The following is a 49,911-nucleotide window of genomic DNA, read 5'->3' on the forward strand; positions in this document are numbered from 1 at the left end:
TCACAATCGTCAGCTGCAGCGGCTGAATCGGATTCACATAAATACTACCCTGTTTTGCATATACCTGTGTATTGGCAAGGGCTTCTTCAAGGCCGGTAGCAAAGTCTACCGTTACTTCGCAAGTGGCAGTCTTACCACCATCCACAGTCGTAACCGTGATAGTAGCCGTACCCACCTTCAAAGCAGTCACCTTACCGTTTGCATCCACCTTAGCAACGCTTTCGTCGCTGCTCTTCCAAGTAACGCTCTTATCAGATGCATCAGACGGATTGATAGTCGCTACCAACGTATAAGATTCAGTACGCGGAAGAGTCAACTCTGTCTTATCCAAAGAGACACTGTTTACAGCAACAGGTTCCGGATCGGGAGTAACACCACCAGTCGATTTCTTCTTCATTGTAGCAGTAACACTAACAGCAGCAGTACCAGACACTTTATAAGTTCCATCCTCTTGTTTGGTTGCACCGTTAACAGTCAAAGTAGACAATTCATAACCGGAAGCTGGCTGAACAGAGATCGTCAAAACATCACCATCTGCAATCGGATCACCGGATGCCAAGACTATTTCACCACGTTTAACTGTGATCGTACCATTTTCAAGTTGTACGAAAGAGATTACCTGAGCATCAGATGCAGTAACAGATACACCCGTAACCTCAACACTTTCAAAATTCTCCGTATCGGAAGGAACGAAGGTCATTTTTTTAGATGTGGTTGCACTAATAGCTTCATCTTCATCTTTCCAAACAAACGTACCATCCGTAGAAGCGGCTCCGCCTGTTACCTCTGCACTGTACAGCATAGCACCTTTCACTACGGTTGCAACAGGAACTGTTGTTACGCTTGGGGTTGCTTTCGTAATCGTAAATGCACCGGAAAGCAGTTTGCGGCAAGCGTTATTATCTGCATCGGCAGCACGTGTTACCAATACATCATATCTACCTGCATTTACCGGAACAACAGTGATTCCATTCTGCTGGAAGCTGTATGACCAACCGGTTGTTACACTACCTGCACTGATCGTCAGATTACCACCCTTGGCTGTTCCATCGTATGTAGCAGAAGCATTTTCTGAAACTGAAGGATCTAATGTTGCTTTTGCAACAAATGTTGCAGCGAAAGTGATATTATCGGTAGGAGTTACCGTTGCAGAAGCTGTAGAAGGAACTGAAGTAGATTCGATACCGCTTGTCCATCCACTAAACTTATAACCTTCTGCCGGAGTTGCAACGGCACGAAGTTCCGTATTCTTCAAAGCATTATTATCACTTCCGTTATCCTCAATCTGCAAGTTACCATCCCAAACCGTGATTGTACCACCTGCCGATTGTGTGATAGAGACTTTCATATCTAAGCTACTACCCGGAGCACAGTAACCAACTGAATAGTTATTGCTGGTCGGAGTAAAGATTGCAAAAGAGTTATTTGCCGCTTTTGTCATCGGCTGAACAGCATCAGTAGGCTTATCACCTGCAGTCCATGCACCTGCAACAGAAGCAGCACCACCCGTTCCATTAGCATCACTCGGTCGTCCTGTAATCACGATCGGAGCCTTTGTGATCTCTAATGTAGCTGTTGCATTCAATGCCTTGAAGTTTTCATCTTCCGGACGGTTGATCCGTACGGTGTATGTACCGGCATCGATCGGAGTGGAAACGGTTGTTCCGTTCTTCACATAAGAAACAGAGACGCTGTCCAAACCGGCAGGAGTAGTCTTCACTACGAATGCCTGGTTGTAGCTGTTGTAAACGTAAGACTGTTTATCCGTATTGACAGCGACAGTAGCCTTTTCCTTTACGATAGCCTGAACAGTTGTATTTTCCGTCAAAGTAAATGTACTGTTGTTCGGAACTTCCTTAGCATTGACCATCAGGGCAACAGCTTTGTAACCGGCGTTTACCTGATAGCTTACATTTACCTGGTCGCCATAGTTGCCTGTAGATTTATCCACAGAAAGTTTATAGCCTGTACCGGTTTTTGCTGTGATCGTATAGACTTCTTTTTCAAAAGTTGCTGAAATAGTCACATTATCTTGAACAGTCTGTTCAGTTCTTGCCTGGGCTGCATCCGCCAGTTTATAACCCTTGTTAGGAGTACGTTCGATAATGATTACCGTACCAATTTTAACTGAACTACCGGCTACGATTTCCTTACCATCCTTTTTATTTGTCAGACGAATCGTACCGCCTACAGGAGCTGTAACAGTTACTGTCTTCGGCTGTTCTGGCTTTTGGGCAAACGTTGCAGAAATAGTAGTGTTAGCATCCAGGAAGATCTGTCCTTTGCTCAATGTAGAACCTGTTGATGTGATAGATTCTGCATTATAGTTATCAGCAGCTGTTGCTGTAATAGTCAAGACAGTTCCATAGTCCAGTGTAGCCGGAGAAGTAACGGTCTGATCTTTACCTTCTGCATCCTTATATTTTACTGTCAACGTATTGCTGTTTCCTGGAGCTACAGTAACCGTAAACTTCTTCTTTGCAAATCCGGCCACAAAGCTTGTGTCCTGTCCAACCTCATAAGAAGTTTCTTTATGATCAGTCTTATCATTCCAGCCGGTAAATTCGTATCCCGTTTCCGGAGTGATCGCAAAGTTCAGCTTAGTGTTTCTTGGATAACGGTTGGAAGTCGATTTATTCGTAATAACAGCTTTACCGTTTGCACTGACACCTGTTGTAACGGTGAAGTAACGTTTGGCATTAATGGTAATCGTATCGACAGCCACTTCCATTTCGGCCAGGTTAGCAGGTGTAAAGACTACTGCACAGGTGTTATCGCCTTCCTCCATAACCATGTTGGCATCAGCCCAGGCGAAAGTACCTAAGACTTCATTTCCGCTAACCACAGCTTTACCACCTTCCAGGAAGGACATAGACAAAGGTTGTCCGGCTTCAACAGCAGTGTAATTTGGTTTTGCACTAACAACGGGAACACCTTTCGCATTGATGGACATCGTTACGGTGTCGTTCAATGCCAGATAATCATTGTTTGCGTCACAAGTAAAGATTACATAATAAGAACCTACACTCTTAAGAGTATCAGCACTGACTACTTGCGGTTCTTCTGCGATTGTCTTATAAGTAACAGTTACAGATTCTTTCGCTTCTTTCGGTGTTACTGTATATTCTACTTTCTTTACTTCCCCGTCATAGAAGAACGTACTCTTCGTCACATTAATCTGAATCTTCGTCTTTTGTGACCAGAAAGTCTGCTTGTAATCTTTACCGGAAGGTTGTTCTACAAACATATTCCAACCTGCACCGGCTACCCATTCGGCAACCTTTTCGCTACCTTCCTTACTTGGATCGGTATCGGCCCAGATCTGAGACGTTTCATTTAATGTACTGTTGGAGATGATCAACTTAGGATCGGTAGTTACATCTTTTCCCTTGCCGACTTCAATACCACCCCAAGCATTATCCTTTGTAGTCAACTTATCAGCAGTAACCGTTGAACCGTTTACCAAAAGACCACCGGCTTTGTTTCCGGACAAAGTTACATTTGTCAGTTTCACACTGTCAGAACTGAACACATGCAAACCGAAATTATCAGATTTCGTAATTGCAATGTTTTCCAATGATACGAGATCACCCTTTACAGATTCGATAGTAACAAGATTATCACCTTCTGCAGCAGATTCAACTTGCGTTGTCTGTGTAAGAGTTGTCATCTTATTATCTGCTCCAACTGTTCCAGCTAAAACTATCGGATTAGTAATTTTTAGATTAGAAGTAAGCGTATAATCCTTTGCATCCAGGTTGATACGGTTGGCTTTGACTGCTAATGCTGCGGTCAATTGTTCAGCGGAAGAAGCGGCAACGTTCAGGGTACCGTTGTTAGTTAAGGAAGAGCCTTCATCCACCGTCAAACCTCCATTCAGATTCCAAGTCTTATCTTTTGCAATTGTAAAGGCAGTCTTAGCAGCATCTGCACCATTGTTGAAAGAAGCTACTTTAACAGGAGCACCTTCTACTGTAACATTTGCATTTTCCAGACCGTCGCTCAGACCCATTGTCGGAATATTCGTACATTCCTTATCAAAAGAGAAAGAAATCGTACCAGGGGGAACAACTTCAACACCGGAACTTTTATAATCTTTCTTCCAATTTGTTGTTCCACCAATATAAGCAACGACACTCTCCGGGAATGTACATTTATTAAAGTTCAACGTAACATTTTTCACATGTCCACGATTGATACTGGCAATTTCCGTCGGATAGTCATTTCCCATATTTGTAAACGTACATCCGGTCAAAGTACCTATTACATCATCAGAAGCGCCATTCGAACCATTACCAAAGATACCAACTAAAGAAGTAGTTCCACTGATATTAGCCGTAGCTTTCTTCACATAACCGCCCCAGCCATCTGTACCACCAATACCGATATAACAGAACGTACCGCCTGTAATAGTCAGAGTACCTTCGTTTACTGTATTCGTACATTTATCAAATACCGGATATTTACCTGCGGTTGTCAATCCACTTTCCAAACCACCACAAAGAACCCAAGCATTAGCATCCATTGTGACCTTACTAATTGTAATATTCACCGTGTTAGACTTGGAATAATATAAACCACCACCCATGATATTATGAGCTTCACCACCGGAAACATTGATTACGGTACTACCTGTTACGCCTGCCGGTTCAGCAGTTGCAGCAGTTGTACTACCATTGCTTTCTCCGTAGCCACCACCAAACAGATTCATGATCTTTCCACCTTTCATTGTAATCTTGGAAGATTTCACTGTTGCGTTCTTAGCACCACCGAAAATAACCGGGTGCTTGCTTGTCTCCACTTCCAGAAAATCACTTGTATTATCTACGCTGATCTTAACAAGATCTGTTGTTGAACCTTGTTCTATAGTGATCGGTTGGCCATTTGCATAAATAAATGTATATCCACTATTCCAGCTCGCAGGTTTATTCGGAAATTGCTGATAGAACTCAAACGTCAGTTTCGAATTCGTCCAATATCGCATCTCCTTCGAATTTGTTCCCTGTACACCAACGTATGAAGTCCAATCAGCCGGAGCCTTTACCAATTGTGCTGGTTCTGTTGTTGTATCTTCTGACCATATCTTGGATTGTTCTGTAAAGACAGAGTAGTCAAAATCGAAAGAGGGAGAATATTCAGGAGTTCCTTTGTCGATATTCACACCACCCCAAACATTGTTTTTTGTATATAAGCTCCTTGCTTCTACTGCTGAGTGAACCAACAAACCGGCAGTTGCATTACCATCCAAAGTGACATTATTCAGTTTAGTTGTCATTGGTGACTGTGCATTGATACCGGCAGCCATTGAACCCTGTATAATAAGATTACTCAAAATAACATCTGAGCCGGCAGTTCCATCCACTATAGTAACTAAATTAGCTTTGCTATTGTCAAGTTTGTCACTATTATTTGGTTGCTTAGGCCATGTAGCATTAGCATTCGCTTTCAAAATTGTTTTAGGCGTTCCGCTTTCTTCGCTACCCATAATATTCACAGACCTGTTAATGACAAGTTGTTTGTCAAGGACATATTCACCTGCAGCCAACTGGATATTATGTATAGTCGCAAAGTCATCACCAAACATAGCCTGCAAAGTTGCGACTTTACTAATCGACTGTTTATTCTGGAATGTCCATGCACGAACCGGCAAACTGTTCTTTTCTGTATGCAACGTTGCTTTATCAGCATCCCACCAGGTATGAGTAAATGTGTCTTCTTTGTCGAATGTGACCATCGCCTTAAATTCTTCTGGCGTAGGAGTATCACCTGCCGCCGACATTTGATAAGCCTTCCTATCAAAATAAGCAATCACAGGAACATCTGTTTCCTCAAAGAAATAAGTTCCATGCATATTTAAACCCGGCAATTTTGCAGTCTCACGAGATAACTTAATAGCAAACTTACCATTGCCACGAGTATTTATATTTGTCGCATCCAGCTTTGAAGAGTTCAGATGAACACCACCTTCTGCATTATCAAACACATTCACATTCTCGAACACGAGATTCGTCATCGCGAAAAAGTTAAAGCCGACAATATTCGTATTCCCAACTGTCAAATCCTTGAATGTAACTTTACTATCACTGTTCTGTAAATAGAAAACATAAGTTTTACCCTCATATTTATCTATTGCAGCACCGGTATTCGAGGCTGTTGTCCCCTGTATAGTATTTGTACCGTAGATTTTGTGCTTCTGCCCATCGATAGTCAATTCCACCTTCTTATCAAGGAAGAAGATACCCTGGAAATCTCCTTTTTCACCATTTCCTCCCATAACTTTCAGCTGGGAGATGTCCAAATCATTAGCCAGAGTAATTGTCGTAGCTTCACTAACTGCTTTCAATACATTTTGCAGCCCTACCGCAGTAGTCACTGTATAACCACTATCGGTCTTTATGTAACCATCATCCGTTGGGTCAGTCTGCGCATGCACCCACCCCACACTCGTCACCGCCATAAAGGCAGCGAGCAACATAAGTAATCTTTTCTTCATAACATTTTTAATTAAAGTATTAATAATGAGTTTATTGATTGAAATAAAATTCTGTACCCTATCATCGCTCTATTAACTTACCCTATACAATGTACGCCTACAAATAGTAGTTAACAAGTGTGATTTTCTGTATTTTGATGACCAAAAACGTTCCTTTTTTTTAGTCATTTTTAGGCTGGATGCGGGTTTGGAGCATTTTTCTACAAAATAATGAGACAAGTTTTGAAAATCAAGGAGTTTTTTATTTTGAAAAAATTTGGAAGATTGAAAAAAAATGTAGACTTTTGATGACTAAAATAAACGAACGTTTTTTTTTAGTCATTTTTCAAGTAGATTTTTGCTTTGCAAATATGCGTTGATATTCAAAAGATAATAGCATTTGCAGTAAAACACTTACATTTTTGAATGAAAAGCTGCCGAGGGTTTTCTAAATGTATTTTTACAAAATACACTTTTCCAAGAGAGTTTTCCGCACGTTCCGCAACTTCCATACTACACACGTTTACCGTTGTAATTTTATTGATTTTCAATACATTATACCAACGCTTACCACTCGTGATTCGTAAGATCAGCACTTTTTTACACTAACGTATAAGAGCTGATTCAACTGATCTTTTTCCATTCCGAGAATATGGCCTTTGTCGAAGGCTTCTTTTATTGTGAAATTTTCACCTAATTAGAAAAAAAGTCACTCGCTGACGAACGGGTTCAAGATCGGATTAATTACAATAACCCCCTTCTCTGGCCGTTTTTCTATTTCGTCTGAAATTTTGGTCGATTTTGGTTTGACTTTTTTCATTGATTATCCCTTCCAGTCTGACAACAGATGAAGTGAGGTGCGCAGCCCGTTCCGAAAGGCATTCTTTTTGATTGCCGAAAACCGGAAACGCCGTCAAAGTGATAAAGCTTAACTCCCGGAGAATCGAATATTTGCGAACGAAGACGAACAGCGTTCCAAATATCCCAAGGATATTTTGGAGGCTTGTTGCCATGACGACCGTCCTCATCGCCTTCGCGACCGTCTTCATTGAAATGGCGACCGTCTTCATAGGGTACGACGACCGTCCTCATGGCGATAAAGTCCCATGAAAATGAAATAAAGTCCGACTTCACGGCAATAAACTCCCGAAAAAGAGTAAAAAGCTCCTTTTTGACGTCGAAAAAGCGGATTAACATTTATATGATTTCGGATGTCTTCCGAACCTAAAAAATGCGTTTTTCACAATAAGCCCCCCTCGAATAGTTGAAAGTCACACGAACTTCTCCCTCTTTTGCAAGTTCAACAGGCCGATGAGCATCCAGACGATACTGGCGACGAGGAGGAAGATGCGGCTTTTGATGATGATGCCTTCCCAGATGACCGGCAGGAAATTACGGGGGATGGAGAAGGGGTTGAGCATGATGTTCCAGAAGGAACGCTCGATCAGGGGGGTATTGCTGAAGATCAGGAGGACGATACCGATGACGATCATCAGGACAGCCGTCCCGTTACCGCTTCGGGTAATGGTGGAAAACATGAAGGCGAGGTTGCCGAAGAAAAGGATCGGGAACATCAGCTGCGTGGCCATCTCAAGGGGATTGACGGGATAGAGCAACAGCGTAGCTAACCACGAGAAGGCGATCAGGATCACGAAGATCGCCACGTAGATCATCAAAAGACGGATGCCCCATACCTTATATTTATAGTTGGGGATACCGAAAAGTATCTCCAATATCCGGCTGTCCTCATCGTTCTGGATGCCGAACACGGCGGGATAGAACACTAACAGGACGCAGGGGAACATCAGGAGGTTATAGATCAGCCCTTCGTTGATCTCCACCCGGTTCCAGGCGCTCTGGAACATGAACAAGGCGAAGAAGAGGAATGCCGCCAGCAGGAACCAGATAAATTTCCCGGCAAAGATGATCTTCAGGTTATACTTAACCAGGCGGGGCAAGAGGGATATGAGTTGTTTCAGTGTCATCCTATAATCCTTTTAATAAACATAAATATGCATCTTCCAGGTTCGGCTCGACCTGCACCGCACCTTCGTAGGGGGAGGCGGCGGAGAGGTAGCGGACCCGGATCCGGTCGTCTTTCTGGATATGGTTGACGATACGGGATTTATCTAATGCTTGTTCAAACGCTGTCTTGTCGATATCGAACTGCCAGACTTTACCGGCGGCCATACCGACCATATCGACCGGGTCGCCGAAGTAACGCAGGGCACCCTTGTTGATCACGACAACCTGGCTGCACGAGCTGGATATATCTTCGATGATATGGGTGGAGAAGATGACGATACGGTCCTTGCTCAACTCGACCAGCAGGTTACGGAAGCGGATGCGTTCGCGCGGGTCGAGTCCGGCTGTCGGTTCGTCGACCACTAAGATACGCGGCAGGTGCAACAGGATCAGGGCGATACCGATACGCTGTTTCATACCACCGGAGAAAGAGCCGATCTTCTCGTCCTTGCGGTCGTACATATGGACGGCTTTAAGGACATATTCGAGGCGTTCACGGCGGACAGCACTGTCAACAAGGCCTTTCAGGATCGCCTGGTAGTCGAGGAACTCCCACGACGACATATTCTCGTACGTCCCGAACTCCTGCGGCAGGAAGCCGATGAGACTCTGCAGCTCTTCCCGGTAGATGCGGGTGTCGAGCCCGTTGATCCAGATACTTCCGTAGCTCTGCTCCAGGATGCCGCAGATGATGCGCATCAGGGTGGATTTACCCGCTCCGTTAGGTCCTAACAAGCCGAACATACCGGTACGGATCTCGAACGACACGCCCCGGAGCGCCTTGAACGGACGGCGGCGTTTGCCGATCAGCGGGATGCCTTTCACCAACCGGAACCACGAACGGCGGAGTCCGGCAAAGCGTCCCTTCACACGCTCGATATTGATCTCCTTCTCAAACAGGTAACCGGCAGTCACATAGACGGCAATACAGAACGCCCACAGCAGCCCGACGGTACTGACGAAGTTCGGATTGTCCAACCTGCGGAACAGGGCAAAAAGAATCAGCGGCGGGATGCTCCAGAAAATGACACGGTTGAGAATCCTCACCGTACGGCTTCCGGCAAAACGCCAGTAGAGGTATTCGCGCACCTTCCTCCACAGATAGAGCGTGGCGGCATAGATCGCAAAGGATAGGATAAAGATCCACAGCCTGCTCCCGATAAAGAACCAGGTGAACCAGATGGCGAAACCCAAGAGGGCAAATTGCCAGCTCAGTTCCATAAAGAACCCCCTTTCCCGCGCTTGACGCGGGATCGCAGAGGTACTGGCGGTGTCTGCATCATCAGAAGAGGGATCGGTGTTGTTCTTTTGCGATCCCGCGTCAAGCGCGGGAACGAGGTAGCTTTTCTCCAAGCCCAACCGTCGACGGATCAGCAGACCGCTCCGCCACTGGCGGCTGACACGTCCCGGCCAGTCGTATATCTTCACTAAGTTGCGGACGGAGATATGGATGTCCGCCTCCGGGTCGATCACCTTCGAACGGGCACGGCGCAAGCTGGTCTGCATAAAATAAGTCATGCCCGGAATACCGGCCAACAACACCACTCCATAGATAGATTGCCACAACAGGCTGCCGCCATATAGATAGATGCAGCTCATGCCTGCCACAAGGAGCACGCCGTGCAACACCCATACCTTCGGCGACAGGCCCCGGTACCACTGCAACGTGTTTTCCAGCCCCATGCAGACAGTCGGAATCAGGATCAGCGTCAGCAACGCCGAGAAGGACAGGCCTCCGATCACGGTAATGGCGAAAGGCGCACCGATCGCACCGGCATACTCGTCATTGCCCATCGCCATCGGGAACATGGCGACAATCGTCGTAATGGAGGTTATAAGGATCGGACGGATACGCGACAGCCCTGCCGTCATCAAAGCCCGGTTACGGCGATAGCCACGCCGCCGCAGAATATTGGCATAGTCGATCAGGATAATGCCATTGTTCACCACAACACCTAACAGGATCAGGAAGCCGATCATCACATTCGCATTATTCAGCAGACTGTTGCCCGTCAGCAGCAACGCTAACAAAGAACCGATAGCCGCTAACGGAATGGAGAACAGCAGGACGAACGGCGTCGCAAGGGATTCGAACACCGAGGCCAGTATCATAAAGATCAGGATAAAGGCTGCCAGCAGGAGGAACTTGAAGTCGGCAAAAGTATCTTCCTCATGGAACACCTCGACCGCCACACCCGACGGGAGGTTATAGCCCGCCACCAACTGGTCGATATCCGAGCGGTAGCCTTCGAGGAGGTCTTTGGAGTCTTCCACATCGCGCGAGAAGGAATAGAACAGTTCGATCTGCTTGTCCTGGTTCACACGGGTGATGCGGGCACGTCCCCGGCCATAGTCGATCGTGGCGATGTCTTCGAGGCGGTGCAGTCCGCCGGATGCATTCGGGATGCGTACTTCGCGGAGGTCGTCGACGGTCTTGTCCTGCTTCTTTTCAGCTTCTAACTCTTCTTCCGTCCGGTTCTCCCGGTTGCGGATGATGATGTCGTAGGTGTCTTCGCCGACCTTAAAGGATGTTCCGGAAGACATCTCCGGGTTCAGCGAGGCGAGGCCGGAGGATATATTCTGACGGGAGATATCGAAGGAGGTGAGCAGGATCGGGTCGAAGCCGAGCCGGATCTCCGGCTGGCGGCGGTTGTAGGAGACACGGGTGTTGCGGATGAACTCCTGCTCATCGAGGTAGTAACGGAAGTCTTCCGCCACACGCTGCATACGGTCGAAGTCGGAACCTTTGATGACGATTCGTTCACGGTTCTCACCCATTCCGAGGAGGCGCATGAAACCGCCCATACCGGACATATCGCTACCTCCACCAAAGGCTCCGCCCTGACCTCCGCCCGAAGGAGAGGATAAGGATATCTCGGCACCGTTAATAGCCCGAAGGCGGGTTTGCACGTCGGACTTGATATCGGAGATCTTGCGTTTCCCGATCTTCTGGTAATCCTCTTTGAGGACAAACGTCAGTTCAGCATCCGTCTCGCGGATACGGCTGATCAGGTCTTGCTTCTCGGGGAACTCGGCAAGGCGTTCTTCAATGACGCGGACCACCTGGTCGGCATTCTCTAACGTGCTGCCTGTCGGCATGGTCACGTAGATGCTGAAACGGTCGTTCTCCACCTCTTTACGGTCCTGTATATTGAGGGAGATCGAGAGGATCAGGGAGACGAAGAGCAGGATGACAGCCCCGAATATCGTCACACCCGGATTCCGCATACAGGTCTTCAACAGCACTAAGTATATCTGCACAGGCCGCTGCGTCACAGACACCTTCTCGTAAAAGACAGTGTCCACTTTCCGTTTACGCCTCAACACCGTATAGGTCGCCATCGGGATGAAGAGGAGGGCGACGATGAGGGAGATTGTCAGAGTAGAGATGATCGAGACGCCGATATGGTGTCCCATAAGCTTGATCAGGAAGTTATCGGAAAAGACGAAGGGCAGGAAGACCGTGACTGTCGTCAGCGTAGCCGCTAAGATAGAGCGCCAGACCTCCCGCGTACCTTGCGTCACCGACTGTTCAGGACTCTTACCGGCAGCCGAAAGACGGTATATGTTCTCTAAGACGACCACACTATTATCCAGCAGCATACCGATCGCCAACGCCATACCGACCAGCGTCAGGCTGTTAATCGAGATCCCTGCCCCGTAGAAGAAGTTGAACGCCGTATAGACCGAGATCGGAATGGAAAGGGCGATGAAGAACACCAACCGGAGGTTCTTCAGGAAAAGCCAAAGAATAAGAACGGCAAGCAAGCCGCCTACGAGAGCAAGATGAATAATCTGGTCGATATTGTCTTCCATCGTCTCTGCCTGGTTGCTCTCCACCACGATCGAGAGATCGAGTGGGGCAAGCTGTTCGTTCAAGCGGTCGATGACGGCTGTCGTACGGTGAGACAGTTGGATCAGGTTCGCCTGCGAGTCGGCAAGCAGGGAGACGGAGACGGCATCTTTCCCGTTCACACGGCTATAGCTGGTCTCCTCCTTCTTGTCGAAAAAGATCGTGGCAATGTCTTTCAGCAGGATAGGGCCGGGAGCAACGACAATGTTCTCGAGGTCCGACACTTCGGCGTAGGGCGAGTCGACGTGCACGAAATACTTTCCGTCAGGCTCTGTGGCGTAGCCGACAAAGGCTTTCTCCTGCGTGTTCTGCGTCAGGATGCCACTGATTGTGGAGGGTGTCAGGTTAAGCGCCTTGCAGGCATCGGGGTCGAGCTGCACTTCGATCGCCTTCTCGCGGCCTCCGTAGACGTTGACCGAGGCGATCCCGTCGATGTTCTCCAGGTCGGGACGTATCTCCTTCTCCACGAGGTTACGGACACGATCGGTACCGCCCGAACCGCGCACCTGCAACGACATGAAGCCGCCGCTGAGCATCGAGACGTCTATCTTCTGTATCTGTACCGTGAAACCTTCGGGCAGCGTCGAGGCTGTCTCGTTGATCTTCTCCTGTAGCTTGAGGGCGGTGATCTTGAAATTGACGTTCGGCTTGAAGTCTATCTTGATAGAGGATTGGCGGCTGTCGACCTGCGATTCGATCTGTTCCACACCGCCTATCGTGCCGATCGCACCTTCGAGCGGGATGATGACTTCCGACTCCACATACGACGGGTCCATATCCTGCTGGGCAGACACCTGTACGAAGAGCATCGGCAGCTCCGCATTGGGCAGCAACTCGACGGGCAACTGCTTATACGAGACATAGCCAAGGCCTGTCAGGGCTATAAACAGCATGCAGATCGCAATCCTTCTATGTAGTAAAAAGTTCATACTTATCTTCTTTTCATCTTCTCAAACACGTAATAAACACACGGTATCACCACTAAACTCATGACCGTCGAGGTGACAAGCCCCCCGATCACCGCTATCGCCATAGGCGAACGGAGCGATGCGCCTTCCCCGAAACCGAACGTCATCGGCAGGAGGACGAGGATCGTCGTAAGCGTGGTCATCAGGATCGGGCGGATACGCTGGCTGCCAGCCTCCACTATCGCATCGTCGAGCGGCATACCGGCCTGTATCAACTGGTTGATGCGGTCGACCAGGATAATCGAATTGTTCACCGCTATACCGACCAGCATCACGATACCGATCACACCCATCATGTTGATCGTCGTACCGGTCAGGAAGAACAACAGGATCGCCCCTACGACCGCCAACGGAATCGTCAGCAGGATCGTAAAAGGATGCAACAGCGACTCGAACTGCGAAGCAAGCACCATATAGACCAGGATGACCGATAGGGCAAGGGCGAACAGGAGACTGTTCATGGACTCCTGACGTTTCTCTTCTTCTCCGGTGACGGTGATCGAATAGTTGTTCGGCAGATCGATATCTTTCACGGCAAGCCGTATATCGGCGGCAACACGGTCGAGCGAATGCCCGGCGTCGAGGCTGGCGGTCACCTTGCTGATACGGTTCTGGTTGCGGCGGAAGATCTCCTTCGGCGCCTGTGAATGGGTGATCGTGGCGATCTCCTGCAGGCGGAATTCCTTCTCGCCGCTCCGTATCACGAGTGCACCGAGGTCACGCAGGGTGATGTCGGGCACTTTGATCAGGATGTCGCGCATCTCTCCCCTGTACTCCATCTTGCCGGATTCCAGGCCGGTGAGTTGCTGCTTCAACTGCTCGATAACGGTCGAGACGCTTACGTTATTGATACCGGCAACCGTACGGTCGACGGAGATCGTCACCTCGGGGGCGCCGTCTTCGACGGACGACTGGATGTTATAGATGCCCCTGACATCCCCGAGACGCTGCTTTACCTCATCCGTAAGGGCGGCGATCTCGTCCAGCTCCTCTCCCTTCACCTCAACGACAATGGGAGCGCCTTCGCTGCCTAAGAGTGAGCTGAGGGAGTTCTCTTCCTGCTTCAGGGTGATTTCCAATCCTTCGGTGTTTTCAGTGGTCTGCACGAACTGTTCCATGACCACCTCCGGCGGGACAGGGCAGGAAGGCGAGAGGATCACTTTCATAACGGCGGTATTCTCACCTTCGAATATATCATTCTCCGAACCGCTCCCCGACCCGATATGGCTGTAGATCGTACAGAGCGAATCCTGCGAAATGGTGTGCATCAATGTTTCTAAGTTCCCGACAGCCGAAGCGGTACGTTCTAATGGAGTCCCTTCCGGTAGCTTGATAACAGCCGTGAAAGCCCGGCTCTCCGCCCGGGGCATAAACTCCGTCCCGATAAAAGGCACCAGCAAACCCGCCAGCGCAATCAACCCCACGGCACAGCCGATCACCACCCAACGATGCCGCAAGAGGGCACGCAGGAAGGGGGCGTAGGCGGTAATCCGAATGCCAATTACCGTCTGCGTTGTATCCACCGTCGTCGTTTCGACCGTAGAGACGCACGGCCGTGCGTCTCTACATACGCCACCCACGCCATCACCATTATCCCGTCGTCCGGTAATCCAGTCATACAACATCGGGATCACCAACACCGCCACAAACAGCGACGATACTAACGAGAAGGTCACCGTCCAGGCCTGGTCCTTAAACAACTCTCCGGAGGCGCCATGCAGGTAGACGATCGGCAGGAACACGACAATCGTCGTCAGCGTCGAGGCGATAACAGCCCCCGCCACTTCGGACGTTCCCGTAATGGCAGCTTCGCGCACTGTCATCCCTTTCTCCTGGTTACGGAAGATACTCTCGATCACTACGATCGCATTGTCGACCAGCATACCCGCCCCGAGGGCCAGACCGCCGAGTGTCATGATGTTCAGGGTAAGATGATTGAAGAACATCAGGTTGAACGTGGCAACGATCGAGATCGGGATCGCCAGACTGACAATCAGCGTCGTCCCTAATCGACGGAGGAAAACGAAGATAATGATTACCGCCAGGATAATACCTAACACGGCGCTGTTCTTCACCTCCCCGATCGCATTCTTGATAAAAGTTCCCTGGTTGGTAATCACCTGGAAACGGTAGCCGGGCAACGCCTGTTCGATCATCCCCAACTGGCGGATCACGCCATCTACCACCTTTATGGTGTTAAACCGCATCTCCTTATAGACCGACAGCCCGATGCTGCGCTCGCCATTGATACGGACAATATTCTCCGGCCGTGCATTCTCAAAACGGACATCGGCAACTTCTTTCAAAAAGATCGGCGCCTTATCGACACTTCCTGCCGTCGTGCTCCCGGCAGTACCGGCTGTTGCCGAAGCAGTTTCCTCCGCCTTGACCGCCTTATAGCCGACGATCAGGTTCTCGAAATCGCTTTCCGTCACAAAGAGGCTCGAACTCTTTACCAGGTATTGCAATCCTAACTCGCTGACTCGGCCGCCGGAGATGCTCTGATTGTTGGCTTCTATCTTGGAGGAAATATCATTAACAGTCAGCTTAAAGGCATCCAACTTATAGGGATCGGTACGGATCGTCAGCGTACTGACCTCATCGCCGGACAGCGTGACATCGGCAACACCTTCCAGGCGGATCAGTTCGTTACGGATATAGCTCTCGGCCACCTTGCGGAGCTCCGCCATATCGGTAATGCTGCGGTGCGAGAGGCCGATCAGGACGACGGGCGACTGGTTCGGGTCGTGCTGCGTGATCTTCAGTTCGGTGATATCCTTGTTCTGGGCATACGGATTCATCGCTTTCTGCAAATCGAGGAAAGCCTCGTCCATATCCTTCTTCCAGGTATATTCGACGGTGATGCGGGCAGAACCGGCACGGATCACGGACGACACCTGCGTCACATCGCTCTGGCGTATCGCCATCGATTCGATATTCTTGACGAACTGCTTCTCTATCTCCTCCGGCGGACGCTCGCCTGCCTTCAGCTCGATAAAGAGCCGGGGGTTATTGAGGTCGGGCAGCAGGTCGACAGCCAGCTGGTCGTAGGATATCTTGCCCAACAGCAGGATCGCCAGTACGAGCATGCAGATAGTGACCGGGTTGCTTACTGCAAATTTGATAATGCTTTTCATATTAATAATGTGCTGATGTGCTAATATGCCAATGTGCCAATGAAATATACCAATTCATTCGCATATTTAGCGAAGCGCCACATTGGCATATTGGCACATTATTTCTGTACTTTTACCTTCGCATTCTCCTTCAACGTCTCGAAGCCTTTCACCACTAAGTTATCGTTTTCCTTCAGGCCTTCCAGGACCTGGATGTTCTTATCGTCTTCGAGGCCGGTTTTCAGTTCCCGAAGCAGGGCGGTGTTCTTTTCAACGATGTAAACGTATTTGGTACGACGGTTGGACTGGATCACATCTTTCGGGATGATAATGGCGCTGTCCGCCTTGTTGACGATGATATCCGCCTTGACGAACATTCCGGGACGGAGTTTGAGGCCGTCGTTCTGGATCAGTATCTTTCCCTTGAAAGTACGCGTCTCGGAGCTGATAGCCGGCGACAGTTCGCTGATCACCCCTTTGATCGTATCTTCCGGCAAAGTATAGTGGGTGATACGGACCGGCTGATCCGCCTTCACATATCCGATAGCACTTTCCGGCAGGTTGATGTCCATATACATGCGGGCATAGTCCATGATGCCGACAACCGGTTTTCCCTGCTCGATCCGGACGTCCGAAGTATAATGCGGCAGGTCGACAATCACACCGTCGAAAGGAGCCGTGATGTTCATCTTTTCCAGATTGAGCTTACCGTTCTCGAAGTCGTAGCGGGCGTTCGTCACCTTTACCTCCGTATTGCGCATCTCGCTAAGCGTCACACCGCCCTTTTCGTAAAGGGCTTTCTGCTTCACCTGCTCCTGCTCGGCTATTTCGAGGCTCAGTTCTTTGGCGTCGATCGCAATGCCGTTCTCATACTCTTTGTCTTCGAGGCGGACGATCAGTTGCCCTTTGGAAACGAGATCACCCAACTTAAAGGGCTTACCGGTACGCGGGTTCGTCTGTAACTTATACAGGCCGCTCATCTCGGAATTGAGGGTGACGCCGTAGGTGGGCTGTGCCGTCCCGGTGGTATTGACCAACTTGCTGATAGAACCTTTCTTGAGTTCCATCACGGAGACAGGGGTTGCAATATCGTTCTGCGTGTTCTGCGGCTGATTGTTACAACCGGCCAGTAAAACAGCCAACAACAGAAGAGAGGTGATTGAATATTTCATATTATTTTTTCGTTATTAAATCTTTCATCGGGACAACAGCCACATCGTGCTCGAAGTCGTAGAGGGAAAGTATTTTGAGGTTCAACAATTCGATTTTATAGTTGATAAGCGATTGCGTGTAGGCAATCTTCTTATTGGAAAGCTGCGTCTGGAACTGGTTCATGTCCATACCGGTGATATCGCCTTCGCGGTAGCGGGTCAGGTTCAGGTCGTAGGTACGCTGGGCATTCAGCACGTTTTGTTCGGCAATCTTGATCTGCGAAAGCAGGTTCTCCAAGCTGCGCCAGGTCTGACGGATATTCAGCTCGATGCTCACCTTGTCTTCGTGAAATTCCAGTTGGTTGATCTTCTGGGCTACCTCCTGCGCCTTGACACGGGCTTTCTTTTCTCCCCAATCGAAGATAGGGACGGAGAAGGTGATCGCGACACGGGGGTTCTGCGTCGGATTGTTGTAGATCTGGTCCAGGTGGCGGTTATCACCGATCAGACCGAACGAAAGCGAAATGTCGCCCTTAAATTCATTCAACGCCTTTGTCTTGATCATGTCGAAAGCCAGTTCCTTGCTCTCGATCTCCCGCTGGCGAAGTTCGAGGCGCGACTCAAGGCCATGCTGGATCGCCTTTTCTAAGTTCACCTCCACCGGCTTGATCTGCACTTCGGCAAAGACCATCAGGTCTTCGTCCAGGTTCATCCCCAACGTCTGCTTCAGCTGGTCTTTCGCGTTTTCGAGCGATACCTGCTGCTCTTCCATAGAGGAACGGGCGGATGCTAAGTTTACCTCCGCCTGGAACAGTTCATCGCGGGCGGCCAAGTCGGCTTCGACTTTATTCTTGATGATATCATAGCTCTGCTGTGCGTTGGTCAGTTCTTCCTTCGTAATGGCCAGCTGGCTTTGCGCCATATAGACGGAATAGAACTGCTGGGTGATGTCTTTCTCCGTATTGAGCCGTTGCAGGGCATAGCTGATATTGGCATTCTCGTAGTCATATTCGATCTGTTGCAGTTCCATCTTGCGCTTGTTATAGGTAAAGATAGGCTGTGAGAGTTGCAGATAGAGGTCATTACTGAAAGCCTTGTTGCTGGTCTTCGTCCCGTCTATATTGGAATTGTTGTCCTGCCATCCGAAGCGGTTGATCAGCGAAAGGACACCATCCGTCCACAAGATCGGCTGGTCGACCTGGAACGTCCCGCTCGTACTGAATCTCTCATTCGTGTACCATTGCGACAGACGGTTGTCGAAACTACGGCTCTTACTATAGTCCACCGGATTGAGGTTCAGCGAGAACCTCGATTTCAGGGAGGCCCGCTGTGCAACCAGGTTCTGCTGGTAGCGTTCCAGGTTCATGTGGGAACGACGCAGGGAAGGGCTGTTCTCTTCCGCAATATCCATCGCCTTCTCGATCGTCAGCGCGATCTGCCCGTAGGAAGGAACCGACAGGCTCAGGCAGGCAAGGCCTGTCAGCAGCATCTTTTTCATGGATAGTAACTCTCTTTGCATCATGTATCGTAATCTACTAATTAATATCGTTTTACTATTTTGACCGCATCGGCCGTAACACTCCGGAGCTTGCACTCGTTCGTGAGGGTGATCCGGATCGTATCGCCGCTGAAGTAGTAAGCCCCCAAAGGCTCCCAGCCTTCATTCGCCTTCTTCAAATCTATATACGCATCTTCGCTCTCCTCATCATAGGCCACCTTGAAGTGATATTCCCCGCCGGCCTGCTTACTATACTTCAGTTCGTTATCCTTGGAAACATAATAATAGACATCATATTGCCCGGCAGCCGGGACAGGCACTTTCCAGGTAGCCGTCTGGTTCCCGTTGCCACTCTTGATGACATAAGCGGAACGGATATAGCGGCCGTAGTAAGCCGCATTCGTCGTCGCCGTCCACTGAAGCGGAGCGCGCCAGGGGGAAACGCCGGCATACTTGAAGGAGGTGTCTTCCACCTTGTCGAGCCATTTGGGCAGCAGCCCGACAACAGCCGGTTCGGATAGGGAGAAAAGCGCATCTTCATTATCAACGATCACCTCCCCTTCCGCCTCGGGAGAAAAGTCCCGAACGATAAAATCCCCTTCCGGATCGATCGCACGCTCCCGTTCTTCCGGGATATTGGTAATAGGCAGGTTCAGCACATTCGGCAGATTGCCGGATATCAGCGTATTGACATCCACCTGGACAGGCGCATCTTCCCAAACGGTTACCAACAGCTTGGTCTGATGGGCGGCAAGCGGAAGTTTCCGGCTGGTGCGCGGATCGATATCCGGACCATTGCCCCTGGCCTGTATATCGAGCTGGAGCATCCCGTCGTAATCGGAATTATTGCTCACCAACTGTTTCAACACAAAACTCTCCTGCCCCTTATTCGTTATCTTCGTCACCCCGGGCTGTCCGATCGTATAGAAAGGAAGTGGCGTCGGACGTTCCCAACCGGAAATACCCGAACGGATATCGGAGCGGCTGATCATCCCTAACGTATCGAGCAGAGACTCGAAGCGAATATTTTTAAACTCATTCCGCCCCAACACGGCATACAGGGAATCGCGGAACAGGCTGACCCCGATATTCACCTCGGCAGGGGCAAACAGGCTGTAACCTTTCAGACTGATAATATTGTTCAGCAAATCACGATGTTCAACATCGGACAGCAGCTCCTTAAACGACTGCTTCTCCATCAGCAGGTTCGCCTTCTCGTTATTACTGATGCCGTTAATCTCCCGCTCCCAACCGTTGTTATCGGCTTTTTTTTGCAGGTAAAGCTCGATGATACGGTTCGTAACAGGCCATACGGATGAATAAATATTATACCGGAAATTATAAAGCTCGGGAAACAACAGATAAGGATTGCTCTGGGAAGAGATATTGAACTTACCCCGGCTGCCGGAAGAGAAGTTATAATTACCCTCCGTCTGCGAGAATATCCACAGGAAACTGTTCAACGTCCGTATCTCCGCCTCCTCCTCGCTAATCTCCCGCCCTCCGCGTTTCGCCCATCTCAACTGGTTTTTCTTGCTCCTGACGAAGTCCATCTGGTTGAACATACACCCCATTTCGGGAAAAAGAACCATCTCGGGCTGCACAACCTCCTGCGCCTGCGACCAGGAACGGACATAGCTGTAGAACTGTGCCGGGACCTCCACCACCGAGAAGCGGTCGAACGGATAGCTCAGTTTATAAGTACGTTCCAGATTGTCCCGCTGGTTGCGGACAAGCCCCGGAATCGTATCACGAATCGAATCGAAAGCCGCCTCATAATAATCGTGCCCCTTTATATGCCACACGCTATAAAGCGTACTGTCGCTCTCGAAGCTCTTCTGCTCATACCGCCCGATAATCAGCGAAACAGACTGATAGGGGGCATTACCCGACTGTGAAACGGCAACCAGCCCGGGCAGCGGCTTCACATCTAACCGGAAACGGCTGAAATAGGTCTGCTGCCAATCCGGACTCACGTCGCTGTATGCTGTGCCGGGACGGGGATACCAATATGTCTCGGGTGTAAACAGCACATAGTCGGGTGTCTGGAAACTATATTTCTTATCTATCTTCAGTAGTTCCTTCTCATACGGTTCCTGCAAGACCTCGGCCGGGATATCCAAATAGCAGAAGTTATCCGCTATCCGTCCCGCATAGCGTACCGAGAGCGAAACCGTGTCCCCCTCCTCTATCTTCCTACCGAAATCCACCAACAGGATCTGTTTGTCCCGTTTAAAATCGAGCGCCTTCTCCCCTTCCTTTACCTCTTCCACCTTCAATCCCGGATTCAGGCAGAAGGTAAAGACATCGGATGCGGCAAGAGCCGCCCCTTTCATCGTGACGACCGATTCGATCGATTCAGGCTTCTGTTCCACCGAAATATCATAGCAGTCGATCACCATCTTCGGCGTATGGACATATTTATTGTTGATGCTTGTATATAAAGCCCGCACCTCTCCTTCCTCCAGGATAAGGCGTATGTGCCGGAAACCCGCCGTCCCCGCCACCCCGAACATACAGAAGGATAGGAACAACCAGGGATAATGGCTCCGCCGTGCATTAGGCAACCGCTTGAACAGAAAGATCGTAAAGAAGATAAACCCCAATCCGGCAAAAAGGTAGATAGCCCGGTGGTTCAACATCAACTCCGGACTGCTAAACCCGACAATCGTCGATTTGAACAACGGCAGGTTATAGGCCATATAATCGAACAGGTAATAAAACTTATCCTGTATATAGAACAACGTCAACCCGATATACCCCAACAACAGGATAAAAGTCAACGCCTGGTTCTTCAACAACAACATCAGGAAAATGGAAAGCCCGATAATAAAAATAAGCGTCGGCAGGCTGACCAGGAAGAAATAGATGAAATAGGCCTGCCAATCGACCGCAATACCGGGCGCCATAAAGTTTAAAGCCATCACAATCCCCAATATCAGCACATTCAGAAGCAGGAACACACGCAGGTTTCCCCATATCTTCCCGACCACATATTCCGCATTGCTGAGCGGACGGACATAAAAGACTTCGGACGTATCGAGCTTCTTATCCCGCTTCAGGAACTCGGACGAGAGGAAGACAGCCACCACCGCCTGCCCCGTGTTCAACAGCAACAGACTAAAATAAGGTATATTGGAAGCAACTGATTTCTCGAACCAAAGCCCCCCGCTATCCTCCATCAACAGCATGGCAAAGTTGAAGAACCCTAAAAAGGCGACGGCAAGCAGCGTGAAGATCCGGAAGAACCAGCTTCGCACCAGTATCTTACTTTCGTATTTAGCGACGGATTGTATGTTTGTGATAAATGACATCTCGCAGGCAACCTCCTTTAATCGTTTCTCCACCGGTTCAACTTATTCTCCATATAATAGACGTAGGCATGTTCCAGATTAGGCGTGTAAGACTCCGCCTCATACCCCCGCACCTCATCGGCCACCACCTGCACTTCCCAACCCGTACCGGAAGGAATAGTCGAGATAACAGGGTACTGCTTATCCACCTCATGCAGTTCGTCACTGGTCACCCGTATGCGCCACACCTTCCCTTCCGCCTGCTTCAGCATATCCTGCGGGGAACCGAAGAACGACACTTCCCCCTTATTCATCAACGCCATACAGTTGCAGGTACTCGAAATATCCCCCACGATATGCGTTGACAGGATAATCGTCACGTCATTCTCACTGACTTCCGACAGCAGGTTACGGAAACGGATGCGCTCTTCCGGGTCGAGGCCCGTAGTCGGCTCATCTACGATAATCACCTTCGGATGATGGATCAACGCCTGCGCAATCCCCAAACGGCGCTTCATACCTCCCGACAGTTTGTTGGCATAGCGGTCGCGCACGTCGAAAAGCCCCACGTTCTCCAACATCTCATCCACCGCTTTCTTCCGGAAAGACTTACGGTTCATTCCGGAAAGACGCGCAGCGTAGTCCAAAAACTCGTACGTTTTATATTTGGCAAAGAAGCGGAAGTCCTGCGGAAGATACCCCAATATGCCCCGTATCTCTTTCCGCTGCTTCATCAGGTCGTAGCCGCAGATATCCACCTCACCGGAGGTCGGTTCCATAAGTGCGACAAGGATACGCATCAGGGTAGATTTACCTGCGCCATTCGGCCCCAACAGCCCGAACATACCGGTCGGTATTTCCAGATTGACATCTTTCAGTGCGTGGTTTCCATTCGGATACACTTTATTGAGATTTCTTATCGATATGCTCATCAACAGGTAAATTCAGATTCATATAAATAGTCGGGCTAAAGATAGAGTTTATTTCATAAAAAACGCTCCCTTACAACATATTATTGTAAGGGAGCGCCCTAATTTAAAAACTAATAAGATAATTAATAGTTTTGTTTCATCGGTTCGAAATAAGCTTGCGGGTGAGCACATGCCGGACATTTCATCGGAGCCTTCTTGCCTTCGAATACGAAACCGCAGTTACGGCACTGCCACATGATAGCTTCGTCTTTTTCGAATACCTTGTTTGCTTCCACGTTAGCCAACAACTTGCGGTAACGTCTTTCGTGTTCAGCTTCCACCTTTGCGATCATACGGAAAACGACAGCGATTTCCTTGAAGCCTTCTTCGTCTGCGATATCAGCAAAAGCCGGATAAAGGTCTGCCCATTCTTCGTTTTCGCCAGCAGCAGCGGCAGCCAGGTTTTCAGCAGTTGTTCCGATCACACCAGCCGGATAAGAAGCTGTAATTTCAACCATTCCACCTTCCAGGAATTTGAAGAAACGCTTTGCATGTTCCTTTTCCTGTTCAGCTGTTTCCATAAACACACCTGCAATTTGTTCGTAACCTTCTTTTTTAGCTACACTTGCAAAAAATGTGTAACGACTTCTTGCCTGAGATTCTCCGGCAAATGATTTCAGCAGATTCTGCTCGGTACGAGTACCCTTAATACTTTTTTCCATAACGCTAATATATGTAAGATAATTATGAGTTTGTCTAATCGCCTATAAATAATAACGCTCAAAGGTATGAAAATGTTTAAGGGGATTACTAATTTAGATGATAAAAATATTTCTATCGTTACATAAATAGAATCTATAATTTGAGTTTTTAATCCTTACTCTAAATAAAGAAAAATGACAATAACCCCCTTTTCAGCTGTTTTTCTATTTCGCCCAAAATTCTGATCGATTTTGGATTGACTCTTTTCACGGTTTAAGCTCCCCTTTCTGACAATAGGAAAAACGAGGTGCGCAGCCCATTCCAAAAAGTGTATAATTTGATTGCCGAAAGACGGAAACGCCGACAATGTGATAAACCTTAACTCCCGGAGAATCGAATATTTGAAAATAAAACGGACGGCGTTCCAAATATCCCAAGGAAATTCAGGTGCTTTTTTGCCCTTTAGACGGTCCTCTTTTCAATTACGACCGTCCAAATCGCCATTACGACCGTGCTAATCTTCGCGAGGTACCGAGTGCACTACCTATTAGCACGGTCGTAATGGCAAAGAGGACGGTCGTAATTGATGGAAACGCTCAAAAAAGAGGAAAAAGTCCCTTTTTGAGGTCAAAAAAAAGGATTAACATTTGTTTAGTTTCGGATGTCTTTCTGGAGTGAAAAATACGTTTTATACAATAAGGGTCAATATTGAAGACCGAATATCCACAACGGAATTTTATTTCCCAGTCCGATTTCCATATCGTCATAAGCAATATAGCTATTGGGGATATTTCGGATTTGCTTAAAGCTTTTTCCTTTACCGCCTACTTCAAACAGACAGGTATTATCCGCCATAAAATCACCTTCCGACGGAATAGTCAGTTCATGCCGGTAAACCATCTGATTGGCAAAAAAAGTCTCACGCAAAGTGCCGCTCTGCGTGTTATGGCTCAATGCAAACAGCAAATTAGTATTCTCCATATATAGTTTGGAAGGTTTTGTAAGTTCCGACAATTTCCGTTTTCCACTATACAGTTGCAATAGCAATTCTGCCCGATCCAAATATTGCAGATAACTTAACAGACTTTTCCGGTCAGTTTCGATCAACCCGCTAAGGTCATTGATATTGGGAGTATAGGGTACAAGAGTAGCCACATGAGTCAACAAGCGTTTCATTTTTAAAATAGTGGCATACTGTAAATTTACTATTGAAGGCAGATCATTCTCTAATATCGTGTTTACAATACCGGACAGACGGTCGTAGTAAATATCCTTTCCTTCCTTATAGAAAGGATAGTAACCATATTGCAGATAATTATGGAATGCCGGCAGTATCTTCACCTTTGTCACAATCTCGGATGCGAGTTCAGTATGCTTATCCAGTATCTCTTCTAATGGGAAAGGAGGCAATGTTATAATATCTTCAAAATAAAGGAATTCTCTAAAAGAGAGCCCACGTAAAGCGTACATCACACTTCTACGACTTAAATCGGCCTGTGCTTTATAGATTTCCAGGATAGAAGACCCTGTAAAGACTATATACAGGTCAGGATAACTGTCATATAGGTTTTTTATTTCGATTGCCCAGTTGGGATACCGGTGTACTTCATCCAGAAACAGATGAGTACCGCCATCTATATAGAACTGATGCGCCAGGTCCACCAATGTATTCTGGGAAAAATAAATATTATCCAGACTGACATATAACGCCGCACTGCCCAACTTCTCTTCCTTGATATGCTGTAAAAGCAAAGTTGTTTTTCCGGTACCGCGTGGCCCGGTAATCCCAATCAGTCGATGCTTCCAATTGATCTGTTGGAACAAATATCGCTTTTTGCTAAGATTGGTATAAGCCAACAATCTTGTAAAATTATCAATCAATCGTTGCATATCTTCTTCTTTATTAATGATTCAGAGATACAAATATACTATTTTGTGGGTTACAACCCCGTTTTTTCATGCTATTTTGTGGGTTACAACCCCGTTTTTTCTATTAAACTTCATGAAAGGATAATTTTTTTCTTTTTTTTGTACCTTTGCAGCATTTTTAATCAATTAGGCAGAAAGATGAAGAACAGGTTTGATTTTCAGCCCAAGCTGTTATCGGCACTGAAAAATTATTCGAAGGAAAAATTTATGACCGACCTGATGGCCGGTATTATTGTCGGAATCGTGGCACTCCCGCTTGCCATTGCTTTCGGTATTGCGTCGGGGGTTAGTCCGGAAAAAGGACTGATCACGGCTATTATCGGCGGGTTTATCGTATCGCTGTTGGGTGGCTGTAACGTGCAGATCGGCGGACCGACAGGGGCCTTTATTGTAATCGTATATGGGATTATTCAGAATTTCGGGATCGAAGGATTAGCCATTGCGACGGTGGTAGCCGGGATTATCCTGGTGATTATGGGGGCATTGAAATTAGGTACGGTTATCAAGTTTATCCCCTACCCGATTGTTGTCGGTTTCACCAGCGGTATCGCCCTGACAATTTTCACCACACAAATGAAAGACCTTTTCGGCCTGACGATAGACAAGGTACCGGCTGATTTTATATCCAAATGGATTGTTTACTTCGAACATTTCGATACGATGAACGTATGGTCTCTGTTGATCGGACTTGTCAGTATTGCGATTATAGCCTTCACACCTAAATTTTCCAAAAAGATTCCGGGCTCGCTGATCGCGATCATTGCCATGACAATCATCGTATATGTCATGCGGTATCATTTAGGTATAACAGGGATCGAAACGATCGGCGACCGTTTTACCATCAACGCTGCCCTGCCCGGTCCGGCATCTATCAGCTTCAATCCGGAGACAATAAACCTGTTACTTCCTTCCGCATTTACGATCGCCATGTTAGGAGCGATCGAATCGCTGCTTTCCGCTACGGTGGCAGACGGTGTGACAGGTGATAAACATAATTCAAACACCGAACTGATCGCCCAAGGGGCGGCCAATATCATCGTACCGATTTTCGGCGGTATCCCGGTGACGGGCGCGATTGCCCGTACCATGACGAATATCAATAACGGCGGACGTACTCCGGTGGCCGGTATCATCCATGCAATCGTATTGCTGTTGATCCTGCTTTTCCTGGGTCCGCTGACCAAACATATCCCGATGGCCTGCCTGGCAGGGGTGCTGATCATTGTCTCTTATAATATGAGTGAATGGCGAACGTTCCGTTCATTGATGAAAAACCCGAAAAGCGACGTGTCTGTCTTGCTGGTGACGTTTTTCCTGACGGTTATCTTCGATCTGACGATTGCGATCGAGGTAGGATTGCTGATCGCCATGTTCCTTTTTATGAAACGTATGGCGGAAACCACCCGTGTGTCTGTCGTGAAAGATGAGATCGACCTTTCGGATGATGGGGAAATCCATCATGACGAAGAGGTTCTTTCATTGCCTAAAGGGGTGGAAGTGTATGAGATCGACGGACCGTTTTTCTTCGGTGTGGCGAGCAAATTCGATGACATCATGCACAATATGGGCGACAAGCCGAAGATACGTATTATCCGTATGCGTAAAGTTCCGTTCATGGATTCGACGGGACTGCACAACTTGGAAAGCCTGTTCCGAATGTCGCAGGCCGAACATATCCACATGATCCTTTCCGGTGTAAACGAACAGGTACGTAAGATACTTGTCAAGTCCGGCTTCGACAAAAAGATCGGAACGGAAAATATTTGCAGCAATATTAATGAGGCGGTTGCAAAAGCCTGGGAACAGGACAGGAGACAAAAAGGTAACTGATACTCTCTACATAAATGCAATATAAAGGTAACGATTGTCTAACCGGCAATCGTTCTTTTTTGCTTCAAACACGGATTCTTTCGCAATTGTTTCCGCATCTTCAAAACTAAATCCATTGTCCGGCTGGCTCCAATACCAAAGCTGCGGCATCTGTTTTTTACTTTTTGTTGATTCCATTGTCTTCAATTATTTATCTAACTTTTAATTATAAGACATGGAATCGACAAAAACCCCTATCCGGATCAGAAATAAATATTACATTTGCGAATTAGTACATCATAAATCAACGTACATTATGAATAAAAAGGCTCTCTTTCCGCTAATCAGCTTATTTCTGTTAGTAACAGGAATTATTTTGCCGGAATCTGTTCGTGCACAAATCAGTGAAGGCGGGATACCTGCCTCTTTCAAGTACTCAAACACATTAAAAAGTGATCTTCCGACCGTTCGGATCCCCGTTAATTTTAGCGTGGAAGACCTGAAAACAGTCGACGCCTGGCAGGTGAGCCAGGGGGCGCCGCTGAAAGTGGGAACTCTCATAAATACGGATCTGACAATAGATAAATCCGGTAATTGGACTACTTTACCGGACGGCAATAATATATGGCAACTGCGTTTACAGGCAAAAGATGCTATTGCGCTGATGCTTAGTTTCAATGATTTTTATATTCCTGAAAATGGTAAATTATTTGTTTATAATGCTGATAAAACACAGATAATTGGAGCTTTCACCCATCAGACCAACCCACCGACAAAAGAATATGCAACCGAGTTTCTGGCGGGCGATGATATTATCCTCGAATATGAAACAAGCAGCCGGGAAGGAGAACAACCCCGTATTTCGATAGATGCAATCGGCTATGGATATAATCATTTATATATTTCCCGCACTAAAGCAAATACAGGTCCCGGAGCTTCCGGCTCCTGCATGGTAAACATAAACTGCGAAGAAGGAGATGCCTGGCAAACAGAAAAGAATGGTGTTTGCCTGATGACGCTTATTATTGGTAAATATATTTATTACTGTTCGGGGGCATTAGTCAACAATACGGCAGAAGACCTGAAACCCTATATCCTTTCCGCTTATCATTGTATAGATATGGATGAAACTGTTACGCAGGCAGACTTAAACAAATATACTTTCTATTTTCATTTCGAACGCACAGGTTGCGAGAACACCTCAGGCATAGCTTCCTATAAAACAATAATAGGCTGTAAGAAAATGGCCGGAATCCCACTGGATGGCGGATCAGACGGTTTATTATTATTGTTGAATCAAAATATTCCGGAAAATTATAATGTCTATTATAATGGTTGGGACAGAAGTAACACTTCTGCCAAATCAGGTGTAGGTATTCATCACCCGGCAGGAGATTATATGAAAATATCAACCTTCAGCAGAGAAGCAACCACTACTACCTGGTATGGTGTCGACAGTGTAATCGGCGCAGCAAAAGCTCACTGGAACGTAATATTTGACCAAACAGCTAACGGACACAGTGTAACCGAGGGAGGTTCGTCCGGTTCTCCTCTGTTTAATCAAAATAAATTGATTGTCGGAACACTTAGCGGCGGTTCTTCTTCCTGTGAAAAACCTAATCAATCCAATACATACGGTAAACTATACAGTCATTGGGATCAATATAGTAAAGCCGATACGGCCCGTATGGACGTTTATCTGGATCCGGCCAGGACGGGAGTAACCCAGTTAGCCGGACGCTATGCTACTGCCCATAAAGCAGCTCCAACCGATCTGATTCTGTCATATAAAAACGGAGAAGTACAATTGAACTGGAAAGCTCCTGCTTCCACTTCAGAGAAGCCTTCCCAATATGCTGTTTACAGAAATAATACATTAATCGATTATACTACGTCTACTTCTTATGTGGATAATAACCCTGAAACAGGAACACAATTCTACAGCGTATCTGCTTTCTATGCCGATGGAAACGAGTCTCCTGTTATAGGTGAATTTATTTATATCTATGAGTTGAAGACACCTACAAACGTAACTGCTGCATCCAATGGCAATAACGTAACGATAAATTGGAAAGAACCTGTCTACCAACAGATGATTTATTGGGGAACCGGCTCTTCTTACATGATGGTCGGTTTTGGACAACCGTTCTATTTCGGACAGAAATGGGATAAAAACGACCTGGCTCCATTAAATAAAAACCTGATCAAATCTGTAATCTTCCTTCCTATCGAAGGAATTCCCTATTCACTGCTGATCATCCAGGGCAACCGGAAGTATACACAGGAACTGAATAATCTGTCTCCCCAAAAAACAAATACGATCGAATTGAAAGAGCCTTTCGTTATCGATGCTTCAAAAGAACTAATTATTGCTTTTTATGCCTCAACAAATAAAGTAACAGATTATCCGGCAGTTCTCGATGAAGGACCTGCTATAAATGGAAAAGGAAATCTTGTTTCTCTCGACGGCGAGAACTGGGAATATTTATACGAACCTTCGGAAAACGAAGAAGAAAATTATGACAACAATTTTATGTTGGCTGCTGTCGTCAGTTCTGAACAGAAAGAAATACCCGGCACGAAAGCTACTGCATCGGATGGAAATATAATATTATCCAAATCATCGGTAACACCATCATTTACCAAAAGAACGGAAGCTAATTCATCACTTCGCAGTACCGAAGCCACTACATTTCCGGAAATAACCGGTTACAATATTTACCGTAATGATATAAAAGTAGGAAATGTATCCAATAAATCAATTACCGAATATACGGATAAACAAGTGCCTGCCGCTCGTTTTACCTATCAGGTTTCTACTTTATATGAAAACAATAATGAAAGTAAAAAGAGTGAAGCAAGCGCGGAAGTCAGTGTAGACAACGAAAGCATACGTACTTCAGAGGTAACCGTTACACCTACTTCATTTACCGACAAAATACAGTTGACAGGAAATGAAAAAGTTTATTTGCTGGAAGTAGTTTCGGCTGACGGCAAATTGGTTATAAAACAGAATAATCCAGAAGCTACTATTTATACAGGTTCACTTCCTTCCGGTATCTATTTTTTCCGTATCCATACGGACAAAGAAATAAAAGTGATAAAAGGAATCAAAATAAATTGAAAATGGAAAATGGAGAATTGAAAATTATAGAAAGTCCAACTAATTTTCAATTCTCCATTTTTAATTTTCAATTTTCAAGCAGAAACCGTCACATCGAACCCTTCGCGGCGGGCGCGATCGGCAATTGCTTCCAGCTCTTCTTTGGTCACCTTTTTCAGGTTCTTGACAGGCGTTTCCCGGTCTATCGTATAGATCATGACCTGTTTCGGTTTGATTTGTTTGAGTGCTTCCAACCAGCCGGATATTTCATGTTCAGTTGTGTTGGTCACGCTCTCTCCGTCTATTTCTCCTTTCAGGAACATGGTTTGGATGATCAGATTGCCGTTGAAGCGGCAAAGCTGTTCCAACAGGCGGGAGAAGGTAAAGGCGGGAGAATTGGGTACGTTCAGTTGCCGGATACGGCTGTCCAGTATGGAATCGAGCTTCAGTATGTTATCTTCGATCTTATTCAATGCCTGGAAAACTTCTTCCTTATGAAGCATAGTCGAATTGGAAAGGACAGCAATCTTGGCGTTCGGGAAAAAGCGGTTACGGGTCTCGATCGTATCGTCGATGATACCGGCAAATTCAGGATGCATGGTCGGTTCGCCATTCCCGGCGAAGGTTATCACATCGGGGGCCACACCTTCCGCTTGCATGGCCGATAGCTTTTGTATCAAAGCTTCTTTTACTTCTGCACGGGCAGGCAGTTTACTACGCGTACGGCGTTCCTCATTCAGTCCGCATTCACAATAAATGCAATTGAACGAACAGAGCTTGCCATCCGTAGGAAGCAGGTTCATACCCAATGAAACACCTAACCGGCGACTGTGTATCGGTCCGAAGACTATTTTATCAAAAAGAATTGTTGACATAATGATTTATATTTGAGTACAAAGCTACGAAAGCTATCACAATTATCAATAACTTTAAAATGATTTAGTACACTGTCAAAACTTCCACCGCAACAACGTATAGAGATCAGATTTTACATGCCCGTCGATTTCTTCCAAATCCGTGCCAAGCACATCCCGATCGGCATAATAGGTATATCCGAACTTAGTTGAAAGGGAAAGACGTTTCATTATATTCCACCGAAAAGACACCGCTAACCGGACTCCTCTGCCATAAAACGAAGGCATGTTAAAGGCATACAGAATGTTTTTTTCATAAGAGGATATCCGGCTCTGATAGTCATCCGTATGAAATCCGGCCACATAGAAATCTGCCTGAACAGGCGTATCAACAGGTTTCCAACCGATACTTTGTGCAACCATCCACCCCCTACTCTTCCCCTCAACCTCCGTGTAAAGAACACCGTCCACGGATGTCCGTAACGAAACGGACGAAGAAACGGCATATAAGGCTTGCAACCGCAAACGTTGCTGATGGTAAGGAAACATATCCTGTTCTTTCTCCTTATACTTATAACGGATATAGGTCGACAAACTTCTGTTCGGCGTATAGTCCGCCTGAAGCATATACTCCTTCCCTGTCGAAGGTGCATCCATTCCATATTTCAACCAGGGAAAACGGAAAACATCGGCATAAGCAGATAATTTCCAATGCCTGAAAGGTGTCCACTGCATTCCCATATATAACCCCTGTTCATTCTGGATTGTTGAACCTTGTGAAAAGGCATTTCCGAAAAATGCCTGGTAGCGTTTATCATAATACCGGTATAATAACAGGAAAGAAAAGTAAGAGGCAGGTGTCAGTTGCAAGGCATTCAGCGAAGCTATCGCCCCATTCCGGCTTAGGGCAGTCTCGCCGTAAAACTTAATCAACCTATTTTTCAACAGATAATCCACACTTACATTCAGATTCCGATTACCACGAAAATAGAACAGGTTATAAGGTTTAGCTTCCGGTTGTACGGAATAATCTCCGAAAGAATAGGAAAGAGCGGTCAGACCGATACACAAATCCGGCGTCGCATATCTGATATTTCCCCCATACGTCTGCATGGAAACCGTATGTATCTTTTCCCTGTCGCGGACCAGCCGGTGCAAACCATCTGTTTTGAACGAGCGGACAATATTACTATCCACACCTGCATCCAGTTTCCTATATGAATAAAACAGGCTGATATCAAACTTATTCCAATTGACAGTTGCCGCCGCTCCCCGGAAGAAATCGTTTTCATTGGTTGAAAAATGACGTCTGAATCCGTTCGTTCTTCTTTCCGCCTGTGAAACGAGAGCGTTCCGGCTGGGGGAAAAATCATTGCTAATCACCAATCCCTGTCCGAAAGAAACTTTATAGTCGCCTATGGCAAAACTTTTCAACCATTTATTCATTTCCTTTAAAAAGAGATGAACCGAATAATAATCATACCCTTTATGATATTCATTCCAGAAAGGTTCCCCCGCATCTTTCTCCGCCACCGCTCCAAACTGAACACGTTCGTCAAAGGCATACGAATAGCGAAGTGAATGGTAAAACGGTTCACCCAGGTATTTACGGTTCGGATATTGTTGCAACACACTGTCAGGATATGAACCATACCCCTTCTTTTGTTGAAAACATCTGTCATATCTGATTTGCAAATCATTAGAACTGTATTTCAACAGGTTCTTCACAGTTATAGGCCGCTTATCAACCATTATTTCACCGATATGGACAAAAGGAATCAACAGGGAAATCGTCTCATAATCGAACGATTCCACGTTTTTGAGTTCATAAAGCGTAACCATCTTACCATAACGCGAACGATATTCCAACAGCTTTTGTATCTGCAGATCGGAAAGGAAAGGCAGGCGGCGCAACTGTTCTTCCGTCACCGTATTCAGTTCGAAAGGATGTTCGGCAAGGTAAGAAAGGTCGGTATAAAGTGTTTCGATACGTGCTTCATCTTCCGTTTCCGAAGCCATTTCCTCTATATATTCCATCCACTTATCAACAGAATATAATGTCTGGCTTTTAAGTTGATAACTGCTTATGAACAGGCATACCAACAGGTTTATAAACATTCGTTTCATAGTCTGATCTGATTAAAAAGAATAACTTAAACCAAGCCCGGTACTGACTCCCAAAACCGGATGATAAACAGTCGCTACATCAACAGTAAATCCCGACAGGCGGTATCCGACACCTAAAGTAGGCAATAGAGGAGTAGCTTGCATACCTGCCCGTATATGGAAGTCTTTGAACGGAGTATATTCGATCCCGGCATTACCGGTTAATGTATGCTCTTTATTGCTTTCGAGTGTTCCTACTATGAACAAGCTGTTCATTACTTCCCATTGAAAACCTATTTGAACAGAATAGCTTGTAAAATATTTGATTTCAGAATTTTGCTTATTAATCGCCACAGAAGGAAAATTCATTATCAACATTCCGATCAACAGCTTGTCAACGGGAACAAACAGGATTCCCACATCCGTAGACAATTGTTTCGGCACTTCCTCCAACAACTCTGTCTGCAACACGGCACACTGGAAGCTAACACCTATTCGCCACCGCTCCTCCAATTGCTTTCCTAATGACAAACGGAAAAGTGTCTCCCTATACTTATCATACCCGAAAGAAGAGATATTAACACCTGCCGACAATCGTGAATCGGGATAAACGAAACCAATACCAGCTGTTCCCAACTCTTTTACCCCATAGCGATTAAAGTATTCGATATGAACTACTTTATCACTATGCAATGTTACCAATGCAGGATTGAACAGTACGGATTGTGTAACCCCGTTCCCTCCCATTCCCACACTGCGCATATCAGTCAGGCGAAGGTTATCAACAGCATGCATGTTGACAGATACAAGAAATCCAACAAGTATATTTATTGATTTCATAGTAAGGTTTGATTTATTATCAGTTAGTAGAATTGTTTCGTTTCAAAACTTTCTTATCCTCATTTTCTATTCTCTTCTGAACTTTCTTAACATCTTCACCAGGCGATAACTGTTCAGGATGAATACCTCGTTTCAACAGCATATCCCGGACTGCTGAATTATTATCAACATGTTCTTTTTCTATAGGAGGTTGTCCATATAAATCTTTTGACTGTACATTAATATTAGTCATTTCAGCGGCTAAATCTTTAGCTTTTATGCTGATAGTCGGAAGAAAATCGGCAACCGGACGTCCGGAAGGAACTCCCATTTTCTTTTTTAACACCTGTGTATTCATATTAAACAAGGCTTGGTCACCTTTTGAACGAATAATTGCAAACCCTTTACTATCAATGTCACGCTCATATAATATACCAGATAGTTGTTTTTCTGTCCTGCTAAGCTTTTCACGAGCTTTTACCCGTTCATAATCAAGAAGCCGTTGCTCAATAATCTCTGCTTTACGAGTTTGTACAGCAAAATAAGTTTGTGCAAAAGCAACCTGAGGTTTTCTGCTATCTCCATTTTGAGCTATTAAATAGCATGCATAACGCGTTAATAAGATGTCATCTATTTGTTTTTCAACACCATATCCTATAGAAACCATTTTCCGACGTCGGGAAAATGGTTTTGTTATATCTTCTCCTGCATTCCTACATGCCTCTTTGGCTTTCACCACAACATTGTTGATAAAGTTATCCCACTTTGCATATCCTAATAAAGTTTGTAATTCTCTGGCACTCCAGCATTCTACTTCTTCTACAACATTTGCAGCCGCCTCAAACTTATCTAATAAGTTTTTGATTTCTTCTTTTTTCATAATACAAGTTTTTAAGTGATAATTATTTATATATTAAATATTTATGATTTATAAAGAATGGAAAGGAAGTCAGATATTTCATAGTCTGTTGATTTTAGTTGTTTGTACTGATACAAATATAATGATTTATATAGAGTTGACAACATATTAACAACTTATTTATAAGATATCGTCTTATTATCAATAAATAGAACCATATAACTGATTAGTCAAATTCTGTAAAACAAGCAGATGCTATTCGTAAATCAACTACATTTGTACACGATGTTGAGACAAGGCAGGTATAAAATATTGATAATATTCATGTTGTGTATGATAGGGGCCAAAGCACAAACATTGAAAATTAATACCGTTCCTGAAGGATTACAAAGAGCTTATCTGGATGGAAAGGATACGGTACCTGTTGTCAATCTGCGGGAAGTATTCATTTATCCACCGGTAAAGTTCAAAAACAAGCGTGAACAAGTCAAATACAATAAATTGGTTCGTGATGTGAAACGTACATTACCATATGCAAAAATGGTTTATGAAACACTAATTGAAACATATGAATATATGGAAACACTTCCGGACGATAAATCCCGTCAAGCTCATTTGAAACGAATGGAAAAAGAACTCTTCCAGGAGTATAAACCGGAACTGAAAAAGCTTACTTTCTCACAAGGCAAGTTGCTTATCAAATTGATTGACAGAGAATGCAACCAATCGAGCTACAATTTGTTGAAAGCCTACTTAGGAAGTTTCCGGGCGGGTTTCTGGAATATATTCGCCGGTATGTTCGGTGCCAGCTTGAAAACCGAATACGACCCGAAAGGAAAAGACGCTATGACGGAACGGGTAGTCGTACTCGTTGAAAACGGATTAATCTGACAACTGCTTAAAGAAATCCCAGATAATAATGCCGGTAGTAACCGAAACATTCAGGGAATGTTTTGTCCCATACTGCGGTATTTCAATACACATATCACAGTTATCAACGACACATTGTTGAACGCCTTTTACTTCGTTTCCCATGACGACTGCATACTTCTTATCTTTGTCCAACAATAACTTATCCAACATTGTACTGCCTTCGGCTTGTTCTACTGCACAAACGATATACCCTTGTTGTTTCAGGTTATCAACAGCCTCCATCGTATCTTTAAAATATTTCCAGTCTACTGTCTCTTCCGCTCCTAAAGCAGTCTTATGGATTTCCGCATGAGGCGGACAAGCCGTAATACCACACAGATAAATGCTCTCCACCCTGAAAGCATCGGACGTACGGAATACGGATCCTACATTATTTAAGCTCCTTACATGATCCAACACGACCACCAACGGAATTTTTTTACTATCTTTGAATGCCTCCGGAGTCAGGCGGTTCAGTTCTGTTATTTTTAACTTGCGCATAGCTATCATTTCTTTGCTTGCAAAAATAGTCAATTAATGTGGATATGCCGTTGAAAAGGTATTGATAAGTGGTGGACACAAAATGAAAAATAATTCTTGCATTATCCAAATTGTTCGCTATACATGCTCTCATTCCTTTTATGCAATAGAAATAACAAATTATTTACTACGCTCTGTCAACAGTGGTTATACACGTATCAACAGCATCCAACCGCTATGAACTTTTACACACAAGTAGTTTTCAACCGGAAATTAATAAAGTCTGTAAAGTAAAGAATAACAGGATATAATAAGAAAAACTGTATGTTGGTATCTACTTAATAAGTAGTTTACATCGTTTAATAACTAATCAGGCAAGTATTGTAACGAAAATGTATTAACTGTTTCAACCGGATATTATATTCATCATATTTAGATTTAAAATAAAGAATAAATAAGAATATAATAATATGATTGTGGATAACTCGAGGAAGGGGGAAAAGTTCCGGATGAAAACAGTCGGCAGGTTTTCGGAGGAAGACGTACATATTTTCGTGAAAACCTGCCGTTGTTCTTATGGTTTTATATATGTTTCCTATGCGAGAATCAATAAAGTTCTTACCTTTGCACAATATCAACAATAAGTTGATAAGTGGAGTAAAATAAAGATTATCAGTGATAAGGATAGATGATAACTTTGTTGACAGGCTGTGAATAGCAGTTTGTACTCGTTAGCGGTTATTGAATTTTAGAATCATTTAATACAGAAGTAACTATGTTGACAAACCAATCGATCGGATATATGGACGCCCCCATTCCAAAGGGTTTGGATTTGAAGGAAGAGATAAACAGAATGCGCAAAGAGAAAAACGCCGTCATCCTTGCTCATTATTATCAGACTGGTGATATCCAGGATATAGCGGATTTTGTAGGAGACAGCTTAGCATTGGCACAACAGGCAGCTAAAACGACAGCTGACATCATTGTTTTCTGTGGTGTCCATTTTATGGGAGAAACAGCTAAGGTGTTGTGCCCGGACAAGAAGGTATTGGTTCCCGATCTGAATGCCGGTTGTTCGCTGGCGGACAGTTGTCCGGCTCCTGACTTTGAAGCATTCGTCAGACAACATCCCGATCATGTGGTTATTTCGTATGTAAATACGACAGCTGCAGTCAAGGCTGTGACAGATGTGGTGGTAACTTCCACCAATGCCCGTCAGATTGTGGAAAGTTTTCCGGAGGATACGAAGATTATCTTCGGACCGGACCGTAACTTAGGTAATTATATAAATGGCATTACCGGACGTAAGATGTTGCTTTGGGACGGCGCTTGCCATGTACATGAACAGTTTTCATTGGAAAAGATATTGGAACTGAAGAAGCAGTACCCGGATGCGGAAGTAATTACCCACCCGGAATGTAAGCAGCCCGTTATACAGGTTTCAGACTTCGTTGGTTCGACTGCGGCTCTTCTGAAGCACACGGTTAAGTCTGATAAGAAACAATTCATTGTAGCGACGGAAAGTGGCGTTATTCACGAAATGCGCAAGCAAAGTCCCGAAAAGGAGTTTATTCCGGCTCCTCCCAACGACAGCACTTGTGCTTGCAATGAATGTAATTTTATGCGTTTGAACACAATGGAAAAATTGTATAACTGCCTGAAATACGAATTACCCGAAATCTTTGTAGACGAAGAAGTCCAGGAAAAGGCAATCCGCCCGATCAAGAAGATGCTGGAGATATCGGAGAGGTTGGGGTTGTAGGTATGTTATTCAATTCTATTGAATTTTTAGTTTTTCTTCCGATTGTTTTTTATCCTATTGGTTTCTTTTCAATAGGAGTGTGAAGTTACAGAACTTATTTGTAGTGGGAGTAAGCTATCTGTTTTATGGCTGGTGGGATGAACGTTTCCTGCTATTGATAGCTTTTACTTCCTTCTTCAGTTGGCTGAGCGGAATAGGTATTGAAAAAATTAGAAATACATCGGAAGACAATTTGAAATCGATGCGGCTGAAGTGTCGCTGGATAGCAGGCGGTAATATCGTTTTGAACCTGTTGATATTGGGATTCTTTAAATATTATAACTTCTTTATAGAGAGTTTTGTCAGTGCTTTTTCATTAGCAGGTATTACGTTGCATACTTCAACTCTCTATGTGATTCTTCCTGTAGGTATAAGTTTTTATACGTTTCAAGCATTAAGTTATACGATTGACGTATATAGAAAAAGACTTGAACCTACGCATGATATAGTTGCTTTCTTTGCATTTGTCAGTTTCTTTCCACAGCTGGTAGCGGGACCTATTGAAAGGGCTACGAATTTGTTGGTTCAATTTTATAAACCGCGTACTTTTATTTACGATAATGCTGTGGATGGAGTTCGACAAATGTTGTGGGGATTCTTTAAGAAGATCGTGATTGCTGATAACTGTGCTCTTGTCGTGAATGATGTATTTGGAAACTATGGTCATTATTCCGGCAGCACTTTGTTGATGGGAGCTATCTTATTCGCTTTTCAGATATACGGAGACTTTTCCGGATATTCGGATATTGCCATTGGTACGGCAAAGTTGTTCGGAGTTAATTTAAAACAGAATTTCAGATATCCTTATTTTTCTCTTAATATAATAGATTTTTGGCGTAGGTGGCATATCTCATTGAATACATGGTTCGTTGACTACGTATATATTCCTTTAGGAGGAAACCGGGTCGGAAGATTCAAACATATCCGGAATATTTTGATTATATTCTTGTTAAGCGGACTTTGGCATGGGGCAAACTGGACGTTTATAGGTTGGGGATTATATCATGGGTTATTATTTATTTGTTTATTGCTGTTGAAAGGAAATAAACAACAGATACCTCGTTTATTAAAAATGTCAGTGACTTTTGCCTTTGTAACTTTAGGGTGGATTTTGTTTCGTTCAGAAACAGTATCTATGGCTTTTGCATATATAACAGATATGTTTTCTTCCTCTTTGTTGAAAGTACCCAAAGTTAGCGGTATTAATAATGTTATTGCTCTTATTTCTTTATTTTTCATTGCATTGATGTTATGTATAGAATGGAAAAACAGAGATAAACTTTTTGGGTTGGATTTATCTGCTGTACGAAGTATATGGATAAGATATAGTTTGTATATGGTTATTCTCGTCTCCATCTATTTTTTCGGTAACAATTCATCTGACTTTATATATTTTCAATTCTAAATGTATGAAACCAACCAGGAAGCAGTTTAATAATATCATATGTTTCATAGTTTTTATATTGGGTCTGATTTATATATTGAATTTTGTGACTCCTTATTTATACAGGTGGTTGCCTAATGACTATATACGTACTCATCTTATTATTGAAACATTGGCTGATACAGCTCAGACACCGGATGTAGTTATTTTTGGAAATAGTCGGGGGATGAGTGGTATAAATGGTTATATGCTGGAAGAAAAGATGAAAGGAAATCCTACCGTTTATAGCTTAACATCGACAGGACAGCAAGTCAGTGAAAGCGCTTTATATTATACATCTTTACCAAGTTCAGTGAAAGTAGTTTTACAATGTGTAGATATCGATCAATTGTCTAAACCGATAGATATGGATACACCCAACCGGGTAGCTTTGCATATGTATGGGTATGAGATGGACGCATTGACTGAAAAGATTGTCCCTTCTTTATCTGAAAAATTAGACATTTCTCCTTTCTATTATAATTATGAAGCCAGAAATTGCTTATTTACCGGTTTATCAATTGTTTTACGTAACCTACTGGATGATGATGTAATTCAGGATGCTACCGCAAAAGAACTTCGTTATCCAACTTCTAAAACCTCAGATAGGAATGACATAACTTATCAACGTGATGTTGATGAACAGAATCTAAATAATAAATTCGTGGATTATGAGATAATTCCTGAATGGAAGCAACTTTTGGAAGATTCTTATTTATATTTTCAAAAACGGGATATTATGTATTGTTTGATAATTATGCCTTATAATCCGGATATTAAGTCTTCGACTTTCCAGGAAAAGCAGAAAGCTTTGGAATTAGTCGAAGAGACGTTTCAAAATATTCCGATGATTGATTGTTTTAGTTTGCTCGAGGCTTCTGATTTTTACGATGCTATTCATCCTAACAGTAAAGGAGCAAAAAAAATTACAGAACAGGTTATATTACAATTACCGTAATTTTTTTGGTTTATACAGACAAGGTTTCTCTACGTATTTCCAGGATAATGTTCCCAAATAAGTACAAATGGCAGTTGTCAATGCCAATGTCAGAACCAAACTGTATTTATCTAATCCGAAATGGATGAAGGTTTGTATGATGGGAAAATGGAGTAAAAATATACCATAAGAAAAGTTTCCCATACGATTAAAGAAGTGTAACCATTTAAAACTATAGGCTACCGATATGATAATAGAAGCCAATGCGATCGGTTCGAATATACTGAGAAACAGAACATTTCTAAATATAAATAGCAGAATACTTATCGGAAAAATATATTTCATGTACTTTCGGAACAACGGAAAATAGGCTAATATGATGATACCGGAACAGAAATACATCATTTGTCCGGGGAACTGTCGTTTCAGAAATGCGTATATAGCGTTATGTGTTGTGTCATCCAAATAGTTGCAAGTGGTGGAATAAATAAAAGATAGTACATATATCAATATCAGACATATCAGTTTGTTATATTTCTTTAGTAGCCAATAAATGAGAGGAACTGTCATATATAACATCAATTCCACTTTGATTGTCCAGAGCGAACCGTTCATTGCATGCATCGTATTATTTTCAAAAACACCCGGAAGATCCGGACAGAGAAAATTTAATGTCAGCAGGTTGGTGAACAGATAAGTATATGGTTTGGATGATGTCAGAAATTCATGATGAGGCAGTGTGGTAAGAAAGAAACCCAATATCAGACATAACAGAATCACCAGCGAATAAGCCGGCATGATACGTTGTACGCGTTTACGAAAGAAAACATATGTATCCGGTGAGCGCAGGAAACTGAACATAACCAGGAATCCGCTGATAATGAAAAAACCTTTTACACGGAATCCGCCACTGACGAACCAGAAAGGGTCTGTATCCGTCAATGTACTGAAATGATTGAACATGACCGAATAAGCTAAAAAGAAGCGGATAAAATCAAAGTTATTCGCTTCTTTAACTTGTGCAATCAACTTAGAATTGAGCAATACCTTTTCTGTTGGATTCATTTCCTTATTTTATGACTGCGATCTTTGTTACCACACTTTCTTTTGAATCTTCGGTAGCAGAAAGTACAAGATAGATACCTGATGCTACACGAACACCTTTTTTGTTGCGACAGTTCCAAAATGCTTGTCCACCTAAGGATTTGGTTTGATAGATAAGATTTCCGTTCAAATCTGTGATTTTTACGTTTGAGTTATCCATTAAACCTGTGATAGTAACCTTATCTGCATGTTCCGGCCGTACAGGATTTGGATAAGCGTAGACGTCAGAATAATCGCTTTTTCCTTCCGTTGCTTCTCCTTTATAGGAGACTAAACCTTTATCTGTTCCAATAAAAACTTCACCTGTCTTTCCATTGATTTCGATGGAATATATTTTATCGGATAAAAGAGGACTGTTGGATGTATTGAATTGGTGAATGACTTCTTGATTGTCTCCGCTCAATACATAAACACCATTGCCATCTGTACCTATCCATTTCCGGTTTCCATTATCTATTTTTATAGTTGTCACCATTACGTTGTCGAGGAAATAGTAGGGTGTTCCATCTTCTTCATTGATAAGTTTGACACGTGTACAACGCATCGATTTATTGCTTTCCGATGTTGCCAATTTAGGATTGGTAAAGTAAATGGCACCTTTATTAGTCCCTACCCATACATATCCGTTTTTGTCTTCTGCCATACAGGTGTAATTACTTGGGGAGAAATTATTACCATCAGTATCGGTAAAACTTTCAAAATAGTAGGAATCAGCTGTATCCAATGAATTACTATTTGCAATGACTGTAATGCGAACTTCACCGGCAGGACGAGGTATATTTACCCATTTGTCATTGTTGGAAGTTATGAGAATGTCATTTATTGTATATTTATCTTTTAATGATTCAACAAATAAACTATGCCATTTTCCATCTTTATCTAATATTTTTATAGCATTATTTTTAACTTGAGAGTTAGTCATCCAAAGATTTCCATCCTTATCGAAAGAAAGTCCATCCATATTTAAATAATTACCTGAATTTCCTCCCGCTCCTTCAAGTGGACTATTTGAACCATGATATCTGATTTCAGGTTCTCTATTTTTATATTGGATAATTCCATCACCGAAAGAAGATACATAAATTATTTCATCTCCTGCATCGTTTGTACTCACAACAATACTGGTAAAGTCGCGAGGTAACATACCAAATTTACTTTGATTTTTAGAAGGTTCTAAGACTGTCCACTTATCATAATCATATATCATTACCAAACCTTCTTTACGAAAACGGAGGCCATCTGTCAGATTTTTACCACCGGGTATGATGTATACATTATTATTTTGACACACAATATCGAACGGACTATTGGAGTAGGGACCGTCCAACGTGATCGATTCATTTACAGCTTCAAATTGATTGGCACCGGTTCTCTTGATGGAACGCAAACCTTTGGCACCTTCTGCAATCCAATATTTATCAGTCTGATAAGTACTGATATCTTTTATGGCAAGATTGTTTATTTGGTCAAAAGTTTTTGTATCAGTGAAGATATAAACTTGTGAGGAAGCTATACAAGCTAATTTTTCGCCAATTACTTTGATGCTATTTATTGAAACATTATCGACTAAAGGAACAGTGGTATTATTTGATTCATAATAAACGCCTTTGTTTTTAGATAGATAAAACAGCTGATTTTTGAATAATACAATTGTATCTATAGAGCTATCCGATGGAAAACCTGTAATTGTATATGTTTTCCAATTTGATCTATCCAATAGGTTATCGTCTAAAGATGCATATAAAACACCGTTGAATGTCTCACTTTTTACAGAAGCGTATATCCGGTTATCCTGAATAGCGCAGGATGTGATATTTTGAGATAAGTTGTAGGTATCGGTTATTTCTTTTTTGTCCATGTTGACAACTACTATACCTGATTTTATGGATAAGTAAGCATATTCGTTATGAATCATAACAGAATTGACATCTTTGTCTCTTATTGATGTAGTAGTATACAAGTAAGGAATATTCTTTACCGAACCTTCTTGCAGAATGTCAATATTACAGTTTTTATAAACAATCAGCAGGGACTTTGTCTGTTTATTATAGGAAATGAATTGAATGTCGGTGTCATTCAATCCGTTTCCTTTATAATATTGCTTGATGCTATTATCTTCTTTTCCATATGTATATAGAGCGCCTTCCGCTACTACAAATACCTGGTCGGCAGATTCTTCTACGTTATTGGTGTTGTAGTAAGAAAGATATGTTTTCCATCCGAGTGTGTTATCATTGGCTGCCGTGGCAGTGAATGAAAGGAAAAAAAGCAAGATAACAGTCAATATATTTCTCATATTAAATACAATATTAGAACGTGTAATTTGAAAGAAAGGCAGTCAGTTTCTTAACTGCTTCGGCGCGGTGGCTGATTTTATTTTTAAGCTCGTTACCCATTTCGGCAAATGTCTGCGAACAGGTGTCGGGAACAAATACAGGGTCGTAGCCGAAACCGCTTCCACCTCGTTTATCCCGGATAATGGTGCCGTTTACAACTCCTTCGAACAGGTATTCCTTGCCGTCCAGGATAAGGGCGATAACGGTACGGAAACGGGCTTTCCTGTTTTCTTTGCCTTCCATCTCCTGGAGCAGTTTATTCATGTTTGCTTCCGAATCATGTCCCGGACCGGCATAGCGTGCGGAGTATACTCCCGGAGCGTTGTCCAGAGCTTCTACTTCCAGTCCCGTATCATCGGCGAAACAGTCGTAACCGAATTTCTCTTTGATATAACGGGCTTTTTGCAGGGCATTACCTTCCAGGGTTTCTGCTGTTTCGGGAATATCGTCGTGACAGTCGATGTCTGAAAGGCTTACTATTTCGGTGTATCCGGCTGTTATTTTCCGGACTTCGTCCAGCTTGTGCTGGTTATTTGTTGCAAATACAAGTTTCATTTTCGTTGTGTATAAATAAAAAAAGCACTTCTATACGATGTGTATATAACGTACGGAAGTGCTTTAAATTGTTCGAGTGACTGTTTTATGTTTTTATCTGGTCAAACCCTTCCCCGTACACGCCTCTGACGATGCTTTGCGAGATGAACGCCTGGTGGTCTATTTGTTTAACCAGGCGGAAGATGGCGACCGATTCGGATTTTTTGGCCAACAGGACGACCACTTTGACCGGCTTGCGGGAATAACCGCCTACGCCGTCGAGAATGGTGCATCCGCGGTCCAGGTCGTGAATGATCCGTTCGGCTATTTCGTCATACTTCTGCGAGAAGATGAAGAACTGGACCGATTGGCGGTTACCGTTCAACACCATGTCGAGCACATAATTACTTATAAACATCTCTACAAAACCGAATACGATCTTTTCGACGTCATGAAACAGAAGAAAAGAGGAACCGATGATGAAGAAATCGCAGAACAACAAGGCACGGCCAATGGATATATTCTTATATTTGTTGACAATAGCTCCGATGATATCCGTACCTCCCGTACTGCCGTTTGCCGAGAATACAAGTCCGAGACCGGCTCCGCAAAGGAAGGCTCCGATTATGATAGACATAAACGGCTGGTCGTGCAGGATGGTATGGTCTTTCAACAACCATTCGAAGAACGACAGGGATATGGACAGGGAGAAGACTCCGAATATCGTTTTTATCAGAAATTTAAACCCAAGTATTTTCAGGGCGGCCAACAATAATACTACGTTTATCACGAAGTAAGATACAGACACGGGGATAGCCTCGTTGGTGGCAAAGAAGATTAAGGCACAAATACCGCTGACTCCACCGGTAATAATTTCATTAGACAAGATGAAGGCGTTGAAGCCGAAGCCGTACAAGAGAGTACCCAATATAATCATCAGGTAGTCTTGTACAGCAAAATAAACTTTATTGTTTATGAACTTCATATAAATGTTTAGATTACGATGTTTACAATCTTTCCGGGAACAACGATAATCTTCTTCGGTGTCTTGCCTTCCATCCATTTGGCGGAGTTTTCATGTGCAAGAGCGGCCTTTTCTATCTCTTCGCGCGGCATATCGGCCGGAAGTTCCATGCTGAAACGGGCTTTACCGTTGAAGGAGATAGCATAAGTAAGCGAGTTTTCTTTCAAGTATTCTTCGTTGCAGACGGGCCATTTGGCGTCACAAACAGTTGTGTCGTGACCACAGGTATGCCATAATTCTTCGGCAAAATGAGGAGCGAACGGAGCCAACAGGATGATTAATTCTTCCAGAATGGCACGTTTGTTACATTTCAGGTTGCTCAGTTCATTTACACAAATCATAAAAGCACTGATAGAAGTGTTGTATGAGAAATGTTCGATGTCGAACGTTACTTTCTTGATCAGCTTATGCAGTGATTTCAGTTCGTCGGCTGTCGGCTCTGCATCTGTGATCTGCAATGTATCCGTATTACCGAAGAACAGTGTCCACAACTTTTTCAGGAAACGGTGAACGCCGTCGATACCGTTCGTGTCCCAAGGTTTGGATTGTTCCAACGGGCCCAGGAACATTTCGTACAGGCGAAGCGTATCGGCACCATATTTTTCAACGATCATGTCCGGGTTAACGACGTTGAACATCGACTTCGACATCTTTTCAACTGCCCAACCGCAGATATATTTGCCGTCTTCCAGTTCGAACTCGGCATCTTTATATTCCGGGCGCCAGCTTTTGAAGGCTTCCATATCCAGGACATCGTTCGATACGATATTTACATCCACGTGGATAGGAGTCACCTCGTATTTATCTTTCAGGTTCAGGGAAACGAACTTGTTCGTACCGTTGATACGATACACAAAGTTGGAACGTCCCTGGATCATTCCCTGGTTGATCAGTTTCTTGAACGGTTCTTCTTCGCAGACAACACCCAGATCGAACAGGAATTTATTCCAGAAGCGGCTGTAAATCAGGTGACCGGTAGCATGTTCGGTTCCACCGATATAGAGGTCTACATTACGCCAGTATTCGTCTACATCTTTAGCTACTAATGCCTGGTCGTTGTGCGGGTCCATATAGCGCAGGTAGTAAGCCGATGAACCGGCAAATCCCGGCATGGTACAAAGTTCGAGCGGGAAAATAGTCTTGTTGTCTATTTTGGAGACTTCTACAACTTCCTGTTTAGCGGTATCCCAAGCCCATTTTACGGCGTGTCCTAAAGGAGGTTCTCCCGTTTCGGTCGGCAGGAATTTATCGACTTCCGGCAGTTCGAGCGGCAGTTTGTCGACCGGCAACATCTGAGGCATGCCATCCGCATCGTAATAGACAGGGAACGGTTCGCCCCAATAACGCTGGCGGCTGAAGATAGCGTCGCGCAGGCGGTAGTTAATTTTTACACGTCCTAATTGATGTTCGGCTACATATTTCTTGGTGGCGGCGATTGCTTCCTTTACGGTCAGACCGTTCAGAGAGAGGTCGCAATAGGGCGTTACTTCCGGTCTCGGCGAGTTGCAGACGATGCCTTCTTTTGCATCGAGCTTTCTTCGCTGACGTCGCATCCTTCGATCAACGGAATAATCGGCAGGTTGAAATGTTTGGCAAATGCGTAGTCACGGCTGTCGTGTGCCGGAACGGCCATGATAGCACCTGTTCCGTAGCCGGCCAGTACGTAGTCGCTGATCCAGACGGGCACTGCGTCGCCTGTGAACGGGTTAATGGCGTATGAACCGCTGAATACACCGGTCACGGAACGGTCGGCGATGCGTTCGCGTTCCGTACGTTTCTTGGTGCGGTCCAGGTAAGCGTCCACTTCCTGCTTCTGCTCGGGAGTGGTTAGCTGGGCAACGAGTTCGCTTTCGGGAGCCAATACCATGAAAGTGACACCGAACATGGTATCTGCACGGGTCGTAAAGATCGTAAATTCCAGATCGCTGTCTTTCACCTTGAACTGGATTTCGGCTCCTTCGCTGCGACCGATCCAGTTACGCTGTGTTTCTTTCAGCGAGTCTGTCCAGTCGATTGTGTCCAGTCCGTCCAGCAAACGCTGTGCATAAGCCGATACACGCAAGCACCACTGGCGCATGATTTTCTGTTCCACCGGATAACCGCCGCGTTCGGAAACGCCGTTCACCACTTCATCATTAGCCAATACGGTTCCTAATGCGGCACACCAGTTTACCATCGTTTCGCCCCGATAAGCGATGCGGTAGTTCAGCAGGATTTCCTGTTTTTCTTTCTCACTCTTGGCTTTCCATTCGTCAGCCGTGAAGCTCAGCTCTTCGCCGCAGGCAACATTCAGGCCTTCTGTTCCGACCTGTTCGAAAGCGGCAACCAGTTCGCTGATAGGGCGTGCCTGCTTTTCGTCGTTGCAGTAGTAGCTGTTGAACATCTGGATGAATGCCCATTGTGTCCATTTATAATATTCCGGGTCGCAGGTACGGATTTCACGGCTCCAGTCGTAGCTGAAACCTATTTTATCCATTTGCTCGCGATATCGGGCGATGTTTTTCTTTGTCGTTACTTCGGGATGCTGTCCGGTCTGGATGGCATATTGTTCTGCCGGCAGTCCGTAAGCGTCATAGCCCATCGGGTGCAAAACGTTGAAACCTTGCAGGCGTTTGTAACGGGAATAAATGTCAGATGCGATGTAACCGAGCGGGTGGCCTACATGTAGTCCTGCTCCTGATGGATAAGGAAACATGTCCAAGACGTAATACTTAGGTTTGTCGGCATTCTTTTCGACTTTATAAACCTTGTTGGCAATCCAGTATTCGTGCCACTTTTTCTCAATTTCTCTGAAATTGTACTCCATGATTGTTTATCGTTTATTTTTATCGTTTTCTATTTAAAGCCACAAAGTTAGTGAATTTTGTGATTATACATATCCTATTCTATTTCTTGGTTTATTTTCTTTTTCTTTATTTCGGTTGGCTAATTCCGCCAGAGCCATGTAGATATCATCAAAATGCTGTTCATAACTTTCGTGGTCTTTGGAAAGACTTTCCAGATCTTCTTGTAAGAAACGGAGTTGCAGTTTGAGTTCTGCTAATTCTTTGGCAGTCTGATTGCTTTCAAGTATATATTGCCTTGTTTTTACGAAGGCCCGCATGATGTTTATATTGACTTGTATTGCTATAGGGGAACGGAGTACGCTTGACAGCATGGCTATTCCTTCTTGCGTAAAGGCGGAGGGTATAATATAGCTGTGCTTCATTGTTTTGGGTAACTGGTCGCAATTTGCGACCAGTTCATTCCATTCTTTTTCTGTAAGTATAAACATGAAGTCTTCTGGAAAACGTTCAATATTACGTTTAACTTGTTCTTTCAAACGTCTTGTTTCCACCTGATACAATGTTGCCAAATCAAAATCCAGCATCACCCGTTGACCTCTAATCTCATAAATTTTGTTTTGAATCACTTGTAGTTCCATAGCTAAGTGTTTTTATTGTTTTAATTATTCAAAGGAAAGGATAATAATCCGATTGCGCAACTGTCCCCATGTATTTTCTATTTGTTCTGTAAGGCTCACCCGATAATTATTGGGGATAAACATAAGGATGAGGCAGGTTATGCGGATCAGTTTAAACCTGACAAGTTTCGAATCTTGCAACCCTGAAAATTACAATAACCCCCCTTTTTAGCCGTTTTTCTATTTCGTCCGAAATTCTGATCGATTTGGGATTGACTTTTTTTATGATTTTAACCTGATCGGATGACAATAGATAAAATGAGGTGCCGAGCTCATTCCAAAAAATGTGCAATTTGATAGCCGAGAACTGGATACGGCAGCAAAGTGATAAAGCTTAACTCCCGGAGAATCGAATATTTGAAAATAAAACGGACGGCGTTCCAAATATCCCAAGGAAATTCAGGTGCTTTTTTGCCCTTACAACGGTCC

Annotated in this window: 27 protein-coding genes and 2 pseudogenes; 6 read left to right on the forward strand and 23 right to left on the reverse strand. The window is 44.6% G+C overall.

The features are described from left to right. The 11 genes from DW083_RS16730 to DW083_RS16785 all read right to left on the reverse strand — a co-directional run. Window positions 1-6,493: Ig-like domain-containing protein (locus DW083_RS16730; RefSeq protein ID WP_147382153.1), on the reverse strand; the 6,493-nt coding region annotated here is incomplete at its 3' end. Between the two features lie 795 nt (window positions 6,494-7,288). After that, a complete protein-coding gene (locus DW083_RS16740) occupies window positions 7,289-7,669 on the reverse strand; it encodes a hypothetical protein (protein WP_122333166.1) in 381 nt (126 codons plus the stop codon). A gap of 74 nt (window positions 7,670-7,743) precedes the next feature. Beyond that, complete coding sequence (locus tag DW083_RS16745; RefSeq protein ID WP_122333167.1) at window positions 7,744-8,457, reverse strand: hypothetical protein; 714 nt, start codon at window positions 8,455-8,457, stop codon at window positions 7,744-7,746. Between the two features lies 1 nt (window position 8,458). Then, a complete protein-coding gene (locus tag DW083_RS16750) occupies window positions 8,459-13,279 on the reverse strand; it encodes an efflux RND transporter permease subunit (protein WP_122333168.1) in 4,821 nt (1,606 codons plus the stop codon). 2 nt (window positions 13,280-13,281) lie between these two features. Then, window positions 13,282-16,455, reverse strand: coding sequence for an efflux RND transporter permease subunit (locus tag DW083_RS16755; RefSeq protein WP_122333169.1), 3,174 nt, complete (start codon window positions 16,453-16,455; stop codon window positions 13,282-13,284). Between the two features lie 98 nt (window positions 16,456-16,553). Beyond that, window positions 16,554-17,606 carry an efflux RND transporter periplasmic adaptor subunit gene (locus DW083_RS16760; RefSeq protein WP_122333170.1) on the reverse strand — a complete coding sequence of 351 codons (1,053 nt, stop codon included), beginning with the start codon at window positions 17,604-17,606 and terminating at the stop codon, window positions 16,554-16,556. A gap of 1 nt (window position 17,607) precedes the next feature. Beyond that, window positions 17,608-19,104: a TolC family protein gene (locus tag DW083_RS16765; protein ID WP_115499764.1), complete on the reverse strand. Its 1,497-nt coding sequence runs from the start codon at window positions 19,102-19,104 to the stop codon at window positions 17,608-17,610. 20 nt (window positions 19,105-19,124) lie between these two features. Beyond that, entirely contained in the window at window positions 19,125-22,397 is a 3,273-nt protein-coding gene (locus DW083_RS16770; protein WP_122333171.1) for a xanthan lyase, read from the reverse strand. A 17-nt stretch (window positions 22,398-22,414) separates the two neighbouring features. Further along, complete coding sequence (locus DW083_RS16775; protein WP_122333172.1) at window positions 22,415-23,308, reverse strand: ABC transporter ATP-binding protein; 894 nt, start codon at window positions 23,306-23,308, stop codon at window positions 22,415-22,417. Between the two features lie 122 nt (window positions 23,309-23,430). Next, complete coding sequence (gene rbr, locus DW083_RS16780; RefSeq protein WP_115499728.1) at window positions 23,431-24,009, reverse strand: rubrerythrin; 579 nt, start codon at window positions 24,007-24,009, stop codon at window positions 23,431-23,433. A 682-nt stretch (window positions 24,010-24,691) separates the two neighbouring features. Next, entirely contained in the window at window positions 24,692-25,879 is a 1,188-nt protein-coding gene (locus DW083_RS16785) for an ATP-binding protein (RefSeq protein WP_122333173.1), read from the reverse strand. Between the two features lie 177 nt (window positions 25,880-26,056). Between DW083_RS16785 and DW083_RS16790 the strand changes: the two genes are divergently transcribed. Further along, window positions 26,057-27,748, forward strand: a complete 1,692-nt coding sequence (locus tag DW083_RS16790; protein WP_115499747.1) for a SulP family inorganic anion transporter — start codon at window positions 26,057-26,059, stop codon at window positions 27,746-27,748. Between the two features lie 6 nt (window positions 27,749-27,754). Here DW083_RS16790 and DW083_RS22310 read toward each other — a convergent pair whose 3' ends face one another. Beyond that, window positions 27,755-27,925: a hypothetical protein gene (locus tag DW083_RS22310; protein ID WP_167451667.1), complete on the reverse strand. Its 171-nt coding sequence runs from the start codon at window positions 27,923-27,925 to the stop codon at window positions 27,755-27,757. 118 nt (window positions 27,926-28,043) lie between these two features. Between DW083_RS22310 and DW083_RS16795 the strand changes: the two genes are divergently transcribed. Then, the gene (locus DW083_RS16795; RefSeq protein WP_122333174.1) at window positions 28,044-30,851 is read left to right on the forward strand and encodes a T9SS type A sorting domain-containing protein; all 2,808 of its coding nucleotides are present in this window, start codon (window positions 28,044-28,046) and stop codon (window positions 30,849-30,851) included. 74 nt (window positions 30,852-30,925) lie between these two features. On the opposite strand, the gene DW083_RS16800 is transcribed toward DW083_RS16795, so the two are convergent. The 4 genes from DW083_RS16800 to dinD all read right to left on the reverse strand — a co-directional run bounded on the left by DW083_RS16800 (window position 30,926) and on the right by dinD (window position 35,489). Then, a complete protein-coding gene (locus DW083_RS16800; RefSeq protein ID WP_122333175.1) occupies window positions 30,926-31,705 on the reverse strand; it encodes a radical SAM protein in 780 nt (259 codons plus the stop codon). A gap of 75 nt (window positions 31,706-31,780) precedes the next feature. Beyond that, window positions 31,781-33,811: a helix-hairpin-helix domain-containing protein gene (locus tag DW083_RS16805; RefSeq protein ID WP_122333176.1), complete on the reverse strand. Its 2,031-nt coding sequence runs from the start codon at window positions 33,809-33,811 to the stop codon at window positions 31,781-31,783. A 12-nt stretch (window positions 33,812-33,823) separates the two neighbouring features. Then, window positions 33,824-34,630: a hypothetical protein gene (locus DW083_RS16810; RefSeq protein WP_122333177.1), complete on the reverse strand. Its 807-nt coding sequence runs from the start codon at window positions 34,628-34,630 to the stop codon at window positions 33,824-33,826. A 19-nt stretch (window positions 34,631-34,649) separates the two neighbouring features. Beyond that, window positions 34,650-35,489 (reverse strand): DNA damage-inducible protein D, encoded by an 840-nt coding sequence (dinD, locus tag DW083_RS16815; RefSeq protein ID WP_122333178.1) that lies wholly within the window; start codon window positions 35,487-35,489, stop codon window positions 34,650-34,652. A gap of 264 nt (window positions 35,490-35,753) precedes the next feature. Between dinD and DW083_RS16820 the strand changes: the two genes are divergently transcribed. Next, window positions 35,754-36,359, forward strand: a complete 606-nt coding sequence (locus tag DW083_RS16820; RefSeq protein ID WP_122333185.1) for a DUF4294 domain-containing protein — start codon at window positions 35,754-35,756, stop codon at window positions 36,357-36,359. Here the strand turns inward: DW083_RS16820 and DW083_RS16825 are convergent. Beyond that, the gene (locus tag DW083_RS16825) at window positions 36,351-36,881 is read right to left on the reverse strand and encodes an RNA methyltransferase (protein WP_115499754.1); all 531 of its coding nucleotides are present in this window, start codon (window positions 36,879-36,881) and stop codon (window positions 36,351-36,353) included. The two genes, DW083_RS16820 and DW083_RS16825, sit on opposite strands and share 9 nt — an antisense overlap. A 754-nt stretch (window positions 36,882-37,635) precedes the next feature. Between DW083_RS16825 and nadA the strand changes: the two genes are divergently transcribed. The 3 genes and pseudogenes from nadA (at window position 37,636) to DW083_RS16845 (ending at window position 41,042) form a co-directional block, all read left to right on the forward strand. Further along, window positions 37,636-38,622, forward strand: a complete 987-nt coding sequence (gene nadA / locus DW083_RS16835; protein ID WP_122333179.1) for a quinolinate synthase NadA — start codon at window positions 37,636-37,638, stop codon at window positions 38,620-38,622. Between the two features lie 2 nt (window positions 38,623-38,624). Beyond that, window positions 38,625-40,066: pseudogene (locus DW083_RS16840) on the forward strand (MBOAT family protein). Window positions 40,067-40,070: 4 nt separating this feature from the next. Beyond that, a complete protein-coding gene (locus DW083_RS16845; RefSeq protein WP_122333180.1) occupies window positions 40,071-41,042 on the forward strand; it encodes a hypothetical protein in 972 nt (323 codons plus the stop codon). Here DW083_RS16845 and DW083_RS16850 read toward each other — a convergent pair. From DW083_RS16850 to DW083_RS16875, 6 genes and pseudogenes are all read right to left on the reverse strand, one after another. Next, complete coding sequence (locus tag DW083_RS16850) at window positions 41,034-42,086, reverse strand: acyltransferase (RefSeq protein ID WP_122333181.1); 1,053 nt, start codon at window positions 42,084-42,086, stop codon at window positions 41,034-41,036. The genes DW083_RS16845 and DW083_RS16850 overlap by 9 nt on opposite strands. A 4-nt stretch (window positions 42,087-42,090) precedes the next feature. Continuing rightward, window positions 42,091-44,421, reverse strand: a complete 2,331-nt coding sequence (locus tag DW083_RS16855; RefSeq protein WP_122333182.1) for a two-component regulator propeller domain-containing protein — start codon at window positions 44,419-44,421, stop codon at window positions 42,091-42,093. Window positions 44,422-44,434: 13 nt separating this feature from the next. Further along, window positions 44,435-45,016 carry a non-canonical purine NTP diphosphatase gene (locus DW083_RS16860; protein WP_122333183.1) on the reverse strand — a complete coding sequence of 194 codons (582 nt, stop codon included), beginning with the start codon at window positions 45,014-45,016 and terminating at the stop codon, window positions 44,435-44,437. An 85-nt stretch (window positions 45,017-45,101) separates the two neighbouring features. After that, window positions 45,102-45,980 carry a YitT family protein gene (locus tag DW083_RS16865; protein WP_115499761.1) on the reverse strand — a complete coding sequence of 293 codons (879 nt, stop codon included), beginning with the start codon at window positions 45,978-45,980 and terminating at the stop codon, window positions 45,102-45,104. Between the two features lie 8 nt (window positions 45,981-45,988). Then, window positions 45,989-48,825: pseudogene (leuS, locus tag DW083_RS16870) on the reverse strand (leucine--tRNA ligase). Window positions 48,826-48,888: 63 nt separating this feature from the next. Beyond that, on the reverse strand, window positions 48,889-49,443 hold the full coding sequence (locus DW083_RS16875; protein ID WP_122333184.1) for an ORF6N domain-containing protein: 555 nt from the start codon (window positions 49,441-49,443) through the stop codon (window positions 48,889-48,891). Window positions 49,444-49,911 lie beyond the last annotated feature (468 nt).

Source organism: Parabacteroides sp. AF48-14 (assembly GCF_003477465.1).
Lineage (GTDB): Bacteria > Bacteroidota > Bacteroidia > Bacteroidales > Tannerellaceae > Parabacteroides > Parabacteroides acidifaciens.

Bases quoted from the DNA above. Each gene is read 5' to 3' on its own strand.
- DW083_RS16740 (WP_122333166.1), bottom strand. From the start codon at position 7,669: ATGTTAATCCGCTTTTTCGACGTCAAAAAGGAGCTTTTTACTCTTTTT.
- DW083_RS16745 (WP_122333167.1), bottom strand. From the start codon at position 8,457: ATGACACTGAAACAACTCATATCCCTCTTGCCCCGCCTGGTTAAGTAT.
- DW083_RS16750 (WP_122333168.1), bottom strand. From the start codon at position 13,279: ATGAACTTTTTACTACATAGAAGGATTGCGATCTGCATGCTGTTTATA.
- DW083_RS16755 (WP_122333169.1), bottom strand. From the start codon at position 16,455: ATGAAAAGCATTATCAAATTTGCAGTAAGCAACCCGGTCACTATCTGC.
- DW083_RS16760 (WP_122333170.1), bottom strand. From the start codon at position 17,606: ATGAAATATTCAATCACCTCTCTTCTGTTGTTGGCTGTTTTACTGGCC.
- DW083_RS16765 (WP_115499764.1), bottom strand. From the start codon at position 19,104: ATGCAAAGAGAGTTACTATCCATGAAAAAGATGCTGCTGACAGGCCTT.
- DW083_RS16770 (WP_122333171.1), bottom strand. From the start codon at position 22,397: ATGTCATTTATCACAAACATACAATCCGTCGCTAAATACGAAAGTAAG.
- DW083_RS16775 (WP_122333172.1), bottom strand. From the start codon at position 23,308: ATGAGCATATCGATAAGAAATCTCAATAAAGTGTATCCGAATGGAAAC.
- rbr (WP_115499728.1), bottom strand. From the start codon at position 24,009: ATGGAAAAAAGTATTAAGGGTACTCGTACCGAGCAGAATCTGCTGAAA.
- DW083_RS16785 (WP_122333173.1), bottom strand. From the start codon at position 25,879: ATGCAACGATTGATTGATAATTTTACAAGATTGTTGGCTTATACCAAT.
- DW083_RS16790 (WP_115499747.1), top strand. From the start codon at position 26,057: ATGAAGAACAGGTTTGATTTTCAGCCCAAGCTGTTATCGGCACTGAAA.
- DW083_RS22310 (WP_167451667.1), bottom strand. From the start codon at position 27,925: ATGGAATCAACAAAAAGTAAAAAACAGATGCCGCAGCTTTGGTATTGG.
- DW083_RS16795 (WP_122333174.1), top strand. From the start codon at position 28,044: ATGAATAAAAAGGCTCTCTTTCCGCTAATCAGCTTATTTCTGTTAGTA.
- DW083_RS16800 (WP_122333175.1), bottom strand. From the start codon at position 31,705: ATGTCAACAATTCTTTTTGATAAAATAGTCTTCGGACCGATACACAGT.
- DW083_RS16805 (WP_122333176.1), bottom strand. From the start codon at position 33,811: ATGAAACGAATGTTTATAAACCTGTTGGTATGCCTGTTCATAAGCAGT.
- DW083_RS16810 (WP_122333177.1), bottom strand. From the start codon at position 34,630: ATGAAATCAATAAATATACTTGTTGGATTTCTTGTATCTGTCAACATG.
- dinD (WP_122333178.1), bottom strand. From the start codon at position 35,489: ATGAAAAAAGAAGAAATCAAAAACTTATTAGATAAGTTTGAGGCGGCT.
- DW083_RS16820 (WP_122333185.1), top strand. From the start codon at position 35,754: ATGTTGAGACAAGGCAGGTATAAAATATTGATAATATTCATGTTGTGT.
- DW083_RS16825 (WP_115499754.1), bottom strand. From the start codon at position 36,881: ATGCGCAAGTTAAAAATAACAGAACTGAACCGCCTGACTCCGGAGGCA.
- nadA (WP_122333179.1), top strand. From the start codon at position 37,636: ATGTTGACAAACCAATCGATCGGATATATGGACGCCCCCATTCCAAAG.
- DW083_RS16845 (WP_122333180.1), top strand. From the start codon at position 40,071: ATGAAACCAACCAGGAAGCAGTTTAATAATATCATATGTTTCATAGTT.
- DW083_RS16850 (WP_122333181.1), bottom strand. From the start codon at position 42,086: ATGAATCCAACAGAAAAGGTATTGCTCAATTCTAAGTTGATTGCACAA.
- DW083_RS16855 (WP_122333182.1), bottom strand. From the start codon at position 44,421: ATGAGAAATATATTGACTGTTATCTTGCTTTTTTTCCTTTCATTCACT.
- DW083_RS16860 (WP_122333183.1), bottom strand. From the start codon at position 45,016: ATGAAACTTGTATTTGCAACAAATAACCAGCACAAGCTGGACGAAGTC.
- DW083_RS16865 (WP_115499761.1), bottom strand. From the start codon at position 45,980: ATGAAGTTCATAAACAATAAAGTTTATTTTGCTGTACAAGACTACCTG.
- DW083_RS16875 (WP_122333184.1), bottom strand. From the start codon at position 49,443: ATGGAACTACAAGTGATTCAAAACAAAATTTATGAGATTAGAGGTCAA.